Below are 57,057 nucleotides of genomic sequence, written 5' to 3' on the forward strand. Positions count from 1 at the left end.
TTGTCGCACTGTTGTGTGGTGCGTTTTTTGCGAGCCTCGCCGCTACCTTTGGCGGTCGCCGCCGGGATGCGGTGGTGTACCTGGAACCGGCCGGCTACATCCCGGTCACTGCGCCCAACGCCATTCGTTGATTGAAGGAGAACGACCATGCGCTCACTCTTGCTGTTTTTCCTAGGCGTGCCGATCCCGATCATTATCCTGATCGCCCTGTTCATGCATTGATCCTGCCACAGCGCTGAACCCACCGCGTCCGCCCCTGGCAGGCGCGGTTTTTTTTGCGTCCGGTATCTGGCAAAGCCAGTCCTGTTTTTGGCCGATGCGGCGCCTACGGCTGCGGGCAGCGGCTTGGTATAGTTCGGGCCTTCATTTCTGTGCCAGCAAGGATTACTGCCATGCCCGAATATCAAGCCTTTCGCGTCGAACTGGCGGACAACATCGCCCATGTGCAGATCAACCGTCCGGAAAAGATCAACGCGATGAATGCCGCGTTCTGGACTGAGATCATCGAGATTTTCCAGTGGATCGAAGACACCGATGAGGTTCGTGCGGTGGTGATCAGCGGTGCCGGCAAGCATTTCTCCTCGGGGATCGACCTGATGATGCTGGCTGGGGTGGCTAACGAAATGGGCAAGGACGTGGGTCGCAACGCGCGTCTGCTGCGGCGCAAGATCCTGGCCTTGCAGGCCTCGTTCAATGCGGTCGACAACTGCCGCAAGCCGGTATTGGCGGCGATCCAGGGCTATTGCCTGGGCGGGGCCATCGACCTGATCAGCGCTTGCGACATGCGCTACGCGGCCGCCGATGCGCAATTCTCGATCAAGGAAATCGACATCGGCATGGCTGCCGACGTCGGCACCCTGCAACGCTTGCCGCGGATCATTGGTGACGGCATGCTGCGTGAACTGGCTTACACTGGACGCACCTTTGGCGCCGAGCAAGCGCGTGAGATTGGCCTGGTCAATCGGGTCTACCCGGACACCGAGAGCCTGCTGGACGGGGTCATGGGCATTGCCCGCGAGATCGCCGCCAAGTCGCCGATTGCCATCGCCGGCACCAAGGCCATGATCAGCTACATGCGTGATCACAGCATCAACGATGGCCTGGAATACATCGCCACCTGGAACGCCGCCATGCTGCAGTCCAACGATCTGCGCGTGGCCATGGCCGCCCATATGAGCAAACAGAAGCCCGAATTTCTGGATTGAGACCACATGACTTCACGCTGGACCACGGCAGTACTCGACACCGACGTAACCGGCGGCTGGGCGGTAGCCCGCAGCCCCGAAGGTTTTTTGTTCGATGACAACGGCGCGCTGTTCCCCCGGGAATGGCTCAAGCGCCAGGACCTGTCGCTTCTGGCCGAGCATGGCATCGGTCATCTCGACGGTGAGCCGGTGTACCTGCTGGAGTTGCAGGCGGCGGGCGAGGTGCCGGGGTGTGGCTGGAAAGGTTTGCGTGGGTTCATGCTTGAGGGCGATCACACGTTGTACAAGGTGCTCGGTTACGCCGCGCAGATCGGCACCTGGGCCCGCGAGCACCGTTTTTGTGGCAACTGCGGCCAGGCCATGGTCCAGGTGCCACGTGAGCGGGCGATGTATTGCCAGCCGTGTGACCTGCGCAGTTACCCGCGCATTTCACCGAGCATGATTGTGCTGATCACCCGTGGCGACGAGATTCTCCTGGCGCGTTCGCCGCGGTTTGTCAGTGGGGTCTACAGCACCCTGGCCGGTTTTGCCGAGCCCGGGGAGTCGGCCGAGGACTGCCTGATTCGTGAGGTGCGCGAGGAGGTGCAGATCGAGGTCAGGAACATCCAGTACCTGGGCAGCCAGTGCTGGCCGTTCCCCCATTCAATGATGCTCGGCTTCCATGCCGAGTACGCCGCGGGCGAGATCGTCCCGCAAGCCGATGAGATTGAAGACGCCCAGTGGTTCAACATTCACGCGCTGCCGCCGTTGCCGGCGTCGCGCTCGATTGCCCGTTACCTGATCGACGTCTACGTTGCGCGGCGCTTAGGCCACGCTGAACCAGTGCTGCCAGGCTAGGCGCACGGTCAGGCCGAGCACCACCGTGATGAATACCGGGCGAATGAACTTCGCCCCGCCGCTGATGGCGGTGCGTGCGCCAAAAAACGCTCCGACCATCACCGACACACCCATGCTCAGGCCGATGATCCAGTCCACCTGCCCGGAAAAAATGAACACCGACAGCGCGGCCGCGTTGCTGACGAAGTTCATGCTGCGCGCCACGCCGCTGGCCTTGACCAGGTCGATGGGGTACAGCAGCAGGCTGCTGACGGTCCAGAACGCACCCGTGCCGGGACCGGCCACGCCGTCGTAGAAACCGAGGCTGAAGCCTTGGGTCGACTGCCACTTCTTCTTGATTGGCGCGTCGCTGTCCACCGGCGCTTTGGGTGTACCGCCAAACAGCAGGTACAGGCCACAGGCGAACACAATCACCGGGAGCATTTTGTTCAACCATTCGGCCGGCAGGTAGTGCGCCACGACCGCGCCGGTCAGCGCCCCCACCAGGGTGCCGACAATTGCATGCACCCACTGCCTTGGATGGAACAGTTTGCGCCGGTAGAAGGTGACGCTGGCGATGGCCGAGCCGAAGGTCGCGCTGAGCTTGTTGGTGCCCAGCACCAGGTGCGGAGGCAGGCCGGCGGTGAGCAGGGCCGGGGTGGTCAGCAGACCGCCGCCACCGGCGATGGCATCGATGAAACCGGCAATAAATGCAACAACGGCCAGAATGGCCAGGGTGGTGAGGTCTACGCTGAGTTCGAAAGGCATGGGGTCGACTTATTCGGTGGGGCAGTAGGGTAGGGCCGGCGCCATCTTACCCATAACCTGTGGCGGCGGCGACCGCTGCACCGCCCGCCGCCCGGTTCAGGCGCTGTTGCGGCGCATCGTCTGGGACGGCGACTCACCGTAGGTACGCTGATAATCCTGGGAGAAACGCCCCAGATGGAAGAAGTTCCAGTGCATGGCCGTTTCGGTCACGGTCGGCCAGCGCTGGGTCAGCAGGTCGTGCCGAGCGTTGGACAGGCGCAGGGTGCGCAGGTAGGCCATGGGCGTGGTGCCGAAGGTCTCGACGAAACCCTGGTGCAAGGTGCGGCCGTGGGTCCCGAGGGTTTGCGTGAGCTGCTCCATGCACAGCGCGGTGTGCGCATGGGCGTGCAGGTATTCGATGGCCTGGCTGGCGATGTGTCTGCGCAATGGCGCTTCGCGCGCCGAGTCCTGGCGTGGGCTCAGGGCCTGCAGCAATGAGCTGAGCAAGGTCGCTTCCCATTGCGAGCCGGACACGACGTCAGGTGGATGGCGCTGGTTCAACGAGACGCTGATGGCGTTGACCGCGTTCAGCACCGAATAGTGATCGTGGGCCTGATAGCGCTGGCCCTGGCGCTGCTTGAGCACGTCGGTGGTGCCGTACAGTTCGCGGCACTGCTCGTAGTGTTCCAGGGTGGTGGTGACGGTGAACAGGGCTTCGTTGGGCTCGCACAGGTAATGCACCGGTTCGCCGCTGTACAGCACCACCATTTCATTGGGGTACAGCCGCTGGTGGTTCCAGGTCGGGCGGCCCGTGGACGACTGGGACAGGGCGAAGGTGATGTGCCCCTCGGGTACGCAACTGACGGCGCTGATGGAACACTTGAAATCGAATCGGCTATGGCGCAGGCGAGGGCCGCGCATGTGCTTGAGGCGATGGATGCACGCGTGTTTCTCGACGGAAGAAAAATCGATGTGCCATTGGTCATTGCCAGTGGACAGTTCGTCCAGGGCGACGGATTCGAGGGTCAGTAACGCGGGGGTTGGAAGGGCGGACATGCTGTACAGGAAGGGCACCTGAAAAGACTCGGGTTGAGTGGGCCTGGCGGCGTCTGAGTGGCCAGGGCGGGCGAGCATTGCGCGCGCCCGACCGGCGAAACTCAGAAGAGTATATAGGCCGACGCCGTGGTCTGGTTCAGATCTAGGTTACCGACCTGTAACACTTCATACTCGGCGCGGATGCCAATGTTGCGCAGCACGTCCATCTCGACTCCGGCGCCGTAGGTCAGGTCGACCCCGGTGTCATCGTCGGCAGCGTTGCCATCGGCGTCCCAGGCGTGGGCGCCGACACTGCCGAACAGGCGAATGCGCTCGCCGATAGGGAAGCCGACGTGGGCGGCGACCTGGGCCGAGTGACCTTCGAAGTCGAGGTTGTCGTCCTTGAACTTGCCGAGGTCGACGATGGCGCCCTCGAATGCCAGGTAACCATTGGCGCGGTAACCGCCGTAGACCTTGTAGCTGTTGTCTTCATCGCTCAAGGCGCTGTCGTCGGTTTCGATGCTGGTCACACCGGCGCCCAGGTAAAAGCCCTTGTCATCGGCGAACGCTGGCAGCGCCAGCAATGACAGCAGGGAAACGAAGGCGAATTTTCGAAATGGCATGTGCAGGGTAGTCCTTGTACGGGTTTGTCAGGTGTGAAGTGTTGGCCGGGAAATTGCCCGGCCCCAATGATTGATAAAAGTCATTAATGCTTATTGCCGTCGCCGCCCTCAGCGGCCCAGGGTCTGTGCTTCGTTGGCAATCGCGAAGTACTTGCGCGCCAGTGCGGCAATGGGCAGCGCGGCAGACTGATTGCCCGGGGAACTGGCGCTGGCATCGAGCCTGATCGCCGAGGCGGGGATGTCGTACCGCTCCAATACGGCGGCAACATAGTCCGCGAAATCAGGGTCGAGGATGTCCTGAGGGGACAGGGGAAGGCGGATGGAGAAGTCTTTGCAGGCCCACAGGTAAACGCTGTAGTCCTCGGCGACCTGGCGTACCACAGCACCTGTCATTTGCTGCACGACCTGGGACGGGACACTGATACCGCCCCGGCTCCAGCGTGGCAGGGCGGTGGCGCCGACCAAGCGGCCTGTGCGCCGGTCAGCGATGGGCTGGTATTTGACTTCCAGCCTTCCTTGAGTTGCACAGCTCGACAAGTCCTGTTGTCTCGCCCACGCCAGATAATGCGCCATCATGGTTTGACCCTGGAGTATTCAGATCGGTTGTTTCAACTCGGGGGGCTGTTCACATGTCCACGAGCCAGGCCAGGGTGATTCCGCACAGATAGACGAAGGTGCACAGCAGTATCTTTTGTTTGAGTGGTAAGTGATTCAAGCGACGGCTGAGCATGCGGGTCTCCTTGGGATAGGGAAATGGAGCAGGGTGGGAGCGCCAGGCGCGCAATGGAAATCATTGATTGTCATTTGCCGGGAGGTCAGTGGTTCATGCAGCGCAGGCGGTCCATTTCGTGGAGGAAGAAGCACAGGGTGTTTTCACTGGGTGTCGCCAACAGGCTGTAGTTGAGCGTGGAACCTTCCTGGACGACGTACTGGCGACGAAAAAACAGCTCCGGGGTTTTTTCGATGGCGAACAGCTCGCGGTCCTGGCTCAGTTTGGCGCGCACCACTTGCACCTGGAGGGCATCGTTGCCCGATTGGGTGATGTCGGCAGTCAGGGTGGCATGACGGAACTTGCCGTTGAGGCTTTCGATGGTCGAGTGGGTCATTCGATTTGCGTTCACCGTGAGGTATTCCTCGGTGTTCAATTGACTCTGGTCATCCAGCCACTGCTGACTCAGGGTGTGAAAGTTGCTGTTGTTCTTGAACGGCACCGGCGAATAGAGCCAGGCCCCGATACAGCCCAGGTTGATCAGGCTCAACAGCAGCCACTGCACGGCGGTTTTTCTCTGCAGGCTCACAGGGTCACCTCCAGGCATTGCGCAAGGAGGCTGGCGAGTGGTTTTTGCTGGGGGTTGAACAGCATATTGCGGGTGCTTTGATCGGCACGAATGCAGGAGATCGAGTAGTTGGAGCGGGACTGGTTGATCCAGACCTGGCCGATCAGATGCTTCGGCAGGTCTTGCAGTTGTTGCTCGAGCGCCGTGTAGAGCGCCCGGGCGGAATCGCGGCTGCTGCCCAGGGTGTTGATGGTCAACTGGTCACGCTGGGTGCTCGCCACTTCGATGCTCGGCGCCTTGGCCGAGAACGTGTAGTGGGCCAGGGTTGCCAGGCACGTGAGCAGGGTCACGGCATAGGCAATCGATAGCCATGCTATGGGCTGTTTCGGTTCGACAGGGGCAGGAACAGGGGCTGGGGCGTCGGCCGTCGGGGCAGGCGCCCTGGGGATTTCCAGCTCGACGGGTGCAGGTGTCGGTTGAATCTGCGGGGTGGTCCCGGCGCTGACATACGCCGGGTTGAAGCGATAGCCACGCCGCGGGATGGTCATCAGGATCTCATGATCGCGGCTGTCGTTGAGCAGGTTGCGCAGGGAGAACACCACCTGGTTCAAGCTGCCTGAGGCGACCACGCGGTCATTCCAGGTGTGTTCGATAATCTGCTCCCGGGATTTGATGACCCCGGGTTCGGCGAGCAGTAAATCCAGCAGGCGTGATTCGGCCCGCCCCAGGGTGCTGTGCTGAATTTCGCCCAGGGGCGTGGTGATCGATAACCTGGAGTCCTCAGGATTGAACAGGGCCTTGGAGCCGTTTTTCAAGGTGAAAGAATGGCTCATGGTTCGTCCTCTTGAGTACAGGTGTTCGCGACGTTCTGCTGGTCGGCCACAGTCTGGCCAACCAGGGTGGGGTGGCTACAAGGTGTCGGGTCAGTCGGTTGACGCTTGCTTGGCGAAGGCCAGGTCAGCGCGCTCACGCAATTGTTTGGCCCAGGCATCGAGGGCGGGGTAGGCGTCCTCGACCTTGGTGGCGTCCGCTGGCGAGATTTGCTTGCCCGTGGTGGCGCTGACGGATTGCGCCAGCAACTCGCCGGTCTGGGCATCGCGCATTTCGCTTTCAAAGAAGATGCGCAGGCTTTCATCCCGGGTGCCGGTCAGGTACATGGCACCGCCGATGACAAAGCCGATCGGCAGGTACTCGGGAATCGACAGGTCACGCGGGGTGCGTTCGGTGCCGGTGATGGCGGTGCGCAGCATCAGCGCATGGGGTTCCGGGCGACGGGTGACTTCGTAGCCGGCCGTCAGGAACTGATGCTGCAGCGCCTGGTTCAGGTACTTGAGCATGGCGCTGGTATCGGCCGGGCTGCGCGAGAGGTCCTTGCCGGTGAAGTAAAAGCGCGGCGGCTCCAGGTAGACCCGTTTCTGGTAGGTCTGGTTTATTTCAAGACCGGGCTTGACCCACATTTCGCTCTTGGGCCATTGCGGGTCTTTGCTCAACCTTGCGTAGTCGTTGAGGAATCCGGAATGACGTGTGTCGGCGTCGGGCATAGTCGTACAACCGGTTACGGCGAGGAGCAGGACCACTGGAAGCAGGCGAAAGAGGCGTATCACTGGATTACCCATGGGCGGTGGCGAATGAGCCGCGCATGGTGCAGGGCGCCTGGGGGAGGCGCTATCCGAAAACTGCGAGGCCCGATAGCGCTCCCCTGGGCGACTCTAGCTCAAGGTCTACAGGCCCAGTTCAGACAGCCCGGGATGGTCGTCCGGTCGCCGACCCAGCGGCCAATGGAACAGGCGCTGGTGCTCCTGGATCGGCAGGTCGTTGATACAGGCATACCGCTTGGCCATCAGGCCCTGTTCATCGAACTCCCAGTTTTCATTGCCGTAGGAGCGGTACCAGTTGCCCGAGTCGTCGTGCCATTCGTAGGCATAGCGTACAGCGATGCGGTTATCGCTGAACGCCCAGAGCTCCTTGATCAACCGGTAATCCAGTTCCCGGGCCCATTTGCGGGCCAGGAAAAACCTGGCCTGTTCGCGGTCGTTGATGAACTCGGCGCGGTTGCGCCACTGGGTGTCCAGGGTATAGGCCAGCGACACCCGCTCTGGGTCGCGGGAGTTCCAGCCGTCTTCGGCCAGGCGAACCTTGTGCATGGCCGACTCGCGGTTGAAGGGGGGCAGGGGCGGACGAACTTCGGCAGCAGAGGACATAAAGCGGCTCCGGGGCAGGTTGGGGTGGAACAGCAACTGGCTAGGGCGTGAGGCATTCCAGCTGCAATAACTTTCGCGCCATGTCTTGCGCACGATCAGCGGCACTCTGATCACCCGTCACCAGGGCCACGGTGATGGCGCCATCGATCAGGATCAGCAACTGTCTGGCCAGCGCCTGCGGGTCCTGCACGGCATGGTCCAGACACAGGGTGTGCAGGTAGTCGAGCAGCTTGTCTTTATGTGCCTTGGCGACCTGGCGTACCGGGTCCCGGGGGTCGCCGGTCTCGCCACTGGTGTTGATGAACGCGCAGCCGCGAAAGCCTTCGCTGGCGAACCAGGTCTTGAGCACGTCGAATACATTGAGCAGGCGCTCGCCAGCAGTTGGGGCCTGGTCCACCTGGGTGGTGAACCAGTGCATCCAGCGCTGATCGCGACGCTGCAGGGCGGCAACGATCAACGCGTCCTTGTTGGCGAAGTAGCGATAAATGCTTTTGCGCGAGACACCGGCGGTTTTCACCAGCAAGTCCATGCCCGTGGCGGCAATGCCACTTCGGTAGATCAACTTTTCGGTGACGTCGAGGATGATATCGCGGGTGTCGATGCTATTGATTGGGTTCATGAAACAGAGAGTAGAACGATCATTCTCCTTGGTCAATGCTGGATTGGAAATGTCTATTTTTTCGGACATGGTGTAAGCTCGTGGGTTCTTCGGATTCGACCCATTTGCGAGCCCTATGCCGTCGCTTTTCAAACGTTCCCTGCTGCCCAAACTGCGCAGTTTCGCGCTGACCGCCGATGCGGTCACCATCCTTGATGGCGCTGCCGAGTTTCGTCGTTGCCTGCTGGAGCAGATCGCCCAGGCAACCCGGCGCATCTACATCGTCGCGCTGTACCTGCAACACGATGAAGCCGGCCAGGAAATCCTCGATGCCTTGCACGCCGCCAAAGCCGCGCGTCCGGAGCTCGACGTGGTGGTTGTGGTGGACTGGCTGCGGGCCCAGCGCGGCCTGATCGGTGCCGGTAAACAGCCGGGCAACTCGGCCTGGTATCAGCAGATGACCCGCGACCACGCCAGCGAAGTGCCGGTGTATGGCGTTCCGGTCCAGACCCGCGAGCTGTTCGGCGTGTTGCACCTCAAGGGTTTCGTGATCGACGACTGCGTGATCTACAGCGGCGCCAGCCTGAACAACGTCTACCTGCACAAGTTCGACAAGTACCGCTTCGATCGTTATCACCTGCTGCGCAACCGCGCGCTGGCCGACTCCATGCAACACCTGGTGCAACACGGGCTGATCACCTCCAAGGCGGTACACCGCCTCGACTTGCCGAACCTGCCGAGCACCCGCAGCCTGCGCCACGACATTGGCGACCTGCGCAGCCGCCTCAAGCATGCAGCCTACGACACCACCGCCGGTGACGTGATCAAGGGTGGCCTGTCGGTGAGCCCGCTGCTGGGGGTGGGCAAAAACAACCCGCTGAACCGGGTGATTTGCGAACTGATTGCCAGTGCCCAGCAGCAACTGACCATCTGCACGCCGTACTTCAACCTACCCTTGCCGGTCACCCGCGAGATCAACCGGGCCTTGGCCCGTGGGGTGAAGGTCGATATCGTGGTCGGCGACAAGACCGCCAACGACTTTTATATCCCGCCGAGCGAGCCATTCCGGGTCATCGCCGCGCTGCCGTACCTCTACGAGATCAGCCTGCGGCGCTTCGCCAAGCGGCACCAGCGGGTGATCGACAGTGGGCTGTTGAACCTGCATCTGTGGCGTGACGGTGACAACACCTATCACCTCAAGGGCATGTGGGTCGACGAGCGCTACACCTTGTTGACCGGCAACAACCTCAACCCGCGGGCATTTCGCCTGGACCTGGAAAACGCCTTGTTGATCGATGATCCCAAGGCCGAGTTGCAGGCGCCACGTCGTCGCGAGCTGGCGGAGATTTTCCGCAATACCAGCCGCATCGAGCGTTATCAGCAATTGGAGACGTTGCTGGAGTACCCGCCTGACGTCAGCAAGTTTCTGCGTCGGGTCAGCCGGGTACGGATCGAGCGTCTGCTTTATCGCATCCTCTGAGGCTCAGCGTGGCTTGCGCGAGGGCCACACCGCCACCAGCACCAGCAGGGCCGCTGCGCACAGGTAGGGCAGGCGTGGTTCCAGGGCATAGATCAGGGTGGCGGCCAAGGGTCCGATGACCACGCCAAACCCCTGGGCGGCACCGATGCTGCCGGCCGTGGCGCCTTGCTCGGAAGCCTCCACGGCATTGGCGGCCAGGGCGGCGAAGGACGGGAAAATCCAGCCCATGCCCGCTGCAGAGACAAAAAAGCACAGCCACAGGCCCCAGGCGGTGTGGGCGAACATGCTGCCGGCATAGCCGCACGCCGCAATCAGCGCGCCGATGCGGATCAGGCGCTGCGGCGACCAATCCAGTTTGCGCACGATCAACTGAGAGCAAATCAGCGCCAGGCCGACCATGGTCAGGGCGATGCCGGCGGTTTGCGCCGCTTCGGATGGGCCCATACCCAATCGGTCGATGGCGTAGAAGCCGACGGTGATCTGTGCGATCGACACACACAGCATGGCCACGAAGGCCACGGCCATTGGCCGGCGCAGGCGCGGATCGTTGAGGCGCACGCTGCGCGGGGCTTGCTTGAGGTGCAGTTCCTGGCCCTTGAGCTTGAATCGCAGCACCAGGAATGCCAGCAACGGCAACAGCGCCATGGCGTAGAACGGCAGGCTCAGGCTATAGCGCGACAGCAGGGCGGCGATCGCCGGGCCGATTACCAGGCCACAGGCGTTGGCGGCGCCCAGCGAGGCCATGGCGGGGGCGCGGTACCGGGGTTCGAGGTTGTCGGCGATCAAGGCGTTGCAACCCACCGGAATCGCCGCGTAGAACACGCCAATGATCCCGCGCCCGAGCATGATCCCGATAAACCCCACCAGGGCCGAAGGCAGCCATTGCAGGGAGAGGTCGATGAACACGCAGAGCGCCCAGTAGGCGAGGGTGAAGCCGCCGACGCCGAGCAACAGGATATGCCGGCGGCCACGCCGGTCGCTGAACTCGCCCCAGGGCCGGGCAAGGAGCATCCACAGTACGCCGGACACGGTTACCGCCGCCCCTGCTTGCCAGGTGGCCATGCCCAGCACCCGGGAAATCGGGCCGATCAGCGACACAAAAGCCATCATGGCCATGGTGCAGGCCATGTTGACGACCAGCAGCGGGCGCATGTCAAAGGTACTGTGCGTCAGTGCGGCATCGGCACTGGCGGTGGGCGTGGTCATGGGCAACATCATCCGTGAAAGTCGAGGGCGTGGGGGATGGTAGCCAAAAGCGCACGATCCACAAAGGTCAGAATGTTAACCACCCCCTGTAGGAGCGAGCTTGCTCGCGAAGACGGCGAAAGCAATGCGCAATATCAGCCGGTGCCCGTCAGCGTTGACGAGGTTCGCGTGCAAGCCTGCGCCTGCCACAGCAATAAAAAAGCCCCGTCACCAGGACGGGGCTTTGACTTGCAGCGTGTCGCTTGAAACTAACAGCTGACCTTAGAACACCACGCCTTGGCTGCGCAGGTAGTCGTCGTAGGTGCCGCTGAAGTCGGTCACGCCGCTTGGGCTCAGCTCGATGATGCGAGTGGCCAGGGACGATACGAACTCACGGTCGTGGCTGACGAAGATCAGCGTGCCCGGGTAGTTCTCCAGCGCCAGGTTCAGTGCTTCGATGGATTCCATGTCCAAGTGGTTGGTCGGTTCGTCCATTACCAGCACGTTAGGCTTTTGCAGGATCAGCTTGCCGAACAGCATGCGACCTTGCTCACCACCGGAGATGACCTTGACCGACTTGAGGATCTCATCGTTGGAGAACAGCATGCGGCCCAGGGTGCCGCGTACCAGTTGCTCGCCACCGGTGGTCCAGCGACCCATCCAGTCGAACAGGTTGGATTCGTCTTCGAAGTCGGACGCGTGGTCCTGGGCGTAGTAGCCGATTTCCGCGGCGTCGGTCCATTTCACGCTACCGGCATCCGGGCTCAACTCGTTGACCAGGGTGCGCAGCAGGGTGGTTTTGCCGATGCCGTTAGGGCCGATGATCGCCACGCGCTCGCCGGCTTCAACCTGGAAGCTGAAGTCCTTGAACAACGGCTTGCCGTCGAAACCCTTGGCCATACGCTCGACGATGACCGCCTGGCGGTGCAGCTTTTTGGTCTGCTCGAAACGGATGAACGGGCTGACCCGGCTCGAAGGCTTGACCTCGGCCAGCTGGATCTTGTCGATCGCCTTGGCACGGGAGGTGGCCTGCTTGGCTTTCGAGGCGTTGGCCGAGAAGCGGCTGACGAACGATTGCAGTTCCGAGATCTGTGCTTTCTTCTTGGCGTTGTCCGAGAGCAACTGCTCGCGGGACTGGGTCGCCACGGTCATGTACTCGTCATAGTTGCCCGGGAACAGGCGCAGCTCGCCGTAGTCCAGGTCAGCCATGTGGGTGCAGACGCTGTTCAGGAAGTGACGGTCGTGAGAGATGATGATCATCAGGCTCGAACGCTGGGTCAGGATGTTTTCCAGCCAGCGAATGGTGTTGATGTCCAGGTGGTTGGTAGGCTCGTCGAGCAGCAGCACTTCCGGGTCGGAGAACAGGGCCTGGGCCAGCAGCACGCGCAGTTTCCAGCCTGGGGAGACTTCGCTCATCGGGCCGAAGTGTTGTTCGATGCCAATACCCAGGCCCAGCAGCAGTTCACCGGCGCGGGATTCGGCGGTGTAGCCGTCCATCTCGGCGAACTCGGTTTCCAGCTCGGCAACGGCCATGCCGTCTTCTTCGGTCATTTCCGGCAGCGAGTAGATGCGATCGCGCTCGGCCTTGACCTTCCACAGCTCTTCGTGACCCATGATCACAGTGTCGATCACGCTGAATTCTTCGTAGGCGAACTGGTCCTGGCGCAATTTACCCAGGCGCACGTTCGGCTCAAGCATCACTTGGCCGCCGGACGGGTCGAGGTCGCCGCCGAGGATTTTCATGAAGGTCGACTTGCCGCAACCGTTGGCGCCGATCAGGCCGTAGCGGTTACCTGCACCAAATTTGACCGAGACGTTCTCGAACAACGGCTTGGCGCCGAACTGCATCGTGATATTTGCTGTGGAGATCAATTACTTTACCTTTCAATAGCTTAGGTTGCGCATTTTACAGCCGGGAGCAATTTCTGACCCATCTGGAGTATGTTTCGCTGCACTCCAGCCTGAGCGTGAGTTGATCCATCGCGCATAAGTAGGCAGCAACATCGGCAGGTGTTGGCCGAGTTGCTGGGAAATGAATGCGGGGTTCATGCCAGACATAACGCATATTGTCGCATAGACGTGACGACAGTTGTATGGCGGTCTGTATCGTCACCCCAGTGTTTTCGGGGTGGTTTTGCACTGTTTATGCAGCTCAGGCGTCTGTCTTGCGTGCGCGCTGTTCTTTGAAGGCGGGAAAATCAAAGGCATTCCAAGGAATTTTCCTCCCCCTTTTTTCCGACGTTCTGCTTATTTTTTGACGAACGCCAGAGCGTGCAATGCTCGCTCGTTGGGCAGAACGAAGCGATCACCGCCAGTTTTTGTGCGCTCCACCACTTCCCCTAAGGCAATTCCGCGGCAGACGTGGGCAGTCCTTTTCTCTATGCTCACCGCATCCCACCGCAATGCCAGGGCCTCAGAAAGACGCATGCCCGTAAAAAACACGAACTCGAAAAATGCTGCGTAAATAGTGCTTGGCCAGTGGTCGTGCTGGTACATCTTCTCGATGATGGTGTTGGCTTCCTCCAGAGTGAAGGGGTCAATTTCTTTCCTGCTTCGCTTCGGAAGCTCACGTGGTGCTGCCGGGTTCTTCGCTAGAAGCTCCTCTGATACCGCGGACTTGAGAGCCGTCGAAAGCTTGACCAAGGCATTGCGCTTCACCGCCGGCGACGACCATTTGATGCTCGCCATCGTGCGGCGCAGAAGCGTGGTGGTTGCCTGTGCCACAAGACATCTTTCCAGCCTGTTCTAATTTTTAGCTGAGTGGGCACCCCTTCATGACAGACGGCTGCGCCTCACCTTTACAAAATGTCCAGATCTGGATATTGTGTCTGAATTAGCTATTGTGCCAGGCGCGTAAAATGTCCAAGATCGAAATGCTAAAACTGCTGGATAGGGACAGTGTCAATGCCCTAGTGCTACCCGAGCAGATCCTCTTCGCCGTTCGCGAAGCCTTCTACCTGCATAGCGCAGGAGATGGCCAAAACTTCCCCGTTGTTCGCGAAGCGCTGAGTACGGGTGGCATCTTTGGAATCAAATCCGGTGGTATCGCCAACCAAGGCGTGCTCGGATTCAAAGCAGCCGGTTTCTGGCCGACTAACCGTGCCCTGCAAGGTGAGCCTCATCAAGCGACCATCCTGCTGATTGATCCTACGACCGGACGGCCACTGTGTGTCATTGATGGCAACGTCATTACGACACTCCGTACAGGTGCGGCCGGGGCCTTGGGTCTGGAGATGTTTGCTCGTCGAGGCAGTTCGCGACTCTGCGTTTTCGGCACCGGCGTACAGGCCGGCATTCAAGTGGACTACGCGCTTCGCGTGATGTCCGGCATCAAGCATGTCACCTATCTGACGGCAGATGGCGTACCGAGTGCCCAATTTGAATCGCAGTTTTCAGACCGTGTTTCCATGCGCCACAGCGCATCGGCAAACGATGCCGTATCCAAAAGTGATGTAGTTATCACAGCGACGCCCGGGGGGCAGGTGCTGTTTGACCTGGACGCCGTCCAACCCGGTACGCACTTCAACTGCGTGGGTGCAGACACCAAGGGCAAAAGGGAAGTGCCGGGAGGGCTTCTGCCCAAGGCCAGAATCTTTGTCGACGATAGAGCTCAAGCTTGCCAGCTCGGCGAAACGCAATGGGCGCCGGCGTCACCAGTAACCGAAATCGGTGACCTGCTGACAGGGCAAGTCGAATTCATACGTAGTGCCAATGACATCACCCTCTTCGACATGACGGGGTTGGCGCTGCAAGACCTGACAGTTGCTCAGCTTCTGTTCAAGCAAGCCAATATCGAAGGTATTGGCCACGATATTTCTTGGCCGTGGTAAATCTTTGAGGACATTTTTCTATGCACATCACTCTGCCAACTTATCAAGACGTAGTCGACGCGGCTACGCGACTTGAGGGAGCAGCCAACGCCACGCCTGTTCTGACGTCTCGTACGATCGATGAGGAAGTCGGGGCAAAGGTATTTTTCAAATGCGAAAACTACCAACGTACCGGTTCCTTCAAATTCCGCGGGGCATACAACGCGCTCGCTAAATTCAGCGAAGAGCAACGTCGAGGCGGTGTTGTAGCGTTCTCTTCGGGGAACCACGCACAAGGAATCGCCTTGGCGGCCAAACTGTTGAAGATCCCGGCCACCATTGTCATGCCAACTGACGCTCCCGCAGCCAAGGTCGCTGCTACCAAAGGCTATGGTGCCGAGGTTGTGTTCTACGACCGTTATACCGAAGACCGCGAGGCTATCGGTCGGGCGCTGGCCGCCAAGCATGGCATGACGCTGATCCCGTCCTATGATCATCCAGACGTGCTGTCCGGCCAGGGTACTGCCGCCAAGGAGCTGTTTGAAAGCGTCGGTCAATTGGACGCCTTGTTTGTAGGCCTGGGTGGCGGCGGCATGCTGTCGGGAACGACCTTGGCGACACGCGCATTGGCACCAGCGTGCGCTGTGATCGGCGTTGAGCCTGAAGCAGGTAACGACGGGCAACAATCTTTCAATTCAGGTGAGATTGTTCACATCGACACCCCTGACACCATCGCAGATGGCGCTCAAACTCAGCATCTTGGCAACTATACCTTTCCAATTATTTTGAAGGGTGTGAGCCGGGTTGTAACTGTTACTGACGAAGAGCTGATTTCTGCAATGAAGTTCTTTGTTCAGCGCATGAAGATTGTGGTCGAGCCTACCGGATGCCTGGGTCTTGCCGCAGTAAGAAAGTTAAAGGATGAACTCCAGGGCAAACGAGTCGGCGTCATTATTACAGGCGGTAATATTGATATCGACAAGCTTGGAAAGTTTCTCCAGTCCTAAGGGTAGTTAGCTTTATCTGGTGAAAATCAGGCGCTCAACAGCGCCTGACGGCACCGTCTTGCCGGAATTTAACGAACATATATTTAGCCCAGACAACATGGCCATAAATAAGGCCACTATAAAAAGAGGTGCACATGAAAAGCCGCCTTCTCGTTAAAGCGATAGTTGTCGCGATGATTTTCGGCATAGTCCTAGGAGGCACGCTCCACAGTCAGCTGGATGCTGCGGCCGCAAAAGAAATTTCCGGATACCTGAACCTGGTCACTGACGTGTTTTTACGTCTGATCAAAATGGTTATCGCACCGTTGGTGCTTGCTACCCTGGTGACCGGGGTTGCCAGCATGTCAGGGAACGGTTCGATGGGCCGTATCGGCTTTAAAGCCATCACCTGGTTCCTGGTTGCCTCTCTGGTATCCCTGTCCATCGGTTTGCTCTTCGCCAACATTTTCCAGCCAGGTGTCGGTCTGAACCTGACCGTGAACGGTGAAGCCGTGAGTACGGGCTTGAACACTTCTGGCTTTAGCCTGCCGATCTTCCTCACCCATGTATTTCCTCGAAGCATTATTGAGGCAATGGGTACAAACGAAGTGCTGCAGATCGTAGTGTTCTCGCTGTTCTTCGGCTCTGCATTAGCGTTCGTCAAGGGCAGAGGCAAAGGCAAGTCCATCATCGTGGACATGCTCGAAGAATTGGCCAATGTCATGTTCAGGGTCACCGATTACGTCATGTATGTGGCGCCACTGGCTGTATTTTCAGCCATCGCCGCCACCATCACCGTGCATGGTCTGGAAATGGTCGTGACCTTTGGCAAGATGGTTGGGCAGTTTTACCTAGGTTTGGCAATTCTGTGGTCGTTAATTACGCTTGCCGGCTACATGGCCCTCGGCCCACGCATCAAAGACCTGTTCAAGCATATGCGTGAGCCAATTCTGATCGCCTTCTCTACCGCGAGCAGTGAAGCCGCGTACCCGAAAACCATTGCCGCCATGGACAAGTTTGGCGCCAACAAACGTGTCAGCAGCTTCGTCCTGCCGTTGGGTTACTCATTCAACCTGGATGGCTCGATGATGTACCAAGCCTTCATCGTGATGTTCATCGCGCAGGCGTACAACATTGAAATGACTGTCTCCCACCAGGTCATGGTGTTGCTGACGCTACTGGTTATCAGCAAAGGTACCGCAGGTGTAGCGCGGGGCGCTCTGGTCGTCCTGGCTGCGGGTCTGCCGATGATGGGCCTTCCGGAAGCAGGCCTGCTTCTCATCCTCGCCGTTGACCCCATCCTGGACATGGGGCGCACCGCTACCAACGTATTTGGCTGCGGTGTCGCAACAGCCGTCATCGGCCGACACGGTAATGAGCATGAGGAAGTTGAAACTGCAATTGATGCTGAGAAAAGTCCTCAAGTCGTTTAATCAAAACATAATAATAAGAGAAGCGAAGAATGACGATCAAACCCCTGGGCTTCAATAGCCGCTATAACTTCAGTCTCACACTGTTGGCGAGGTTTATGCTCTCGATCTTGGCAGGCTTAACCATTGGCGTTCCGTTTGCGCTCGCCCACGAAAAAAACCATGAGTTCGAATAATCAACAAGTGGGATTGCCAAGTCTCCTGTTACTTGCAACGGGTGGAGCTATCGCAGGCTCCGCCAGCAATCGTGACATCGGTGACACCCAAAGCGGCTTTGTGGCATCGATGGATCTAAACACACAGTAGTCTCGGATTCTCCCAAACTTCTATTCGCGAGCGGCGTCACCGACGCCTGGCAAGGTTCAGGCAGCCTCCACAAACGCTCATTGATACATCCAAGAGCTGACGCCGTAGGCATCGCTTGCTGCGCCGGCTCCACCCTAGAAAAGGTTACTTATGAAAATTGTTAGCACCGCTGCGGCTTCCCAACCTGCCGGTCACTACTCGCAAGCGGTTATTCACCAAGGCTCGCTTTACATTTCGGGCCAGCTTCCCGTTAGTCCGGACGGCACTCACAACGTTGAGGCGTCGTTCACCGAACAGGCACAAGTTGCACTGAACAACCTGCTGGCCATCCTGCATGCCGCAGATTGCTCTCCCAGCGACCTGATCAAAGTCACTGTTTACGTCGCAGGCGTGAAGCACTGGCCGGCCTTTGACCGGATCTACTCCGAAATGTTGGGCAGCCACCGTCCAGCTCGCGCCGTGGTACCGGTACCAGAGCTGCACCATGGCTACCTGGTTGAGATTGAGGCAGTTGCACGCACTGAAACCAACGCTGCTTGAAGCGCTGAAGGTACGTCCATTTCTGGCATTTCAGAGGAGATCGATGATGCTCAATGTCGCGTCGAATGAAGCTTGGCCCACGGGCTTCCAAATCAATCCATCACCCGCTGTTATCCCTGAAGAGTGGCTGACTGCGTACAGCCAAGTCCCCAGCGCAATCATCAGTGATTGTTTGGGCCGCAACGTAGGCGGGCTGGGACTTCGCCCATTTCACGGACGCGGCCATATGTGTGGCACAGCGATTACCGTGCGAGTTCGCCCCGGCGATAACCTGATGACGCTTAAAGCCATTCAGATGGCACGTCCCGGGGACATCCTGGTGGTTGATGGCAGTGGGGACCAGACTAGAGCCATCATTGGGGGGATCATGCGGGCGATGGCTCTCAAAGCCGGGATCGTCGGGATCGTCATAAACGGTGTGCTTCGTGACCATGACGACTGGCTGGACGGCAAGATGCCGATTTTCGCCCTCGGCTGCGTCCACCGTGGCCCAAGTACGGACGGTGCGGGTGAGATCAATATCCCAGTGTCGTGCGCAGGGCTGGTCGTTAATCCGGGTGACCTGGTGATAGGCGATTCCGACGGCGTTGTTGCCATCGCTCAGGACCAGCTCGCAAGGGTTTATGAACGCTGCCGCCAACTGCTGGATCGGGAAGCGTCGATCCTCAAGGGAATTGAAGACGGCACGCTTGACCCTGATCGGTTCAATGCGATGCTCAGGGCCAAAGGCTGTCCTGTGTAGGCGAGCCCATACGAGGTGTTGATCACCTCGTATCGCTATACACCGTTGCGCGGGATACGCCGAGGTGTGAAGCCACCGTTTCCATGGCCTTTCTGATATCCAGGAGGCCACACTCCTTCAACTCCTGAAGTAATACTCGCCGATCGCCAGCCTTCAGCGCACGGGGAGACGTGGATAGCCGTGCAGCAAACTGATCAATGCGCGCGCGAATCGTTTCTGCACCGCTCGATTCGAGCGACTCATGCGGACGATCGCCACTGAAGGATCCGAACTGATCCAGCATGCCCTGCAGCCCCCTAAACAGGGTGAGATCAACGTTCATGCAGAGCGCGGCCACATACCGTCCAGTAGAGTCCTTGATTCCAATAGACGTGCTTTTGGCCTGGCGCCCATCTTTGAATTGATTGGGATAATTGGCAATTATTTGGGGATAGGCGGGATCGGCAATCCGGGCAAGCCCCAGCTCGGTAGCCGATTGCCCGGTCTCCCTGCCAGAAAGATTATTGTGAATGGCCAATATTGCGTGCTCGGGATCTCGCAGATCGTGCAATACGACTTCGCAAAATGGGCTGAAGGTCTGGCTCAAGCCTTCTGCTATTTGCTCCAACTGACTGATCAGCGCCTGTTGCTCAGGGGTAGTTTTCTTCATCGTGAAGATGTCCAGCAAAAGTAAAGGTTTCAGTGAGAGGACGATAACAGGCTATGACCCGCTTTTCTCAGTGCCTTTCGTTTTGAATGATTCACTCAAGAAAGAAGCCAGAGCCTGTATGTTTCGGGATCTGTCTTTTCTGGTCGGTATCAGCAAAAGAATCGGGGCGGTCTCGAACTCCCATTCCGCCATCACGCGGATCAGGCTTCCTAACTAACTCCAGCGAACAAGCCCCAGCATTCTTGGTCGTCTAGTCTGAAGTCCCAGCTGGGCTGGAGCTTCCAAACACGGAACTACAATACCGTTATTGCGTACACCGTCGATCCGCCCGTGACCCAGGTCAGCACCGACCGCCTCGAAAACCGTTAGGTTATTGACGCTGATAACTGGAGTCTAACCGCATGAAAAGCTGGCATTGCGTCGTGAGTATACTGCTGATCACTACGCTTACCATTTTGCTCGAAATTCCTTCTGATACCTGGATGACCTCGGCCACCCTCAGCTTGGTGCTGGGTGCCTCGGCATTGGCCAACATGGCGGTGTCATGCCTGCTGGCCGCTCGTTGGCACCTCATCGAGCGACTGTTCGGCGGGCTGGATCGGGTGTATGAAACGCACAAATGGCTGGGAATCTGGGCGTTGGTCTTCGCCAGCTACCACCTGGTGTTCAAAGCCAACCTGGACGCCTGGAACAGTGCCGCGATTTTGGAGTTTTCCAAGTACTGGACTCGCATGGTGCGCCAACTTAGCTATGTAGCACTGGGGATGATCGTGCTGCTGGCCCTGAACCGAAACATTCCCTACAGCGTCTGGCGCTGGTGGCACAAGCTCTCTGGCCCCCTGTTCCTGATCGTCATTGCCCATTGGCTGAGCTTCAAGTCACCGATTACCCTGAACAGCCCCTCTGGCATCTGGTTGGCCGTACTCTGTGGATTGGGGGTCATTGCGGCCCTGTACAAGCTGGTGCTTTACCCCTTCATCGCCACTGCGGGCGAGTACAAGGTTGCTGCAGTGTCCATCGGCAAAGGCTCCCTACACCTGGAGCTGGCACCGGTCCATCGCGGCTTTCCGTTCAAGGCCGGGCAATTCGCGTTCCTGGCAATGAAGGAAAAGGGTCTGCGTGAACCGCACCCGTTTACGATCGCCAGCGCCCATAAAGACAACGGTCACATCCACTTCGTGATCCGCGCCTTGGGCGACTATACCCACGCGCTGCGCAAACAGGTCAAGGTCGGCATGCTAGCCGATATCTACGCCCCTTACGGGCACTTCAAACGCCTGCCCGATGCCCAGCGGGAGATCTGGATTGGTGGCGGGGTGGGCATTTCGCCATTCGTTTCCTGGTTGCAGGACAAAGCTGCCAAGCGCTTCGACAATGTCACGCTGGTTTACTGCTTCAACCCCTCGCGCGCGTTCCCCAGTGTCGAGCATATGAAGACGATGGCTGAAGAGCGCAGCGCCGAGTTCGTCGGCCATGACAGCAGTGCCGACAAACTGGCCGAAACCTTGCGCAAGGTTTCCCGCGAAACCGACCCAGAGCAAATCCAGATCAGCTTCTGCGGCCCCAAAGGGCTGCTGGCTCAGGTCAAGGAACTGATGCGCGAACAGCGAATTCCAGAACGCAATCTGCGTTATGAGTTCTTCGAGTTCCGCTAGTTAAAAAGGCTGAATGTTGCCCTAGCGCGTCTGTCCGGAACCCAATCCATCTTCGGTCAGATAAGGGCTGCGACACGGGTCAGTTGAGTCCTGAACAGGGTAGTGCTCATACGTTGTCAGTCCGGCGTCATGAGCACTGCTAGCGTCAACTTGATGAACTCTTCGTTGCGGTCGATTGTCCAGAGCGCCGCGAACGTTGTCGGCGACGTCTGCAGGGCCGCGAGCTTCCACCCAGTTGGATCGTTCCATGATGGCAGGTGCATTCAGTTTTTGTGCGCGCCGTCACTTCCCCCAAGGCCGTTTTCTAGTATCGCGTCAGGCAACAAGTTGAAATGCAGGATTGGATCCAACCTGATAGAGTTCGATCACCTGCCCAACTCTGGCTCTTTACCAAGCATGGATTGCTAGGCCAGCGTTGAGTAGGTTCTTGATTTCCTCCGTGTCCGCTCGGGCCTTGATGGTCTTCTAGCGACCTGCGCCAGGACAGGCGTACTGATCAATCCGTCAGAAAACCCTCCAGAGCAGGTGTCAGCCATTCTGGTTGATCTCCAGGTGCTGGCCATCCTGGCATGGCATTTTTGATGATGCCTTGTTCAATGCCGCCGCAGAGCCACATGGACGCTTTACCTTGGGGCCTGAAGCCTTTGCTTGCACGAGCACGAGCTTACACTGCTAGAATGCGATGAATTCTCATTCATATCTCTCCTATACCGTGCAGTCCACTTCCTCGGCAAACCGCCACCCGAATCAAGCCATCGCTCAGCTCTACAGCCACCATCACGGTTGGCTGCAACGCTGGCTGCACAAGCGCCTGGGCAACGCCGCCGATGCGGGGGATCTGGCCCAGGATACGTTCGTGCGGCTGCTCAGCAGCGCATCTGGCGTGCCGCTGAACGTCACGACGCCGCGCGCCTATCTGGCAACCATCGCCAATCGCCTTTCCATCAATCTCTACCGCCGTCGCTCACTGGAGCAGGCCTACTTGACCCTGCTGGCGCAAACACCGGAAGACCTGGCACCGTCACCGGAACACCAGGCGCTGGTGCTCGAGGCCCTCGATGAGATCGACCAGGTACTGGCCCGATTGCCAGCCAGAAGCCGGCAGGCGTTCCTGATGGCGCAGTTGGAGGGGTGTACGCAGGAAGAGATCGCCCGCCGCCTCAGCCTCAGTGTGCGTTCGGTGCAACGCTATCTGGCGCGGGCTTTCGAAGAATGCATCATGCTCGCCAGCCAGGGCGCGCTGCATGAGTGATGCGCCCATCGACCGGCGCATTGCCCGTGAAGCGGCAAGCTGGTTCGTGCGCCTGCAGAACCGCGCCGCCGGGGCTGCCGAGCACGCCGCTGGCGCTGAGTGGCGGGCGCGGCACGCTGATCACGAACGCGCCTGGCAACTGGCCGAGCGCTTCAGCGAACGAAGCCAGCAGTTAGCGGGTGATGCCGCGCGGGCAGCGTTAGAGCGCCCACGCAGCCCGGATCGGCGAAAGACGCTCAAGACCCTCGCGTTGCTGATCGCCGCCGCCCCGCTCGGATTCGCAGCACAGCAACGCCTGCCGTGGCGCGAGTGGCAGGCGGACGAGCGCACCGCCACGGGGCAGCAGCGCACGCTGCATCTGCCGGAGGGTGGGCAGATTCGCCTGAACACGGGCAGCGCCGTCGATATCGCCTACGACGACAGCGTTCGTCGCGTGCGCCTGATCGCCGGAGAGATACTTGTCGAGGTGCCCCGCGAGCATGGCAGGCGGCCATTCATTGTCGATACCGCCGAAGCACAACTCACCTTGCTCGGCAGCCGTCTTCTGGTGCGACAGTACCCGCACAGCACTTACCTTGCCGCACTGCAGGGCGCTGTCCTGGTGCGTCCGCGACTGTCACGAGCCGATGAGGGCCTGATGCACCTGGCGGTCGGCCGGCAGACCCATGTCAGTCCCCTGGCGGCACTGCCCTCAGAGGCATTGGCGCAGCATCGTCTGGACTGGATAAGCGGCGTGCTGCGCGCAGAAAAGATGCGCCTCGATGCCTTTATCCGCGAACTGGATCGCTATCGCCCCGGCCTGCTGCGGTGCGATCCAGCAGTAGCCGGGCTGTTGATTTCCGGTACCTTCCAGTTGCGTGACACCGACCAGATTCTTCACGCCCTGAGCCAGACTCTGCCGGTAAGCGTCCACTACCGTACGCCCTATTGGGTCACTCTCACGGCGCGCGCGTAAACTTAATAAGAATCATTGTCGTATTTTCCTCGGGTTGCGTGTCCCTCCTGTAACCACATCAATTTTTACAGGGCTGGGACGAACACATGGCGACGAAGCAGGGCATGCAACCATTGGCGCGGGCAGTGCACGCTGGCGCACTGGGTCTGATCATTGCGGGCGGCAGCCTGATCACCGCATCGGCGCAGGCCGCCGAACAAGGCGCCCAGCACACGCGTGCCTATCATGTGCCTGCCGGTGACCTGAGCAGTTCCCTCGCCGAGTTCGCCAGCCAGGCGGAGATCACCCTGCCCATCGAGCCGGGCCTGGTAGAGGGTTTGCGCAGCCCTGGCCTGAATGCCGCCACCAGCGTGGAAGGCGGCTTGCAGCAACTGCTGCAAGGCACCGGCCTGCAAGCTTCATCGCAGGGGAGTGGGCTGTTCCTGCTGACACCGCAGGACGCCGGCACCAGCCTGGAACTGGGCGCTACCAGCATTACCGGGCAAAACCTGGTGGCGACTACAGAGAACAGCGGTTCCTACACGACCGGGGTCATGCAGACTGCCACCAAGCTGCCCTTGACCTTGCGCGAAACGCCGCAGACGGTCAGCGTGGTCACGCGCAAGCGTATGGACGACAAGGCCATGACCAGCATCAGCGATGTCGCCCAAAGCGCACCGGGGGTTTTTCTGAACAACTCCGGCGGGGCGGGGCGGCCGACATTCAGCGCTCGCGGTTTCGACATCGACAACATCATGTACGACGGTTTTCCCACCAGCTTCCTGACCTACCTGCCCAGCGGAGAGGCCAACCTGGCCATGTATGACCGGGTCGAAATCGTTCGCGGCGCCACCGGGCTGGCCCAGGGCGCCGGCAACCCGGCTGGCGCCATCAACCTGATACGCAAGCGCCCGACCCATCAATTCCAGGGCACGCTCACCGGCAGTGCCGGTAGTTGGGACGATTACACCGGCACCCTGGATGTCGGCGGCCCGCTCAATGAAAACGGCACCCTGCGCGCCCGTACCGTGGTCTCGCGCGAGGATGCCAAGAGCTTCCGGGACTCGGTGGAAAGTGATGCGGATCTGTACTACGGCGTGGTCGACGCCGACCTGAGTGAAAGCACCACCCTGACACTCGGTGGCTACCGGCAGAAGAACTACACCAACTACATCTGGGGCGGGTTGCCGATGGCCCGCGGTGGCGGTCATCTCGGGCTGCCACGTGACACCTTCCTCGGTCATGACTGGGAATATTCGGACAATCGCACTACCGGCTATTTCGCCACTCTTGAGCAAGGCTTGGCCAACGACTGGACATTACGCCTGGCAGCCATGCAATCGAAGACCGACACCGACGTGCTGGCCTCTTCGATATGGGAATACGATCGCCACTACCTATGGACCGAAGCCATGGAGCAGAAGGAAACCGGCTACGACCTGGCGCTGAGCGGCCCCTTCCAGTTGCTGGGTCAAGAGCATGACCTGAGCCTGGGCGTAAGCAAGCGCAAGCTGGATTATCGTTCCGGCAAGGCCTGGAGCGATTTCATCGACGCAGGCAGCAATCTCTTCGAGTGGGATCCACGGGGTCATGACAAGCCGGATTACATCAGGGGGCCTGATGGCCTTCCCGAGACCACCACCCAGGACAGCTTCTATGCCAGTACCCGCCTGCGCTTGAGCGAGCCACTGTCGCTGATTCTCGGTGGCCGTCTGGATTGGTACGAATTCGATGACAGCGCAAACAGTGCAAGCAACTACAAGGTCACTCGCAACCTGACCCGCTATGCCGGCCTGGTCTACGACCTCAACGCCAATCACTCGGTCTATGTCAGCTACACCGATATCTTCAAGCCGCAGAGCGAGAAAGGCATAGGCGGCAACGTGATCGAGCCTGTAGTGGGTGAGAACTACGAAGTGGGCATCAAGGGCGAGTACTTTGATGGCGCACTGAATGCGAGCATGGCTGTGTTCCAGATCGACCAGAAGAATCGCGCCCAGGAGTTGCCTGATATCAAAGGTTGCGGTTCAGGCGCCGCCAGTGCCTGCTATGAGGCTGCTGGCCTCGTGCGCAGCAAGGGCATTGACCTGGAAGTCCAGGGCGCCTTGACCGACAACTGGCAACTGGCTGCCGGTTACACCTACACCCAGACCCAATACGTCAATGACGCCAACGCAGCCAAAGAAGGCGAAGACTTCGACCGCAAGAAACCACGTCAGCTCTTCAAGCTGGCCACGATCTATACCCTGCCCGATGAGCTGCAGCGCTGGCGTATTGGCGGTGATGTCTATGAGCAGAGCCGCATTCGCACGTCGGGGGGAACCGGTGCCACCGCATGGAAAAATCAGCAGGGCTCCTACACCGTGGTCGGTCTGGTGGGAGGCTACCAGGCCACCGAGCAACTGGATCTGCAGCTCAACGTCAACAACCTGTTCGACCGCACCTACTACAGCAGCGTGGCCAATGGCGGCTATAGCCCTTACGACATCTACGGCGACCCACGTAATGTGAAGCTGACTGCCCGCTATAGCTTCTAAGAAGCTGTTAGAAATCCCAGGTCCATCAAGCAAGACGTGTTGCCCAGCTGCATACTGCTGGGCCACGAATCCGCCTCAAGGAACGAGCCAATGATCACCCCACCTGAGCAGCTGCTGTTTTTGCCCGGCGCTTCCGGTAACACGCAGTTTTGGTGCCCGGTTGCTGAGCTCCTGAGCACCACGGCGCAGAAGAAGCATGTCGGTTGGCCCGGTTTTGGCGATACGCCATCCAGCCCAGGCGTGGCCAGCATGGATGATCTGGTCGCCCGCGTCGTTGCTGACATCGACCGGCCGAGCGCTTTGGTGGCGCAGTCCATGGGGGGCATCGTCGCGGTGTGTGTGGCGCTTGAGCATCCTGGGCTAATCACCCATCTGGTCCTGACGGTCACCTCGGGAGGGGTAGACATGTCTGACTTGGGCTTTACCCACTCACCTGCAGTGGCTGGGTTGATCAATCAGCACCTGGACTGCGGATTCTTGTCGAGCCGTCATGGTGCCTTGCCATAGCAAACTGTAAAAGTGCGAACCTCAGGCCGAGTTGAAGGGGGGAGCAGGGGCCCGCATCGTTGCGAGGTGAACAAAAAGCCCGCTCAATGGCGGGCTATCTGTCGAGGGGAGACTGCGCGTGTGCGCAGTTGCACGGTTTCTCCAGGCTATCGATTAAACCGCTCGACCAATGAGTACTGGGTGGAGGCGGTTCTGGTCAGCTCCTTGCTCAGGCCTGTCGATTGGTTGGCTTGTTCCGAGGTTTGATCGGCCAGGCTTGCGATTGTGGTGATATTGCGGCTGATTTCTTCAGCGACACACGTCTGCTCTTCAGTGGCGGTGGCAATCTGGGATGTCATCTCGGTGATGTGCGCGACGGCTTCGCTGATCCCTACCAGTGCCTTGTCGGCCTCAAGCACCCAAGCCACGCCTTCTTCGGCCTGGCGATGACCGTTCTCCATGGTTTGCACCGCGTTACTGGACGACGCCTGGAGCTTGGTGATCAGGTCATGGATCTGAGTGGTGGATTGTGAGGTGCGCTGTGCCAACTGACGGACTTCATCGGCGACTACAGCAAAGCCGCGGCCCATGTCGCCCGCGCGTGCCGCTTCGATGGCGGCATTGAGCGCCAGCAAATTGGTCTGGTCGGCGATACCTTTGATCACGTCAACCACGGTCCCGATTTCATTGCTGTCCCTGGCCAGTTGCGCAACCGTCAAGCCTGTTTCCCCGACGACCTCGGAGAGGCGTTCGATCGCCTGCCGGGTGTCTCGCGCGACCTCGCGACCGCGGCTCGTGAGCACGTTGGCTTGCTGCGTCGCATCTGCCGTACGCTGGACGTGGGTGGCGACTTCCTGAGTGGTCGCGGCCATCTGGTTGATCGCGGTAGACACCTGCTCGGTTTCAACCCGTTGTCGTTCAAGGCCTACGCAGCTGTCGCTTGCCAGTAGATCGGATTGTCGTGCAAGGGCACTCAGATGCTCGGCCGTGTCCTGCAGTCGTGTTAGGCAGGTCTGCAGGCGTGCAGCCTGGCTGAGGAATGCTGTTTCCAGGCAGGCTTGAGGGCCGCGCTCATCGCTGTACATCTGGGCAATCAGTGGGTCGGACGTCGACGGTTCGGCCAACTGCAACAAGCGCAATGTTCCTCGCTGCTGCCAGCGTGATGCGAGAAAGCCAAGTGGCAAGACAATGCCGGCGGTTACCGCCAACGCCACCGGTGCATCCAGGAACAGGCCGCTCAAGGTGCCCACTACGCCTGTGGCCAGGTAGGGCAGGCAGTCAAAGAGGACCGGCAGCCAACTGTCCTGACGAGGAATTGCCGGCTTGCCTTGGCTGATGCGCTGATACAGGGATTGGGCACGACGAATCTGGTCAGCCGTTGGCTTGACCCTCACAGATTCAAATCCGGTGACCTGACTTCCTTCAAATATCGGCGTGACGTAGGCGTTGACCCAGTAGTGGTCGCCATTTTTGGTTCGGTTCTTGACGATTCCCATCCACGGGCGACCTTGCTTGAGCGCACCCCACATATGGGCAAAGACGGCGCAAGGGACATCGGGATGACGCACGATGTTTTGCGGAGCACCAATCAGGTCGGCTCTTTCAAAGCCGCTGATTTCAACAAATGCGTCATTACAGTAGGTGATAACGCCTCGAGCATCAGTTGTCGAGATCAGTTTCTGCTGAGGCGCGAGTGAAACTTCACGCTGAGTGACTGGCTGATTATTTCTCATTTCGATGGCTCCCTGGTTCCATTGAGAGGCCATCGGCTGGACGTAGAAAAAGATGAACGGCAGGTTGATTAAAATCCTTATATAACAATGAGTTGCATTTATATTTTCATCTGCGCGACAAAGTGATCCACGACTCAACGAAAAATTGACAATCCTCCTGAAGATCGCTTCAGTGCGCGGCCCTGAATACCGTCAACTGAGCAAGCGCCAGGAACCGTTGCTCGAACCGATTGGAATCCATGCCAGACGCCTGGTTCAACCCGGTGTTGAGGCCGCGCCAGCGCTTCGCCGGCGGCTGCGTTGATCCAGCAGGTGGACCATCAGGCAGGCATAGAGGGTCACCAGGATAAACAGCCCCATGCGGATCGCGAAGGCGGTGTAGACGTCCTTGCCGGCGGCGCTGTCCTGCACCGATTGGCCGAGCAGGATGATCATGGTCACCAGGGTGTTGAGCCAGAACCCCGGGCTTTGGGCGCTCGGGCGCAGGCGATAGAGCTTGCGCGCCACCAGCAGGGTGAACAGCAGGGTCCACAGGAAAAACATCCAGAGGTGCACAAACAGACTCAGCCCACACCAGAACAGAATCGCCAGCAGGCCGCCGAGCAGGGTCGAGCCGATCAGTTCGCGCCCGGCGTGGCGGGTGCCTGTGGTGGAACTCTGTTGCCCCAGGCTGACGGCCTTGAGGACGATCGGTAGATAGCTGGCCGGGTCAAGCAGCACCAGGAGGAAGGTCGGCAGCACGATCAAGGTGGCGCGCAAGGCCACTCGGGTAATCTCTGGTGCGCTGAGGGTCGGGGCCGGCGGGGGGGAGGGCGCGTTACCGGGGTCGGGAAACAACCAGTGGCTCACCCCCACCGCCAGCATCGCGAGGAACAGGCCCTTTGCCAGCGCCTCGATGACGGTCACCGCCAGGCCGAAGTCGGCGACGCCGGCGGCGGAGATCAGGGTCAGGCCGATCGTCAGGAAGGTCACCACCAGGCCATTGGCGCCACGCAAACCCATGCGGAACACCACAAACAGCGCCAGCGTGACCAGCAGCACGCCGCTGGCCGGGTAGTAGCGCAATATGGGGATCAGCAGCAGGCCGACGCCGGTGGTGAACAGGGCGACCAGAATCAGACTCAGGCCGGCCTTGAACGACAGCGGCTGATTGAGTGACACCAGCAGCATCAGGGCCAGCACCGGCGCCATAAAGGGAATCGGCAGCGCCAGGCCAAAGCTGACCGTCAGGCACAGCGCCGTGCCGCAGGCCAGGCGCAGTGCGCGCTGGGCCTGGGGCGAGCGCTCAGTAGGCATACGACAGCCAGCTCATCAGCCCGAGAAACAAGTGGCCAAGGGGATTGAGGGGATTGCCGGCAGTGGGGAACGCCATGACTTCGGCCTGGCCACCGGCGCGTATTCCACGGCCGTCGCGCAGGGTGGCCAGGGACTCGGCGGAAAACTCGATGATCACCGGGAAGCGTTGCGCCGGGCGCAGCCAGTCTCGGCTGTTCTGCACGGTGGGCAGGGCCCCGGGGGAGGTCGGCTGGCCGACGCTGACGCCGTAGCCGACGCTGCGCACATGGCCGCTGAACACCTCGCCAGGCAGGGCGTCGAGGACGATGGAGACCTCGGTGTCGGGCTTGACCAGGCCGAGGTTGTTCTCGGTCATGTCGGCGCTGATCCACACATCATGGATAGCAATCAGGGTCATGACCGGGGTGCCGGCAGCCGCAAACTGCCCGGTATCGGTCCGCAGGTCGGTGATCAGGCCCGCCGAGCGTGCGCGCACCTGGGTATTGGCCAGGTCCAGTTCGGCTTTCGACAGTGCGGTGGCGGCACTGCGCAACAGGGCGTTGTCCTGATCGCTACCGCCTTCCTGCTCACGGGCGCGCTGGACTTCGGCGCGGGCGGCCGCCACCTGGCTGACCGCCTGGGCGTGGTTGGCGCGCGAGACTTCCAGCAAGCGCACGGAAATGGTCCCGCGATCTTCCCGGTACAAACCTTCCAGGCGCTGGTTGTCCTGGCGGGTCTTGAGTTCGTTGGCCTGGGACGCGCGCAAGTTGGCTTGCGCTGCGGCAATCCCGGCGGTGCTGGCGCCGATCTGCCGGCGGGTCGATTCAAGGTCGGCGCGGGCCCGGTCGACGGCAATCTGGTACGGTTGCGGGTCGACTTCGAACAGCACGTCCCCGGCCTTGACGTCCTGGTTGTTGCGCACATTGACCTTGATCACCCGCCCGGCCACCTCGGACGCCACCGGGATGACAAAGGCGCCCACGCGCGCTTGCTGGGTATAGGGGGTGAAACGGTCTGCCAGCAGGTACCAGGCCAGGCTCAGGACGATCAGCAGCACGACCCACTTGATGCCTTTGTTCACCGGTTCGGCGGCAGGTTCGGGGGCCTTGGCGGCAGGTGGCGGGACGTCACTCATCGTTGATCACCTTGGGGAGCGGGAGCCGGGACTGGGGCGGGTTGCGGGCTGGCGGGTTCCTGCAGCAGGTCACCCCAGTCGGTGCGTTGTTCCATTTGCTGGCGGGTCGGTGCAGAGATTTTCGCCTGGGCGCTGTACCAGCCGCCTCCCAGGGCTCGATACAGGGCAATCAGGTTGCTGACGGCGGTGCTGCGGCTGAGCAGGTAACTATCCTGTTGTTGCAGCAGCGCGCGCTGCGCATCGAGGACCCGCTGGAAATCCGAATAGCCCTCACGGTATTGGGCATTGGCCAGTACCAGCGAGCGTTCGGCGGCAAATGCCGCTTCACGCAGGATGCGCTCGCGCTCCAGGGCCTTGGTCAACCCGGTGGCGGCATCGTCGGCTTCACGGGCCGCCTGGCGGACCTTGTCGCGGTAGGCTTCGATCAGTTGCTGCAAGCGAGCATCCTGGACCCGTATGTTGTTGTGGATCTGCCCGTAATCGAAGATGTTCCAGCGCAAGCTGGGGCCGCCGACCAGGTCCAGGTTGTTGGAGGTGCCGCCCACCGAGTTGGCTGACCAGACGATGCTGCCCAGCAGGCTCAGGGACGGATACAGGTCCGATTCGGCGACGCCGATCAGCGCCGACTGGGCCGCGACATTCAGCTCTGCGGCCCGCACATCGGGACGGCGCAGCAGCAGTTCGGCCGGCACGTCCTGCAACACGGCGCGGTCCACCAGCGGGATCAGGCCGGTGTTCAGGTTCAGCTGGGACAGCGGCCCCGGTGGCTGCCCAATCAGCACGGCCAGGGCGTTGCGGGTGCGTGCCGCCTGGTCTTCGAGGCTGGGAATGCTGCTCAGGGTACCCAGGTACTGGGTCTTGGCCTGCTGCACGTCGAGTTCGGCGGTCTGGCCGCTGTTGAACAGTTTTTCGGTGATCTCGAAACTGCGCTTCTGCTGGGTGCTGTTTTCCCGCGCCACGCGTAACCGCGCCTCGGTGGTGCGCAGGGCAAAGTAGGTATCGGCGACCTGGGCGCGCAGCAATACCAGGACGTCCTCATAGTTGGCCTGGGCGGCGAAGTAGCTGGCGTCCGAGGACTCGATGGCGCGACTGAAGCGGCCCCAGAAATCCAGCTCCCAGCCGACATCGAAGCCGGCACTGTACTGCCAGAAGTTACTGCTCTGCGGGTTTTTGCCGCCGGCCTGGCTGCGGTTCACATAGAGGCTGTCGGCGCTGGCCTGCTGCACTTGCGGATAGAGCCCGGCCTGGGCGATACCCAGTTGCGCACGGGCCTCCATCACTCGTAAGCCGGCGATCTGCAGGCTTGAGTTGTGGGCGTCGGCTTCGGCAATCAAGCGGTCGAGCATCGGGTCGTTGAACACCCGCCACCACTGGCGCAGGTCCGGATTGTCGCCGCGTTGGCTGGCTTGTTCGAGGGCGGCGCTGTTCCACTGCCGCGTCCATTCTTGCGCCGGACTCTGGAAGTCCGGCCCCAGGCGCACGCAGCCGCCGAGGCCGAGCAGCGCAATCAGCAACAGGTGCCCTGGATGGCAGGATCTAGGCATGCAGTGCACTCGGCCGTGTCAGGACTGCCTCAGGTTGTCGGGCCGGGAAACGGATGGCTGGTCCTGCACCCATTGCCAGAACAACTGGTAGGCCACGGCCAGGACCACCGGGCCGATGAACAGGCCGATGATGCCGTTGGTGACCATGCCGCCTAAGGCGCCGATCAGCACCACGGGCATCGGCACGTTGACGCCGCGCCCGAGCAACAGCGGCTTGAGCACGTTATCCACCAGGCCGGCGACGAACACGTAGATAGCGAAGATGATGGTGGCGGTTGTCGCGCCTTGGTTGACCAGCACAAAGATGATCACCGGTACGGTGATCAGGGTGGCCGGTAGTTGCATGATGCCCAGCAGTAATACCGCCAGGGCCAGCAAGCCAGCAGCGGGCACGCCCATCAGGACGAACCCGGCACCCACCAGCAGCATTTGGATGAAGGCAATGCCGATCACGCCCAGGGCCACCGCGCGAATGGTTGCGGTGCACAGTTCAGTGATGGACGGGCCACGGTCTGGGCCGCAGACCCGCGACACGATGCTCACCGCGCTGCGGCTGCCGCTTTCACCGTAGGCCATGAAGATCCCGGCGATGATCAGGGCAAAAATGAAGATCAGGAAACCCGCGCCGGCGCCGGCCAGCTTGCTCAGCAGGGCGAGGCTGACTTGCTTGATCTCGGGGATGTACTTTTGCACCAGCAGCGGCAGGTCGGTGACGGCTTGCATCCACAGGCCATGGAGTTTTTCGCCGATCAGGGGCCAGGTGGCTACCGAGTCAGGCGGAAGCGGGATATGCACGGTGTCGGCCCGGACAATGTTCATGGCGCTTTCCACCGAGCTGACGATCGAGGTGCCCAGCAGATAGACCGGCACCAACAGGATCAGCACGGCGATCAGCACCATCAGGGTCGCCGTGTGCCCGCCACGGGTGCCCAGCCTGCGGCTGAGCGTGCCGTGCAACGGATACAGGGTGATCGCCAGAATCACCGACCACAGCATCAAGTCCAGAAACGGGCTGAAAATGCGAAAGCAGAACAGCAGAAGGACCGCGAGCAGCCCCGCGCGGATCAGGACATCAAACATATCCCGGGAGAAGGATTTCTCGGTGAGAGGGGTGGGTAGCATGGAGAGCCTCCGGGGGCGGACAGCAACGGCATGAGAAGGGTAAAACCAGCATAGACGCTCCATTGGAAATGATGGGGGTGTCGAATCGACGATTTTCATCCACCAGCACACCGCCGGAGCAGCCGGGGGGGCGCTAGTGGAGGCCAGGCAGGCGAAAAACACTAATCAATAATGCTCATTAATTTGTTGGATCAGCCTGGCGCCGTCGCCAGCACGGGTCGGCCTGGCTCAAGGTTGCTGGAGCAGGTGCTGCGCCAGGGCGGCGAACGCCGCAAGGGTCACCGGGTCGTTGGCGGCGTTGCCCGCCACCGGGTGCGAGGCGAAACGGGCGATGACCATCTGCGCCTGCGGGTCGATGTACAGGCTTTGCCCGTGCACGCCGCGGGCCATGAAGGCGCGGTTCGGGTTGTGGCTGACCCACCACATGTTGCGGTAGCTCCAGCCCTGCAACAGGCCATAACCGGCCTTGGCGAAGGCCGCCTTGTCGCCACCGCCACGGATCTCGTCGACCACGGCCTTGGGCACGATCTGCTCGCCGTTGGCCTGCCCGTCATTGCGCAGCATTTCACCGACCCGGGCCATGTCCCGCAACCCGGCGTTGAATCCACCACCGGCAAAGGGGGTGCCGATGCTGTCCACGCTGAAATAGGCGTCCTGTTCCATGCCCAGGCGACTCCAGATACGTTGCGACAGGAGCTGGGCGACGTTTTGCCCCGTGACCCGGGCGATCACCCAGCCCAGTACGTCGGTGTTGATGGTCTTGTAGGCGAAGGCATCGCCGTGGCGGCCCTGGGCTTGCACACTTTGCAGAAACTCATAGTAGCTGCGCGGACCACGGTAATCCTTGGGCTTGGGCAGGGGATTGCCGGCATTGGCATGGGCCCAGATTTGGGCGTCGGGGTTGGCATAGTCTTCGCTGTACTTAAGGCCCGTGGTCATGTCCAGCACCTGGCGCAGCGTCGCGTTGCCAAAGGCCGAGTTCGCCAGCTCCGGGACGTAGTCGTCGACGCGCTTGGCCGGGTCGAGCTTGCCTTCGGCGACCAGGGTTGCCCCCAGGATCCCGACCAGGGATTTGGTCACCGACATGGCTGCGTGCTGGCCTTGGGGCGTCAACACGCCAAAGTAGCGCTCGTACACCACCTTGCCGCGATGCAGCACGACAATCCCGTCGGTGTAGGTGGCGGACAGCGATTGTGCCCAGGTGAGGGGCTGATGGCTGTCCAGGGTGTTGAACGACAGGGCGTCGATGGCGCGGTCGGGCGCCTGTACCAGCACCGACGGCGCCGCCAGCCCGCGCGAGACGTTCAGGGTGGGCATCAACTGGCGAAAGTTGGAGAAGCTCCAGCGCAGCGCCGGAAATTGGTAGTAGCTGCCATCGGCGAACCGAATGATGCGCGCAGGCGGCGGTGGCGAACCGACCATCCAGCCGAGCGTTGCCGGGTCGCTGGCGACGGCGTCGGGGTAATCAATGGCGCCGGCGGACGCGCAGGTCAGGCTGGTGAGCACGCCGGCGAACAGCGAAAGGGCGGTCAAGCGCGGAGCTGGCTTCATTAGGTGAATCTTCCATGAACAGGGGCAGGTATCGGGAGATGTTGCCCGGGTGGCAAGGGTGCCGGGTTATCGGCACTACATCCAGCCTACCGTTTTTCACATTTGTTCGTTTTCCCTACGTTACAAACTGTGACTAAAATGCGCGGCGATGGTGCGTGCTGGCGTTGTGCTCAGTAGCGCCTGAACCTCAAATGTTGCGTTGATCCACGTCCGATGGTGCGCAACGTGTTTTTTTCCGACCAGTGATTATTTTTCGTGAAGCTGATTTTTGTTTCCCTTTACCTGCTATCCATCGCCTACGTGCACCTGCGCGGTCGCGTTCGGCACAAGCTGGGTCGCCAGCTAAGCGATCATTCGAGCTTCCTGGCGCCGGTCAACTGCTTTCTTTATCTGTTTTCCAAACTGCCGAACCGGCCGTACCTGGACCCGCGTGACTTCCCCGATCTGAGCCCGTTACAGGCCCATTGGCAGGAAATTCGCGAAGAAGGCCAGAACCTGCTGCGGGCAGGGGAGATCAAGCGCTCGGAGCAGTACAACGACGTGGGTTTCAATTCGTTCTTCAAGACCGGCTGGAAACGTTTCTACCTGAAGTGGTACGGCGAGAGTCATCCTTCGGCGACCAAGCTGTGCCCGCGCACCACTGAACTGGTCCAGAGCATCGGTTCGATCAAGGCGGCCATGTTTGCCGAGTTGCCACCGGGTTCGAAACTGGTGCGCCACCGTGACCCCTACGCGGGTTCCTATCGTTATCACCTGGGCCTGGACACGCCGAATGACCCTGGTTGCTACATCGAGGTCGACGGCGAGCGTTATCACTGGCGCGATGGCGAGGCGGTGATGTTCGACGAGACCTACATCCATTACGCGCAGAACACCACCCAGGCCAATCGCATCATCCTGTTCTGCGACGTCGAACGGCCATTGAAATACCGCTGGGCGGCCGCGTTCAACGCCTGGTTCAGCCGCACGGTGATGTCCGCCGCCGGCGCGCCCAACGATGCCGGCGATAAAACCGGCGGGATCAACCGCGCGTTCGCCCGGCTGTACAAGATCCGTTTGCGCGGCAAGGAATTGAAGAAGCGCAATCGCACGCGTTACTACCTGGAGAAGTGGGCAATCTTCGGTGCCTTGCTGGCCGTGATCCTCTGGATCTAGGGTCTTTTCGCCCCCCCAGGCGTTGCCACATCTTTGCGCTCAGGCGCTGGCGATGGTTGAGGTCGGCCCAAGGGTCGGCCTTCAGCCCGCGCAATCGCTCACCGAGTTTGTCCACCATCCATGCCTGGGCGCTGCGCCCCCCTTCGCCAGTTCATCACGACTGACCCGCTTGCAGTCCACTGCCAGGTGGCATGCGTTGATCGCCAGCCCTGCAACATCTTGTCTGGGAGTATTTCCTTCACAGCAGCGAACCCTGGGCGTAGCGTGGTATCGAAGACCTTATCGGCATGACACTGGAGGACCTCCATCATGAGCAGGTACGTGTTGGCTGTATCGCTGCTGGCGTCGACCTTGCTGGGGTCGATGGCGCAGGCGCAGGACGATCCGGACCGGATCGCCGCACTCGCAGGGCCCGGCCTGGTGGTGGCGCAGAACCTGCCGGGCGCCAGTAACAACAATCCCTATAACAACCCGATTCGCCGGGCCAACCCCAACAGCATGCAGGGCACGCGACCGGCGGCACCGGTGATTCGCGCGCCTAACACCGTGCCGGTACCGCGCCCGCCGACCCTGGACAACGGTGGCATTGGCAACGGTTACCCGCGTCCCAATGCCACCCCGGGCACGGTCCGGCCCTATGTCTCACCCGCGCCCCCTCCCAGAGACCCGGACACCAGCAACCGCTGATGACCCCGTGCCAACGATCGCAATAAAGGACGTGTGAATGTCAGGAAAAACTCTACTGGCGACCCTGTTGGGCAGCGCCCTGATGATTGCGCTGCCGGTGTCGGCGGCCGCTGTCCAGCAACTGCCGAGCGAGCTGGGCAGCGTGTCGGTGACCCAGGTCAGCCAGGGCCTGGAACACCCCTGGGCCCTGGCGTTTCTCCCCGATCAGCAGGGCATCCTGGTGACCGAGCGGCCGGGCAACCTGCGGATCATCAACGCCGATGGCACACCCTCGGCGCCATTGAGCGGGGTGCCCAGTGTCTGGGCCAAGGGCCAGGGTGGCCTGCTGGACGTGGCGCTGTCTGCGCAATTCAAGAGTGACCGCCTGGTGTACCTGTCCTACGCCGAAGGCGATGGGGCCGGGGCCAAGGCCGGCACTGCCGTCGGCCGTGGCCGCTTGTCCAGGGACCTCAAGTCGCTGGAGGATTTCCACGTGATCTTCCGCCAGGAGCCCAAGCTCTCCACCAGTAACCATTTCGGCTCACGCCTGGTGTTCGACCGTGACGGCTATCTGTTCATCACCCTGGGCGAGAACAACGTGCGCGAAACGGCGCAGGACCTCGACAAGCTGCAAGGCAAGGTGGTGCGCATCTACCCGGACGGCCAGGTGCCCAAGGACAATCCGTTTGTCGGTCAGGCCGGGGTACGTCCGCAGATCTGGTCCTATGGCCAGCGCAATCCACAAGGGGCGGCCCTCAACCCCTGGAGTGGCGAGCTCTGGGAGAACGAGCACGGGCCCAGGGGCGGCGATGAGCTGAACATTATCGCGCGGGGTAAAAACTACGGTTGGCCCTATGCAACCCACGGCATCAACTACTCCGGGCAGCCCATCCCTGAAGCTCGCGGCCAGACCGCCGAAGGGACCGTCGGCCCCCATCACGTCTGGCTGCAGTCACCGGGCATCAGCGGCATGGCGTTCTACGACAGCGACCGGTTCAAGGCCTGGCAGCACAGTGTGTTCATTGGCGCGCTGGCGACCCAGGAACTGATTCGCCTGCAGCTCGAGGGCGACAAGGTGGTGCATGAGGAGCGTTTGCTCGGTCAACTGAAAGCGCGGATCCGCGATGTACGCCAGGGGCCGGACGGCTACCTCTATGTGCTGACGGACGAACAGAACGGTGCGCTGTACAAGATCGGCCTGCAGGCCGGGGATTGACTTGCCGGCGCGCCGGGGCTAATTTCCGGGCATGACGTTCCCCGTATCGCGCCGCCAGCCAAGCATTATTATTACCGCCATTCCGGATTTGGCGGGCTAGCTGACGGCTGCACCCAACCCGCCCTTGAGGCGGGTTTTGTTTTTCTGTCTCCAGGGCCTGACGCACTTCAGGAGACATCAATGGACATGCCCACCGCCGGCCAGCCACTGCTGGCGCACTATGTGAAAAAAATCCTCGCCGCACCGGTCTATCAACTGGCGGTGCGTACGCCGTTGCAAGCCGCGCCTGCGCTGTCCCAGAGGCTGGACAACCAGGTCCTGCTCAAGCGTGAAGACCTGCAGCCGACTTTCTCCTTCAAGATTCGCGGCGCCTACAACAAGCTGGCCCACCTGAGTGAGGCCCAGAAAGCCGGCGGCGTGATCACCGCGTCGGCCGGGAACCACGCCCAAGGTGTGGCGTTGGCCGCGCGGGAACTGGGGATCGACGCCTGTATCGTCATGCCCGAATCGACACCAGAGCTGAAGGTGATTGGCGTGCGCAGCCGTGGCGCACAGGCGCTGCTGCACGGCGCCAGTTTCCCGTTTGCCCTGGAGCATGCCTTGAAACTGGCACGCGAGAGCGCTCGCACTTTCGTCTCGCCGTTCGACGACCCGGATGTAATTGCCGGGCAGGGCACCGTGGCCATGGAAATCCTGCGCCAGCATCCGGGGCACCTGGATGCGATCTTCGTTCCGGTCGGTGGCGGCGGGTTGATCGCAGGCATCGCCGCCTACGTCAAATATTTGCGGCCGCAGATCCGCATCATCGGCGTGGAGTCCGAGCATTCGGCCTGTCTGCAGGCGGCGATGGCGGCAGGGGAGCCGGTGATGTTACCGAGTGTGGGGAGTTTCGCCGATGGGGTCGCCGTGGCACAGATCGGTGCCCACGGTTTTGCCATATGTCGCGACTACGTGGATCAGGTGCTGACCGTCAGTAACGACGAGTTATGTGCTGCCATCAAGGATATCTACGACGATAGCCGCTCGATCACCGAACCTTCCGGTGCCTTGGCCGTGGCGGGGATCAAGCAGTATGTGGCGCGCAATGGGATCAAGGGGCAGACGCTGGTGGCCATCGATTCCGGCGCCAACATCAACTTCGACAGTTTGCGCCATGTCGCCGAGCGCGCCGCCTTGTGCGGCGCGTCGGCTTGAGCCGTGGGCCGGCAGGGTTACTGCTGGACGGCTTTCTCGACCTTGTCGGAGGCCGACCAGATGCGGTAGCGCACTTCGATGTCCTTGGGCACGTAGAGCACGATCGGCAGCTTGCTGTTGTAGCGCAGCATGAAGCCATCGCCGACCACGGGCACGAAGGCTTCCGTACGCTTGCCGTCAGGGCAGGCCATCAGGGTGCTCATGGGGCCGATGACCTTGTCCATCCGATAGAACGGATAGCCCCAGCCTTCGAGGTTCTTTTCTTCCAGAATGCCGCCCAGGCGTGGGTTGTTGCAGTCAACGCTCATGCTCTTGCCGGCGAGGATCTCGACCTGGAAGTTGTTTTCCGCAGTTTGCGGGGCGAGGTGAATGACCTGCCGGGTAAAACCCTTGTCCGCTTTCGGAAAAGGCGCGACGTCTTCGAGTGGGGTGGCCAGGGCCTGGGTCGACAGACCGGCCAGCAGCACAGTCATGATGCTTAGGTGAGAAGAGCGCATGATGCCTCCTTGCGTAGGGTGAATTCGGTAAGCGCGAGCATTCTTACCGTGGCGCTCGCCTAATGCAAACCGCAGGGGCCCAGCTGGCAAATTGCAGGATGTTTTAGCGCGATTCTTGCGTTTTGCATGAGTGCTGTTGTTGCGGCCTGACCTAAGGTACTGATTTGTTGATGAACGGGCGCGCGCGATGTTGGGCATGTTTTATGCTCCGTTCCTATGAAACGCATCATGTAGAAAGTATCGGGAGTGTTTCATGACACAACCCGAGCAGAGAAAAATCGCGAAGCAAAGGAAAGAACCGGCCCAGCCCGCAGAGGCTGAGAAAAAAACAGTGTTCGCTCGATGAAAAGGAGAGCCAGCTTATGTTTCTGTCTGCCCTGGAACTGCGCAATATCATTGAAAGCAGTTTTTTGCCAAAACGCTGCCAATGCACGCTGTCACCGGACTTGTCCATGACCATCAAGATCTTCGGTGACCATCAGACCGATCAGATCGACCTGGTGGTCACCGGGATCGACGCCAGCACCCTCAATGGTTGCCGCGAAATCAACGAACTGATTGCCGAGCTGCGCCATGACCTGGCGTTCAGGCCCGGTACCCATGCGATCGAGCCGAAACTGCGGGCATTCTAAGCCCGCGCTCTAAGCGCTCGACCCAGATGCACCGGGCGTGGTCGTGAAGCCAGGCCCGGCGCGGCTCACCTCGCGGTTCAGTTCTGATAGCTACAGGCGTGCGAGAGCTTCTGATAGCTGATGCCCTCCTGTTTGCCCAGGTTGTCGATAAACGTCATCTGCGCCGTGACCACCTTGCACTCCTGGGTGCTGGGTTCGGTCATGGAGATCACGTGTTTCACATGCAGCGGCATGCCGTAGTGATAGGGCACAGGTGCAGCGGTGCTGGTGTCGGCCAGTGCCAGTCCGGACGCCCCGGAGCTGGCGAGGGCAGAGGCAAGCAGGAGGATTCGCAGGTTCATGAGTAGTCTCCGCAGCGGGCTTGAAGTCGGCGCGGCATGCTGGATGCCGGCCCTGCCGCGTGGGGCGCCAGAGAGTGCTGCGCGAACGCGGTCCAGTCACTGTTGGACCACAGAATTAACCGGAGGTTAAGGCGATGTGTGCTGATTTTTCGCCAGCGGATTTCAGACTAAAGTCGCCTGCCGGGTAAACAAGCCTTATGCCATCATTGGCGATCACCCGTTGTCACTTCCCCTTGTATTCCCCAGCCTTGTCCGGCGGGGAGTGCGCGTTATTTGTGTTGGTTGATTGACCCGTCGCACAGATGCACTGCTGGAGCTTTTTTCATGCGTCCCCCGTATTCCCTCATCACACCGTGCCCGGCTCTGGGCCTCGGCGCCCTGGCCCTGTGCGCAGGTTTTAGCACCGCCACCCAAGCCAGTGGTTTCATCGACGACAGTCACGCCAGCCTCGAGTCGCGTATGGTGTATTTCAACCGCGACTTTCGTGATGGCCACAGCAGCAACCCGCAAGGTGCGTCCAAGCGCGAAGAGTCCGCCCAGGGTTTTATCCTCAACCTGCAGTCGGGCTTCACCGAAGGCACTGTGGGCTTTGGCCTGGATGCACTGGGCATGCTCGGGCTCAAGCTCGATTCCAGTGCCGACAGCAGCAACAGCGGCCTGCTACCGTCCTCCGGCAGCAACCCCCGTGGTTCGCAAGATCAATACGCCAAGCTCGGCCTGACGGGCAAAATGCGCATCTCGCGCAGTGAATTGAAGTACGGCTCCCTGTTGCCAGATATGCCGCTGCTCAAATACAACGATGGGCGCCTGCTGCCGACCCAGTTCAACGGCGCCTTGCTGACGTCCAGGGAACTCAAGGACCTGACCTTGACCGCCGCCCGCCTGGACCAGTACACCGCTCGGGATTCCACCGACCGGCAAGACATCCGCGTGCACTGCAAGAACAAGCGCTACGCCTGCAACATCACCGCCGATCACTTCGACCTGTATGGCCTGGACTACAAGTTCAACGAGCGCCTGAGTGCGCAGTACCAGTACGCAGAGCTCGATGAGATCTACCGTCAGCACTTTGTTGGCTTACTGGGTAACCAACCCTTGGGCCCGGGGCTGCTCAAGGCTGATCTGCGTTTGCTCAGTAGTGCCGACACTGGCGCCGCACGCGCCGGGAATATCGATAATCGCGCCTTGAGCGCGATGCTCGGCTACGCCATCAGCGGCCACACCTTCAGTGCCGGCTGGCAGCGGATGATCGGCGACACCTCGATGCCCTACCTGGATGGCAGCAACCCGTATCTGGTCAATTACGTACAGGTCAACGACTTTGCCGCGGCCCAGGAGCGCTCCTGGCAGGTGCGCTATGACTATGACTTCAAGGCAGTGGGCATCAATGGCCTGAGCTTCCTGACCCGTTACGTCAGCGGTGACCAGATCAAGGTGGCGGGCAGTGAGCAAGAGGGCAAGGAATGGGAGCGTGACAGCGAGCTCAAGTACGTGATCCAGGGCGGCACGTTCAAGGACCTGAGCCTGCGCTTGCGCAGCGCGACCTACCGCACCAACTACGAGGCGGTGGCGCGTGACGTGGATGAAACGCGGCTGATTGTCAGCTACAACTTTTCAGTGTTGTAGGGCCAGGGGCGGCGCTGTGCTTGCCCGCGATAGCGCTTGTTACCAGCATGACAGGGCGCTTTATCGTTTATTCACGCCCTGATCATGCCTTTTCGTCATCAAGTTGCCAGCCGCGGTCAAGCGGGCGGGCCGACCGCCAGGCTCGACCACGGTAAACGACTATTTTTTTAAGGCCTTGTACATGTTGGCTTCCCGGCAGTACTCAACCAGCAGGGTTTCGTCGATAAAGTCGACATTGATAATGCTGCACTTGAGCAGCCATTCGCCGCTGGGGCTGGGGCTGAACCATTCATTCAGTTCATCGGTGATCTTATTGACCCGGGCGAAAGTGTCATTGGCCCCAAACAACGGGTCAATAGGCGAAATGGCGGAGGCGTCGAACATGATGTAACTGGTTGCCGACAGTGACCACGGCTGCGAACCATCCGGTGGATTGTCCAGTGTCCGGGCGATGTGCTGTTTCAGCTCGCTGGGGGAGGTCAAGTCCTGACCACTCCAACGGTGCTGGATCTTTGGCCAGAACACCCGTGCGTCCAATTCGGGGTGCTCCGAGGCGGCAATCACGACGCGCTGTGTGCGGCTGATGGCTTTCAGTTCACCCAATGTCAGGTGGCGGTTTTCGAACGGGATCAGGCGGTCGCCCAGGCGACGGTTGATCACGTCATTGAAATCCTTGAAAGCAAAACGATTGCCCTGGCTGCCCTCGGTTTGATGCACGTCGAGCAGGATGAATTCATCGGGGTTCTTATCGAGGAAAAAGTCCAGGGCCTTGACCAGGTCGCTGATCGGGCTGCCGGTCGCGGGGCCGTGGAATGTCTCGAACTGATAAATGTCCGTGTTTCTGGAGTTGGAGAAAATTCTCAGGTCCAGGGCCCGCGCACCGCTATTCAATTGTTGGATATAGGGGCCGTTCTGGCTCATGGTGTGGCTGGCCAGCACGCTGTTGATGATGTGCTGACTGGCGGTATACAAATCCATTCCCGAGTTGTGAGCTCCTGGCCAAACCAGTTGGTTAAGGGTCAAACCGTCCATGCTCGGGGTCTTGCTCATCCATTCATGCCGGAATGAGATTTTTTGGGTATGGGTGATGTTCATATCTACACTTCCTTGAGTAGTCATGATCCCGTCCTGTTGCACCAGGCTATATAAAGACGGGTGATGAAGTCGCACTGTGGGTCAACAGCGTTTCCACTCTTCATATAGGGAGGCCGCACCCTTGGATGGGTGCAGTCAGCCATGGGTCAACTGCCAATGTGCGACATGAGAAGAGGGAGGACCTTAAACTAGGCTCAAGTCGCCGCGCTCGGTAGTTGCCGATTTCGCCAGGGGGCGTGGGAATAGGAGGAGGTCGTGCAGGAATAAGGCGGCGTGCCGAGACAACTCGCAGCCCGGCACTGCGCCTTAGCCCAATAGCCACTCACGCGTTGTTGCGGTTCTTCTCTTCAATCCACTGGGACATGTATTGAGTGCTCTTGTGCTGGTGATGGCGCAACATGCCGCCAATAAAGTTGGCCTGGCGTAATTCCAGCAGATGTTCGCGGCAATGCTCCAGGCGTGCGATCAGCGCCGGGCCATGCACACTGTGGCGGTAACGGGCGTGCAGCAGTTTTACCCCGGCTTCCTGGGCCTGGTTCCAGAGGTGTTCATCCTGGTACAGGCGCACGGCGGCTGCGGCAATGGCCGTGGCGCTTTCGCCAATCGCCCCGGCCCACGGCATGTCCCCGGCCATGCCTTCGGCGCCGATAGGGGTGGTGACGTTGGGGGTGCCGCAGAGCATCGCGTCGACAATCTTGCCCTTGATCCCGGCCCCGAAACGCAGGGGAGCCAGGCAGATACGCGCGGCCGTCATCACCTGCAAGGCATCTTCTGCCCAGTTCATGATGTGAAAACCCTGCGCCGGGTTGTGCAGCGCGCTCGCCTTGGGCGGCGTGTAGGCACCATAGATGTGCAGTTGCGCGCCGGGTAGTTGCTGGCGGATCAGCGGCCAGACGGCATTTTTCATCCAGAGCACCGCGTCCCAGTTCGGCGCGTGACGGAAATTGCCGATGCTTAAAAAGTGTGCGCGGTCGGCGTAGGGCGCCAGGGGCTGAGCCACGGGTTCGAGCATCAGAGGGCACCAGTGCAGGGCGCTGGGGGGCAGGCTGAAGTGCTCCACCAGCAACTGGATCTCCACCTGGGAAATCATCAGGTTGAGGTCGCAGCGAAACAGCGCGGCAATTTCCCGCCGGGCCAGATCCGTGTCGGCCATCGCGGCGAATTCCTGGGCTAGCGTCTGACCGAACAGCGCGGCGCCGTCATCGTGGTCGTCGCTGGCCTTGAGATGATCCTTGAGCCGCTGGTGGCGAGCGTGGCGCAGGCTTTGCAAATCTGAAGTTTCCAGGACCCGCAGCGCGCCAGGGCACTGTTTTTCCACACGCCAGCCAAACTGCTCTTCCATCATGAACTGGTCGAACAGCACGATATCCGGGGCCAGCTCACCGACGAAGGCATCAAAACTGCTGCTATTGAGCTCGATGCTGCACTCTGCGATACCCATGGCCGTCAGGTCGGCCTTGTGCTCGCCGGGGCCTGCCGGGCTGGCGAAGGTAATGTCCCAGCCCTGTTCCAGGAACGTCTCGAGGATCTGCATCACGTGCCCGCTGGCGGCGGATGAGCGGGGTTCGGGCCAGACGTAACCAATAACCAGGACCTTGGTTGCGCGGGACTGACTCATGAGCGGTATTTCCTTGAAGCGGCAGGGGGAGGGGCGCGAGGGGCGTTATTAGACCACAGCGCGCAGCCGGGCCGTTGGGTCAGGCCTCAGCCAGCAGGCCCTTGACCTTGTCGCGCAACTGATCAATGGAGAACGGCTTGCCGATCACGTGCATCCCGGCGGGCACTTGCAGGTTCTCGGCATAACCGCTGGCAAACAGGATCGGCAGGCTCGGGCGCAGTTCGCGGGCGCGCGCGGCCAGCTCCTGACCATTCATTCCCGGCAGGCCAACGTCGGTCATCAACAGGTCAATCAGCGTATCGCGGCTTTCCAGCAGGGCCAGGGCCGCTGTGCTGCCATCCGCTTCCAGCACCTTGAATTGCAGTTCTTCCAGCACATCGACGATCAGCATGCGCACGATGGCGTCGTCTTCGACTACGAGGATGGTGGAAGCGGTGCTGGGCATAGTGACTGTTCTCGAAATGGGCATGGGGTGACCGGTGCTGCAAATTGACCGGCTTTTTCATCAGTAATCAACCGGTCCCGACAAGTTCCCGGCGGGCGCAAAAAACCCTCAGGGTCAGGGCCCCGACAGGATAACCCCGGTGCTGGGGAGAATGCAGCGCAATGCAGGAAAATGCTGGCTAAGCTGTCAGAAAAATGGATCCCGAACGCGTTTTTGGGGCAAACTCCTTCGTTTATGCCCGTCCACCAAGGCCCGCAAATGATCACTTCGTCGTCCGTTGATGAGCAAAGTTTCCGCAAACTCCTGAGCCGCAACATCGGCTTGCCGTTGGGGGTGGGCGTGCTCAGCGTGGTGTTTTTCGTGTCCCTGATCACGTACCTGATGTCGACCATCCAGTGGGTGGAGCATACCGATCGGGTGATCAACAACGCCAACGAGGCGGTCAAGCTCACGGTTGACCTGGAAACCGGCATGCGTGGCTATCTGTTGACCGGTGACGAGCATTTTCTCGACCCTTACGAAACGGCCCGGCCGCGGATCGTGGTGGCCTTGCGAACCCTGCAGGAACTGACGGCGGACAACCCGGTCCAGGTCGACCGGTTGCGCCGCCTGCAAGCCATGCAGGAGGAGTGGAACACCTACGCCCAGAGCATGATCGAACTGCAGCGCAGCAGCGGCGACTACCGTTCTGCCGTGCGCGCCGGCCGCGGCAAGCGCCTGACCGACGAGATCCGCAAACAGTACGAAGACGTCATCGAGATGGAGCAGCAGTTGCGCGCCACGCGCAATGAAGAGGTGCGACGCACCACGCTCTGGAGCATCTCGCTGTACGTCCTGTTCGTGGTCGGCATCAGCGCGTTGCTGGCCTACATCGGGCGCCGCGATTTGCTCAGCCTCTCGCGCAGCTACAGCGCCAACCTGGCGGCCCAACAAAGCAGCGCCCGGCGCCTGGAGCAACAGGCCTGGTTGCGCAACGGCCAGACCGAACTGGCCGAGCAGGTGCTGGGCCAGCTTTCGCTGAACCTGCTGGGGCGCAACATCCTGCAGTTCTGTGCGCAGTACCTGGGCAGCGCAGTCGCGGCGATCTACGTCAAGGAAGATCATGGCGGCCTCAATCGCGTGGCAGCCTATGGTTTTTCCCGCGAGCAGGAAGCCGGAGGCCAGCAAATCTACAACGGCGAGGGCATCGCCGGCCAGGCCGTGCAGCAGGGTCGCCTGATTCGCCTGGACGAGGTGCCGGCGGACTATTTCAAAGTCAGCTCCGGGCTGGGTGACGGTGTGCCGCGCAGTGTGCTGGTGGTGCCTACCAGCGACGACGGCCGGGTCAATGGGGTCATCGAACTGGGTTTCCTGCGGGCCTTGGACGAGCGTGACATCGAGCTGCTTGAGTTGATTGCCGGCAACATCGGCACCTCGATCGAGGCGGCCCGTTATCGCCAGCGCCTGCAGGAAGTGCTGGCCGAAACCCAGCAACTCAACGAAGAGCTGCAGGTCCAGCAGGAAGAACTCAAGACCGCCAACGAAGAACTGGAAGAACAGTCGCGGATTCTCAAGGAGTCCCAGGCCCACCTGGAAACCCAGCAGGTGGAACTGGAGCAGACCAACGAGCAACTCGCCGAGCAGGCCCAAACCCTGGCCGAGCAGCGCGACGCCATGGACCTGAAAAACACCGAACTCAATCAGGCCCAGGTTCAGCTCGAGGACCGCGCCCAGGAGTTGCAGCGCTCCAGCAAATACAAGTCCGAATTCCTGGCCAACATGTCCCACGAACTGCGCACCCCGCTCAACAGTTCGTTGATCCTCGCCAAGCTGCTGGCCGAAAACCCCCAGGACAACCTCAGCGCCGAACAGGTCAAGTTCGCCGAGTCGATCTACTCCGCCGGCAACGACCTGCTGAACCTGATCAATGACATCCTCGACATCTCCAAGGTCGAGGCCGGCAAGCTCGAGGTGCGCCCGGAGAACACCAGTGTCGCGCGCCTGGTGGACGGCCTGCGCGGCATGTTCGAGCCACTGGCGGCCGACAAGCACCTGGTGTTCAACATCCACCTGGACGCGGCGGCGCCGACGTTGCTGTTCACCGACCGCCAGCGTGTCGAGCAGGTACTGAAGAACCTGTTGTCGAACGCGATCAAGTTCACCGAGCAGGGCGAAGTCAGCCTCAATGTCGGTGTGCAGCCAGGGGGCGGGATATCCTTTGCCGTGCGCGACTCGGGGATAGGCATCGCCAGCGATCAGCACGCCAGTATTTTCGAGGCCTTCCGCCAGGCCGATGGCACCACCAACCGGCGATACGGCGGCACTGGGCTGGGGCTGTCGATTTCCCGCGACCTGGCCGCCTTGCTCGGCGGTTCGATCACCGTCAGCAGCGAACCGGGGCAGGGCAGCCTGTTTACCTTGCTGCTGCCCGAGCAGTACGTCGAGCGTGACGAGAACAGCGTCCAGCTGCCGCCACCGGCGTCGGTTGCCTTTGTCCCGGCGGTGCCGGTGGCACGTCCGGCAGCGATCATCGAGGCGCAGATCCCGCGTTTTGCCGATGACCGCGCCAATGCGCCGTTCAGCACCCGCTGCATCCTGGTGGTGGAGGATGAGGTCAACTTTGCGCACATCCTCTACGATCTGGCGCATGAACTGGGTTATCAGTGCCTGGTGGCCCATGGTGCCGACGAAGGTTACGACTTGGCCAGCGAGTTCCTGCCCGATGCGATCCTGCTGGACATGCGCCTGCCGGACCATTCCGGGCTGACCGTGCTGCAGCGCCTCAAGGAAAACGCCGAGACCCGCCACATACCGGTGCACGTGATTTCGGTCGAAGACCGGGTCGAGGCCGCGATGCACATGGGCGCCGTGGGCTATGCCGTCAAGCCGACCACCCGAGAGGAGCTCAAGGATGTGTTCGCCCGCCTGGAGGCCAAGCTGACGCAGAAGGTCAAGCGGGTGCTGCTGGTGGAGGACGACGACCTGCAGCGCGATAGCATCGCCCGGCTGATCGGCGACGATGACATTGAAATCACCGCCGTGGGCCTGGCCCAGGAAGCGCTGGACCTGCTGCGCAACAACATCTATGACTGCATGATCATCGACCTCAAGTTGCCCGACATGCTCGGCAACGACCTGCTCAAGCGCATGTCCACCGAGGACATCTGCTCGTTCCCGCCCGTCATCGTCTACACCGGGCGCAACCTGACCCGCGATGAAGAGGCGGACCTGCGCAAGTATTCGCGCTCGATCATCATCAAGGGCGCGCGCTCACCCGAGCGGCTGCTGGACGAAGTGACATTATTTCTGCACAAAGTCGAATCGCGGTTGTCCCATGAGCGGCAGACGATGCTCAAGACCGCGCGCAGCCGCGACAAGGTCTTCGAAGGGCGCAAGGTGCTGCTGGTGGACGACGATGTACGCAACATCTTCGCCCTCACCAGCGCCCTGGAGCACAAAGGTGCAATCGTGGTCATTGGCCGTAATGGCCGTGAGGCGATCGACAAACTCAATGAAGTCGAGGACATCGACCTGGTCCTGATGGACGTGATGATGCCGGAAATGGACGGCTTCCAGGCCACCGTGGAGATCCGCAAGGATCCGCGCTGGCGCAAGCTGCCTATCATCGCCGTCACGGCCAAGGCCATGAAGGACGATCAGGAGCGCTGCCTGCAGGCGGGCGCCAACGATTACCTGGCCAAGCCCATCGACCTGGATCGCCTGTTCTCGTTGATTCGCGTGTGGTTACCGAAGATGGAAAGAATTTAGTGGAGCGTAATACCGAAATCGAACTGCGGCTGTTGATCGAAGCGATCTACCTCAAGTACAGCTACGATTTTCGTGACTACTCGGGTGCCTCGATCAAGCGCCGGGTCAATCACGCCCTGAATCAGTTCGAGTGCAAAACCATTTCGGCGCTGCAGGAGCGAGTCCTGCACGACCCTGCGGCGTTCATGCAGCTGCTGCAGTTGTTGACCATCCCGGTCAGCGAGATGTTTCGCGACCCCGCGCACTTCCTGGCGATTCGTCAGGAAGTGGTGCCGCTTTTGCGCACCTACCCGTCGATCAAGATCTGGATCGCCGGCTGCAGCACGGGCGAGGAGGTCTACTCGATGGCGATCCTGCTGCGCGAAGAGGGCTTGCTGGAGCGCACGATCATCTACGCCACCGACATCAATCCGCGCTCCCTGGAGAAGGCCAAGCAGGGGATCTTTTCCCTGGAAAACATCCGGGCCTATACCCGCAACTACCAGCAGGCCGGCGGCCAGAGTTCGTTCGCCGACTACTACACTGCAGCCTACGACTACGCGATTTTCGACAAGAGCCTGCGCGACAACGTGACCTTCGCCGACCACAGCCTGGCGACCGACAGTGTGTTCTCAGAAACTCAATTAATTTCATGTCGTAACGTATTGATTTATTTCAATAAAAAGCTACAGGATCGCGCCTTCGGATTGTTTCATGACTCGCTCTGTCACCGCGGCTTCCTGGTGCTGGGCAGCAAGGAAACCCCCGACTTTTCGAGCTATGGCAAACAGTTCGAGCCCCTGGTCAAACAAGAACGGATCTACCGCAAAACATGAAAACCGGCTCGTTAAGTCACGCCCCAGCCTCGCGGGTCGAGGCCATCGTCATTGGCGCTTCGGCCGGTGGCGTGGAGGCGTTGTTGAGTATTTTCGGCACGCTGGGGTCGGGTTTTGCCTTGCCGATCATTGTCGTCCTGCACCTGCCCGATCAGCGTCGCAGCCAGTTGGTGGAGGTCATTGCGCGGCGGGTGGCGATGCCGGTGGTCGAGGCGCAAGACAAGGCCGTGATTGAAAGCGGCACCCTGTACCTGGCGGCGCCCGGTTATCACCTGTCGGTGGAGCAGGACCGCAGCCTCTCGCTGAGCCTGGAGGAGCGCCTGCACTATTCGCGGCCCGCGATCGACTACCTGTTCGAATCCGCTGCCGACGCCTACGGTCCGGCACTGTTGGCGGTGCTGCTGACCGGCGCCAACCAGGATGGCGCGCGCGGCCTGGCGCAGGTCAAGCGCCTGGGCGGGTTGACCGTGGTCCAGGACCCGGCCGAAGCCCAGGTGGCGACCATGCCCGACGCGGCGCTGGCGCTGCAGCAACCCGACTACATTCTCACCCTGCACGGCATCGGCCGTCTGCTTGTCGAGCTGGAAGGAACCTCATGCTAAGTACTATCCAGGCCAAATTGCTGATCGTCGACGATCTGCCGGAGAACCTGCTGGCCCTTGAAGCGCTGATCAAGCGCGAAGACCGCACGGTGTACAAGGCGCTGTCCGCCGATGAGGCCTTGTCGCTGCTGCTGCAGCACGAGTTCGCCCTGGCCATTCTCGACGTGCAGATGCCGGGCATGAACGGCTTTGAGCTGGCGGAACTGATGCGCGGCACGGAAAAGACCAAGAACATTCCCATTGTGTTCGTCAGCGCCGCCGGGCGCGAAATGAACTATGCCTTCAAGGGCTACGAAAGCGGCGCGGTGGATTTCCTGCACAAACCCCTGGATATCCATGCGGTGAAGAGCAAGGTCAACGTGTTCGTCGACCTGTTCCGCCAACGCAAGGCCATGAAGCTGCAGGTCGAAGCCCTGGAACAAAGCCGCCGCGAGCAGGAAGCCTTGCTCAACCAGTTGCAGATCACCCAGGGGGAGCTGGAGCAGGCGGTACGCATGCGCGACGACTTCATGTCGATCGTCGCCCATGAGGTGCGCACGCCGTTGAACGGCCTGATCCTGGAAACCCAGCTGCGCAAGATGCACCTGGCCCGCGACAACGCGGCGGCCTTTACCCTGGACAAGATGCACGCGATGGTCGACCGCGATGAGCGGCAGATCAAGAGCCTGATCCGCTTGATCGAAGACATGCTCGATGTGTCGCGGATTCGCACCGGCAAGCTGTCCATCCGGCCCAGCCGCTTCGACCTGACACAACTGGTGGCTAACCTGCTGCACAATTTTGCGCCGCAGGTCGAGGCCGCCGAGTGCTCCATCAGCTTTATTGCCGAGCAACCGGTAGAGGGGCACTGGGACGAATTCCGCATCGAGCAGGTGATTTCCAACCTGCTGACCAACGCCTTGCGCTATGGCGGCAAAGGCCTGATCGAGGTGCGGGTGTACAGCCAGGATGGCCAGGCCCGGGTCGAAGTACGCGACCGTGGCATTGGCATCAGTGAAGAGAACCAGCAACGGATTTTCCAGCAGTTCGAGAGGGTTTCGGCGAAAACCGTGGTGGCGGGCCTGGGCCTTGGGCTGTTCATTTCCGAGCAGATAGTCGCCGCCCATGGTGGCTCGATCAGCGTCGAGAGCCGGATCAACGAGGGCGCATTGTTCCGGGTTTGCCTGCCGCTCTAGTAAAACCGGCAAAATAAACGCAACCTCTGCACCGATGCAGGGTCGTAATAGCAGCTATTGATCGAACAAAGGCTTCCCATGAGTGAAGATGCACAAGACGTCGTACTGATCGTCGAAGATGATCCTTCGATCCTGATGGTGCTTGCCGCCTACCTGTCGGGCGAGGGCTATCGGGTGTTGCAGGCGGTGGACGGCGAAGAAGCGTTCGCGATCCTGGCCAGCAAACCCCACCTGGACATGATGATCACCGACTTTCGCCTGCCCGGAGGCATCTCCGGCGTGCAGATTGCCGAGCCGGCAGTCAAGCTGCGCCCTGAGCTCAAGGTGATTTTCATCAGCGGCTACCCGCAGGAAATCCGCGAGTCCGGCAGCCCCATCGCGCAAAAGGCACCGATCCTGGCCAAGCCGTTCGACCTCGACGTGCTGCAGGAACTGATGCAGGAAATGCTGTCCTGATCCAACCGCAACCCCCGCATTACCCAATCTGCTGAGCGTCCTGCGGCCGCTGACGCAGCCGCGCGGGCTCGGCCAGTTGCTACAGGGCTCGGCGCTTGAGTCAGGCGCGGATCATCTCGCGGACTTTGGCGGTCAGCAGGTCGAAGGTGAAGGGCTTGGTGATCATCTGCATGCCCGGGTCGAGAAAGCCGCCGCGCACCGCGGCATGCTCGGCGTAGCCGGTGATGAACAGCACCTTGAGCTCGGGCCGGTATTGCCGGCCGATTTCCGCCAGTTGACGGCCGTTCATGCCGGGCAGCCCGACGTCGCTGATCAGCAGGTCGATGCGTTGCTCGGAGTCGAGGATCGGCACCGCGCTGTCGGCGTCCCCGGCTTCGACGAAGGCATAACCCAACTCGCTCAATACCGCACTGACCAGCACCCGCACGGCCGGATCGTCCTCGACAATCAGCACGGTTTCCCCAGCCTTTGCCTCCGGTGCGTGGGGCACCTGGGTCGGTTGGCTTTGCGTGAGGTCGCCACGAAAACGCGGCAGGTACAGGTTCACCGTGGTTCCGTTGCCCACCGCGCTCTGGATGGTCACGTGGCCCCGGGACTGCTTGCTGAAGCCATAGATCATCGACAGCCCAAGCCCCGTCCCCTGGCCAATCGGCTTGGTGGTGAAGAACGGATCGAAGGCCCGGCTGATGGTGGCCTGGGGCATGCCACAGCCATTGTCGACCACACTCAACACCACATAATCACCGGCTTGCAGGTTGCCGTGGGCTTCGGTGAACGCGGTGTCCAGGTGCTGATTGAAAGTCTTGACCGCCAGGGTGCCGCCGTCGGGCATGGCGTCGCGCGCATTGAGGACCAGGTTGAGCAGGGCGCTTTCCAGCTGGTTGGGATCGGCCTCGGCCACCCACAGTGGGTCGTGCAGCTGCATGTTCAACTGAATGCTTTCATTGATGCTGCGCTGCAGCAGTTCGCCCATCGAGCGCACCAGGTTGTTCATTTCCACCGGCTTGGAATCCAGTGACTGGCGCCTGGAGAACGCCAGCAGACGATGGGTCAGGCCAGCGGCGCGGTTGGCGGAGGTCACGCCCAGGTCGATCAACCCATCCAGGTCCTCGGTGCAACCGCGGGCCAGGCGCCGGCGCAGCAGCTCCAGGCTGCCGATGATGCCGGTCAGCATGTTGTTGAAGTCATGGGCGATGCCGCCCGTGAGCTGGCCCACCGCTTCCATCTTCTGCGATTGGCGCAAGGCCTCTTCATTGTGCCGCAACTGGGTGGTGCGCTCCTCGACCTGTTGCTCGAGGGTTTCCAGGGTGTTCTTCAGCCGCAGCTCGCTCTGGTACAGATCCACCAGGCGGTCGCGGGCTTCATACTGCCGGCGCCGCCCGCGCAGCGCCGTGGACACCAGGCTGATCAGGGTCACCGGGTGAAACGGGCGCTCGAGAAAGGTCACGTTGCCCAACTGGGTGCCAAAGCGCGAAGCCGGGTTCTGCTCGGCCCCGCCGTGGTGGGTCAGGAGCACGATGGGCAAGTCCGACCAGGCGGGTTGTTGCTCGATAAACCGCAGCAACGGCTCCAGGTCCGCGCCCAGCAAGGCCTCAGAGGAGATCAGCAGCAGGCCGGCACCGTGCTCCAGTTGTTCGCACAGCACGCCCAGCCCCTGGGTGATCACACCGTCGTAACCGGCCTCGTTGAGCAGGGTCAGGGCGATCTGGCTGTCGCGTCCCAGGGGCGCAAGAATCAGTGCCCGCTCGGACACGGCCTTGAGCGCGGTCACAGGGTCTCGTCCACAAGCAACGGTGTGTTGGCGCCCAGGTAGGTGGGCACACCGCGCAACACACCTTGGAAGGCGTCCAGGGGCTCACCGATGGTCATGCCGGTGCTGCCGATGCGGTATTCGCGAATGGTCGATTCATGCCTGCCCGTGCGTTTCTTGATGATTGAAATGGCCCGCCGCACTTTGCCCAGGGCCTCGAAGTAACGCAGCAGAATCACGGTGTCGGCCAGGTAGGTGATGTCCACCGGGGCCTGCATATCACCCACCAGCCCGTGCTGGGCCACGGTCATGAAGGTCGCGGCGCCCTGGCGATTGAGGTACAGCAGCAATTCGTGCATGTGCAGCACCAGGGCGTTCTCTTCGGGCATGGCGGCCTGGTAGCCGTTGATGCTGTCGATCACCACGGTCTTGATCCCGCGTTCGTCGACGCAACGGCGCACCCGGTGCGAGAACTCGCCCGGGGACAGCTCGGCCGCGTCCACCTGTTCGATCAGCAGGTTGCCCGAGTCTTGCAGGGCCTGCAGGTCGATGCCCAGGTTTCTCATGCGCTCAAACAACAGGCCGAGTTCTTCATCGAAGATAAACAGCGCGGCCTTTTCGCCCCGGGACACCGCGGCGGCGGCGAAGATCATCGAGATCAGCGATTTGCCGGTGCCGGCCGGACCGAGGATCAGGGTACTGGAGCCGGTCTCGATGCCGCCCCCGAGCAGGGCGTCCATTTCCTTGATGCCGCTGGTCAATTGCTGGCGGGTGTACTGCCCGCGATGCTCGGCGGCCACCAGTCGGGGGAACACGTGCACGCCATCGGCCATGATGGTGAAGTCATGAAAGCCGCCGCGATACTTCTGGCCCCGGTACTTCACCACCCGGATGCGCCGCCGTTCGGCGCCGTAGTTGGGGGTCAGTTCTTCCAGGCGAATCACCCCGTGGGCCACGCTGTGCACGGTTTTGTCGAGGGATTCGGTGGTCAGGTCGTCGAGCAGCAGCACGGTGGCGTCGTAGCGCACGAAGTAGTGCTTGATCGCCAGGATCTGCCGTCGATAGCGCAGTGAACTCTGGGCCAGCAGGCGGATCTCCGAAAGGCTGTCGAGCACCACCCGGGTCGGCTTGACCCGCTCCACCACCTCGAAAATCTGCTTGGTGGCTTCGCCCAGCTCCAGGTCCGAGGAATACAGCAGGCTCTGCTGGTGCTCGCCGTTGAGCAGGCTCTCTGGCGGCGTCAGCTCGAAGATGTGGATGTTCTCATCCAGCTCCCAGCCGTGGGACTTGGCGCCCTGGCGCAACTCGCGTTCGGTTTCCGACAGGGTGATGTACAGCGAGCGTTCACCGGCGCGGGCTCCGGCCATCAGGAAATGCAGGGCCACCGTGGTCTTGCCTGTGCCGGGTTCTCCTTCCAGGAGAAACACATGGCCGCGGGACAGTCCACCGGCGAGGATGTCATCCAGGCCTTCAATGCCGGTGGCGGCTTTTACGCTGTTCAACTCGTTGGATGTAGACAAATAATGCCCTCTCATACCTAGGGGAAGCGAGGCAGTGGCCAAAACTGGCGAATTAACTGCCTGTTCACTTGACCTCAGGGAGAGCCAAACGGTTCAACGCAATCGGGTCACAGACCCTGCTGCAGGGCCGGATCGTCCGGATTCATTTGCTCCAGCTGCGCCAGCAGCACCTGGACATTCTGCAGTTGGCCGCTTTCTTTCCAGTAGTTGATCAACAGCACCCGCGCCTTGCGATCGGCCGGGTGGCGCTGGACGATTTCCTGCAACTGCTTTTGCGCCGCTTCCAGCTCGTTCTCGCTGTGCAGGGTGGTCGCCAGGTCGTAGCGGTAGTGCTTGTTGTTCGGCTCCAGCTCCACCGCCCTGGACAACCCCAGCAGGGCGAACTCGCTTTGCCCGTGGTGCAACAGCCACAAACCCAGGGCGTGTTGCAGGTACGCCGAGTCGGGTTGGGCCTTGAGCTGGCGGGCCAGCAATTGCTGGGCCGCGTCGCTCTGGCCCAGTTTGTCCAGCACCTCGATCTGCATCACCAGCGCGGGTAGATTGCCCGGGTCCAGTGCCAGGGTCTGCTCCAGGTCTTGCTGCGCCTGCTTGAGCTCGGCGTTGTGCAGGTGCAGGCGTGCCAGTTGGTAGTGGGTATGGGCGGTGGCGGGCTGGCTTTGCAGCGCTTGCTCGTATTCATCGATGACTTGCTGCAGCGGACCGAAGTACAGCCCCAGGTCATCAGGCGACAAGCCGAGCAACGCCTCGGCGGCGGCAAACCGCACGGCTTGCTCGCTGTCCTCCAGCAGCGGCCCGAGCAACAGGCTGCGCTGGCCGCTGGGTACCAGGGCGACAATGCTGTCGATCGCCGCTTCGCGCACCGCCACCGAAGGGTGGTGCAGGTCGGCATCGGCCAGTTTCAGGGCCTGGGGGCTGGGGTAGTTGGGCAGTTCGGCATGCAGCCACAGGCGGCGTTTGTCGGAGATATCTGGACGGGCCAGTTGCTGGTACAGCACACGCGCGGCACCGGGCTTGCCATTGCGCGCCTGATCCAGGGCTTCGCTGTAGCCACGCTTGATCGCTTCCGGCACCTGCGGCGTGACACTGCGCAGAGATACCCAGGCAAGGGCGATGGCAACGACAACCAGCAGGCTGATGATCAGGTAGCGACGAGGCTTGGGCATGCAGGGATCCGGAAGCTGACAACGAGTGCAGGGTGGTCAGCTTCGGTCAGCGCAGGCCCTGAGTCAAACCCGTGGCTAGTTTAAAACGTAGTCGACCGGCTCCAGGGCCGGGGGCAGTTCGTCGTGGCCCAGGGCGGCCAGGACTTCGCGTTCGATCAGGCGTAGCAGGGCATTGCACGGCAGGTCGTTCTCATCGAAGCCGAACGGGTCCTCCAGATCGTCGCCGATTTCGTCCAGGCCAAAAAAGGTGTAGCTGACGATGGCCGTGAACACCGGCGTCAGCCAGCCCAGCGGTTCGGCCATGGCGAAGGGCAGCAGGATACAGAACAGGTAGATGGTGCGATGCAGCAGCAGGGTATAGGGGAAGGGCAGGGGCGTGCTTTTGATTCGCTCGCAGGCGGCCTGCACCTGGCTCAGGCTGACCAGCCGGGTTTCCAGTTGGGTATAGCGCCATTCGCTGATCCGCCCCAGCTCGGCCAGGCGCGAGCAAC

At 60.9% G+C, this 57,057-nt stretch carries 51 protein-coding genes and 3 pseudogenes (2 of these 54 running past the window's edge); 25 read left to right on the forward strand and 29 right to left on the reverse strand.

What is annotated here, in order from left to right:
• The 3 genes from H7995_RS04085 to nudC form a co-directional block, all read left to right on the forward strand.
• On the forward strand, window positions 1-131 hold the end of the coding sequence (locus H7995_RS04085) for a hypothetical protein (protein ID WP_185818027.1). The gene continues 811 nt to the left of window position 1, outside the view; only the last 131 of its 942 coding nucleotides appear in the window; its start codon lies off the left edge, out of view; the stop codon is at window positions 129-131.
• 261 nt (window positions 132-392) lie between these two features.
• On the forward strand, window positions 393-1,205 hold the full coding sequence (locus H7995_RS04090) for a crotonase/enoyl-CoA hydratase family protein (protein ID WP_166591728.1): 813 nt from the start codon (window positions 393-395) through the stop codon (window positions 1,203-1,205).
• A 6-nt stretch (window positions 1,206-1,211) separates the two neighbouring features.
• Window positions 1,212-2,042, forward strand: coding sequence for an NAD(+) diphosphatase (gene nudC, locus H7995_RS04095; protein ID WP_166591729.1), 831 nt, complete (start codon window positions 1,212-1,214; stop codon window positions 2,040-2,042).
• Here the strand turns inward: nudC and H7995_RS04100 are convergent.
• From H7995_RS04100 to H7995_RS04140, 9 genes are all read right to left on the reverse strand, one after another.
• Window positions 2,010-2,789 (reverse strand): TSUP family transporter, encoded by a 780-nt coding sequence (locus H7995_RS04100; RefSeq protein WP_166591730.1) that lies wholly within the window; start codon window positions 2,787-2,789, stop codon window positions 2,010-2,012. The two genes, nudC and H7995_RS04100, sit on opposite strands and share 33 nt — an antisense overlap.
• Before the next feature lie 96 nt (window positions 2,790-2,885).
• Window positions 2,886-3,824 (reverse strand): helix-turn-helix transcriptional regulator, encoded by a 939-nt coding sequence (locus H7995_RS04105; RefSeq protein WP_185818028.1) that lies wholly within the window; start codon window positions 3,822-3,824, stop codon window positions 2,886-2,888.
• 101 nt (window positions 3,825-3,925) lie between these two features.
• The gene (locus H7995_RS04110) at window positions 3,926-4,426 is read right to left on the reverse strand and encodes an outer membrane beta-barrel protein (RefSeq protein ID WP_166591732.1); all 501 of its coding nucleotides are present in this window, start codon (window positions 4,424-4,426) and stop codon (window positions 3,926-3,928) included.
• 108 nt (window positions 4,427-4,534) lie between these two features.
• The gene (locus H7995_RS04115) at window positions 4,535-5,002 is read right to left on the reverse strand and encodes an EAL domain-containing protein (protein ID WP_166591733.1); all 468 of its coding nucleotides are present in this window, start codon (window positions 5,000-5,002) and stop codon (window positions 4,535-4,537) included.
• A 239-nt stretch (window positions 5,003-5,241) separates the two neighbouring features.
• Window positions 5,242-5,724, reverse strand: a complete 483-nt coding sequence (locus H7995_RS04120) for a hypothetical protein (RefSeq protein ID WP_232534610.1) — start codon at window positions 5,722-5,724, stop codon at window positions 5,242-5,244.
• On the reverse strand, window positions 5,721-6,536 hold the full coding sequence (locus tag H7995_RS04125; protein ID WP_185818029.1) for a transcriptional regulator: 816 nt from the start codon (window positions 6,534-6,536) through the stop codon (window positions 5,721-5,723). The genes H7995_RS04120 and H7995_RS04125 overlap by 4 nt, the downstream gene beginning before the upstream one ends.
• Window positions 6,537-6,626: 90 nt before the next feature.
• Window positions 6,627-7,244, reverse strand: coding sequence for a DUF3313 domain-containing protein (locus tag H7995_RS04130; RefSeq protein ID WP_182344526.1), 618 nt, complete (start codon window positions 7,242-7,244; stop codon window positions 6,627-6,629).
• Between the two features lie 180 nt (window positions 7,245-7,424).
• The gene (locus H7995_RS04135) at window positions 7,425-7,904 is read right to left on the reverse strand and encodes a nuclear transport factor 2 family protein (protein WP_166591737.1); all 480 of its coding nucleotides are present in this window, start codon (window positions 7,902-7,904) and stop codon (window positions 7,425-7,427) included.
• A 40-nt stretch (window positions 7,905-7,944) separates the two neighbouring features.
• Window positions 7,945-8,523, reverse strand: coding sequence for a TetR/AcrR family transcriptional regulator (locus H7995_RS04140; protein ID WP_166591741.1), 579 nt, complete (start codon window positions 8,521-8,523; stop codon window positions 7,945-7,947).
• Window positions 8,524-8,638: 115 nt separating this feature from the next.
• On the opposite strand from H7995_RS04140, the gene pssA reads away from it, so the two are divergent.
• Window positions 8,639-9,982, forward strand: coding sequence for a CDP-diacylglycerol--serine O-phosphatidyltransferase (pssA, locus tag H7995_RS04145; RefSeq protein ID WP_185818030.1), 1,344 nt, complete (start codon window positions 8,639-8,641; stop codon window positions 9,980-9,982).
• A gap of 3 nt (window positions 9,983-9,985) precedes the next feature.
• Here pssA and H7995_RS04150 read toward each other — a convergent pair whose 3' ends face one another.
• The 3 genes and pseudogenes from H7995_RS04150 to H7995_RS04160 all read right to left on the reverse strand — a co-directional run.
• Entirely contained in the window at window positions 9,986-11,188 is a 1,203-nt protein-coding gene (locus H7995_RS04150) for an MFS transporter (protein ID WP_182344528.1), read from the reverse strand.
• Between the two features lie 261 nt (window positions 11,189-11,449).
• A complete protein-coding gene (locus tag H7995_RS04155) occupies window positions 11,450-13,039 on the reverse strand; it encodes an ABC-F family ATPase (protein ID WP_095168355.1) in 1,590 nt (529 codons plus the stop codon).
• A gap of 20 nt (window positions 13,040-13,059) precedes the next feature.
• Window positions 13,060-13,879, reverse strand: a pseudogene (locus H7995_RS04160) (tyrosine-type recombinase/integrase); the annotation flags it as partial.
• Window positions 13,880-14,025: 146 nt separating this feature from the next.
• On the opposite strand from H7995_RS04160, the gene H7995_RS04165 reads away from it, so the two are divergent.
• From H7995_RS04165 to H7995_RS04185, 5 genes are all read left to right on the forward strand, one after another.
• Entirely contained in the window at window positions 14,026-14,997 is a 972-nt protein-coding gene (locus H7995_RS04165; protein WP_185818031.1) for an ornithine cyclodeaminase family protein, read from the forward strand.
• 20 nt (window positions 14,998-15,017) lie between these two features.
• Entirely contained in the window at window positions 15,018-15,983 is a 966-nt protein-coding gene (locus H7995_RS04170; protein WP_166593024.1) for a threo-3-hydroxy-L-aspartate ammonia-lyase, read from the forward strand.
• Window positions 15,984-16,117: 134 nt separating this feature from the next.
• Window positions 16,118-17,395, forward strand: a complete 1,278-nt coding sequence (locus H7995_RS04175; RefSeq protein ID WP_185818032.1) for a dicarboxylate/amino acid:cation symporter — start codon at window positions 16,118-16,120, stop codon at window positions 17,393-17,395.
• Between the two features lie 453 nt (window positions 17,396-17,848).
• Window positions 17,849-18,238, forward strand: a complete 390-nt coding sequence (locus tag H7995_RS04180; protein ID WP_182344535.1) for a RidA family protein — start codon at window positions 17,849-17,851, stop codon at window positions 18,236-18,238.
• A complete protein-coding gene (locus tag H7995_RS04185; RefSeq protein ID WP_232534611.1) occupies window positions 18,183-18,980 on the forward strand; it encodes an RraA family protein in 798 nt (265 codons plus the stop codon). The genes H7995_RS04180 and H7995_RS04185 overlap by 56 nt, the downstream gene beginning before the upstream one ends.
• 22 nt (window positions 18,981-19,002) lie before the next feature.
• Here H7995_RS04185 and H7995_RS04190 read toward each other — a convergent pair whose 3' ends face one another.
• Window positions 19,003-19,629 (reverse strand): helix-turn-helix transcriptional regulator, encoded by a 627-nt coding sequence (locus H7995_RS04190; protein WP_185818033.1) that lies wholly within the window; start codon window positions 19,627-19,629, stop codon window positions 19,003-19,005.
• Window positions 19,630-20,030: 401 nt separating this feature from the next.
• Here H7995_RS04190 and H7995_RS04195 point away from each other — a divergent pair, with 401 nt between their 5' ends.
• From H7995_RS04195 to H7995_RS04215, 5 genes are all read left to right on the forward strand, one after another.
• Window positions 20,031-21,284: a ferredoxin reductase family protein gene (locus H7995_RS04195; protein WP_166593020.1), complete on the forward strand. Its 1,254-nt coding sequence runs from the start codon at window positions 20,031-20,033 to the stop codon at window positions 21,282-21,284.
• A gap of 682 nt (window positions 21,285-21,966) precedes the next feature.
• Window positions 21,967-22,536, forward strand: coding sequence for a sigma-70 family RNA polymerase sigma factor (locus H7995_RS04200; protein WP_182344539.1), 570 nt, complete (start codon window positions 21,967-21,969; stop codon window positions 22,534-22,536).
• Complete coding sequence (locus H7995_RS04205; protein ID WP_182344541.1) at window positions 22,529-23,491, forward strand: FecR domain-containing protein; 963 nt, start codon at window positions 22,529-22,531, stop codon at window positions 23,489-23,491. The genes H7995_RS04200 and H7995_RS04205 overlap by 8 nt, the downstream gene beginning before the upstream one ends.
• 86 nt (window positions 23,492-23,577) lie before the next feature.
• Window positions 23,578-26,007, forward strand: a complete 2,430-nt coding sequence (locus H7995_RS04210; RefSeq protein ID WP_244647590.1) for a TonB-dependent siderophore receptor — start codon at window positions 23,578-23,580, stop codon at window positions 26,005-26,007.
• Window positions 26,008-26,097: 90 nt separating this feature from the next.
• A complete protein-coding gene (locus H7995_RS04215) occupies window positions 26,098-26,514 on the forward strand; it encodes an alpha/beta fold hydrolase (RefSeq protein WP_166593017.1) in 417 nt (138 codons plus the stop codon).
• A gap of 146 nt (window positions 26,515-26,660) precedes the next feature.
• On the opposite strand, the gene H7995_RS04220 is transcribed toward H7995_RS04215, so the two are convergent.
• The 7 genes and pseudogenes from H7995_RS04220 to H7995_RS04245 form a co-directional block, all read right to left on the reverse strand.
• On the reverse strand, window positions 26,661-27,734 hold the full coding sequence (locus H7995_RS04220) for a methyl-accepting chemotaxis protein (protein WP_425312219.1): 1,074 nt from the start codon (window positions 27,732-27,734) through the stop codon (window positions 26,661-26,663).
• A 219-nt stretch (window positions 27,735-27,953) separates the two neighbouring features.
• A pseudogene (locus H7995_RS28805) lies at window positions 27,954-28,259 on the reverse strand (PAS domain-containing protein); the annotation flags it as partial.
• Window positions 28,260-28,481: 222 nt separating this feature from the next.
• On the reverse strand, window positions 28,482-29,522 hold the full coding sequence (locus H7995_RS04225) for a DUF2955 domain-containing protein (RefSeq protein WP_185818034.1): 1,041 nt from the start codon (window positions 29,520-29,522) through the stop codon (window positions 28,482-28,484).
• The gene (locus H7995_RS04230; RefSeq protein ID WP_166592676.1) at window positions 29,512-30,636 is read right to left on the reverse strand and encodes an HlyD family secretion protein; all 1,125 of its coding nucleotides are present in this window, start codon (window positions 30,634-30,636) and stop codon (window positions 29,512-29,514) included. Before H7995_RS04230 ends, H7995_RS04225 begins: the two co-directional genes overlap by 11 nt.
• Window positions 30,633-32,180: an efflux transporter outer membrane subunit gene (locus H7995_RS04235; RefSeq protein ID WP_166592677.1), complete on the reverse strand. Its 1,548-nt coding sequence runs from the start codon at window positions 32,178-32,180 to the stop codon at window positions 30,633-30,635. The genes H7995_RS04230 and H7995_RS04235 overlap by 4 nt, the downstream gene beginning before the upstream one ends.
• 18 nt (window positions 32,181-32,198) lie before the next feature.
• Window positions 32,199-33,302, reverse strand: coding sequence for an AI-2E family transporter (locus H7995_RS04240; RefSeq protein WP_166592678.1), 1,104 nt, complete (start codon window positions 33,300-33,302; stop codon window positions 32,199-32,201).
• Window positions 33,303-33,530: 228 nt separating this feature from the next.
• Window positions 33,531-34,853 (reverse strand): serine hydrolase domain-containing protein, encoded by a 1,323-nt coding sequence (locus tag H7995_RS04245; RefSeq protein ID WP_182344549.1) that lies wholly within the window; start codon window positions 34,851-34,853, stop codon window positions 33,531-33,533.
• A 255-nt stretch (window positions 34,854-35,108) separates the two neighbouring features.
• Between H7995_RS04245 and lpxO the strand changes: the two genes are divergently transcribed.
• From lpxO to ilvA, 4 genes and pseudogenes are all read left to right on the forward strand, one after another.
• Window positions 35,109-36,008, forward strand: a complete 900-nt coding sequence (lpxO, locus tag H7995_RS04250) for a lipid A hydroxylase LpxO (protein WP_185818035.1) — start codon at window positions 35,109-35,111, stop codon at window positions 36,006-36,008.
• Window positions 36,009-36,317: 309 nt separating this feature from the next.
• Complete coding sequence (locus H7995_RS04255; RefSeq protein ID WP_166592681.1) at window positions 36,318-36,695, forward strand: hypothetical protein; 378 nt, start codon at window positions 36,318-36,320, stop codon at window positions 36,693-36,695.
• A 37-nt stretch (window positions 36,696-36,732) separates the two neighbouring features.
• Complete coding sequence (locus tag H7995_RS04260) at window positions 36,733-37,890, forward strand: PQQ-dependent sugar dehydrogenase (protein WP_182344551.1); 1,158 nt, start codon at window positions 36,733-36,735, stop codon at window positions 37,888-37,890.
• Window positions 37,891-38,070: 180 nt separating this feature from the next.
• A pseudogene (gene ilvA / locus H7995_RS04265) lies at window positions 38,071-39,066 on the forward strand (threonine ammonia-lyase, biosynthetic); the annotation flags it as partial.
• Between the two features lie 35 nt (window positions 39,067-39,101).
• Here ilvA and eco read toward each other — a convergent pair.
• Entirely contained in the window at window positions 39,102-39,581 is a 480-nt protein-coding gene (gene eco, locus H7995_RS04270; protein WP_185818037.1) for a serine protease inhibitor ecotin, read from the reverse strand.
• Between the two features lie 362 nt (window positions 39,582-39,943).
• Between eco and H7995_RS04275 the strand changes: the two genes are divergently transcribed.
• Window positions 39,944-40,213, forward strand: a complete 270-nt coding sequence (locus H7995_RS04275; RefSeq protein ID WP_166592685.1) for a DUF1652 domain-containing protein — start codon at window positions 39,944-39,946, stop codon at window positions 40,211-40,213.
• Window positions 40,214-40,290: 77 nt separating this feature from the next.
• Here the strand turns inward: H7995_RS04275 and H7995_RS04280 are convergent, their stop codons facing one another.
• Complete coding sequence (locus H7995_RS04280) at window positions 40,291-40,554, reverse strand: DUF2790 domain-containing protein (RefSeq protein ID WP_185818038.1); 264 nt, start codon at window positions 40,552-40,554, stop codon at window positions 40,291-40,293.
• A 324-nt stretch (window positions 40,555-40,878) separates the two neighbouring features.
• On the opposite strand from H7995_RS04280, the gene H7995_RS04285 reads away from it, so the two are divergent.
• Entirely contained in the window at window positions 40,879-42,180 is a 1,302-nt protein-coding gene (locus H7995_RS04285; RefSeq protein ID WP_185818039.1) for an OprD family porin, read from the forward strand.
• Between the two features lie 159 nt (window positions 42,181-42,339).
• On the opposite strand, the gene H7995_RS04290 is transcribed toward H7995_RS04285, so the two are convergent.
• The 3 genes from H7995_RS04290 to H7995_RS04300 form a co-directional block, all read right to left on the reverse strand.
• Window positions 42,340-43,158 carry a phosphatidylinositol-specific phospholipase C domain-containing protein gene (locus H7995_RS04290; RefSeq protein WP_244647593.1) on the reverse strand — a complete coding sequence of 273 codons (819 nt, stop codon included), beginning with the start codon at window positions 43,156-43,158 and terminating at the stop codon, window positions 42,340-42,342.
• A 439-nt stretch (window positions 43,159-43,597) separates the two neighbouring features.
• A complete protein-coding gene (locus H7995_RS04295) occupies window positions 43,598-44,893 on the reverse strand; it encodes a glycosyltransferase (RefSeq protein ID WP_166592689.1) in 1,296 nt (431 codons plus the stop codon).
• A gap of 79 nt (window positions 44,894-44,972) precedes the next feature.
• Entirely contained in the window at window positions 44,973-45,338 is a 366-nt protein-coding gene (locus tag H7995_RS04300) for a response regulator (protein ID WP_166592690.1), read from the reverse strand.
• A gap of 258 nt (window positions 45,339-45,596) precedes the next feature.
• Here H7995_RS04300 and H7995_RS04305 point away from each other — a divergent pair, with 258 nt between their 5' ends.
• The 5 genes from H7995_RS04305 (at window position 45,597) to H7995_RS04325 (ending at window position 52,133) form a co-directional block, all read left to right on the forward strand.
• A complete protein-coding gene (locus H7995_RS04305) occupies window positions 45,597-49,085 on the forward strand; it encodes a response regulator (protein WP_185818041.1) in 3,489 nt (1,162 codons plus the stop codon).
• Window positions 49,085-49,900 carry a CheR family methyltransferase gene (locus H7995_RS04310; protein WP_166592692.1) on the forward strand — a complete coding sequence of 272 codons (816 nt, stop codon included), beginning with the start codon at window positions 49,085-49,087 and terminating at the stop codon, window positions 49,898-49,900. Before H7995_RS04305 ends, H7995_RS04310 begins: the two co-directional genes overlap by 1 nt.
• On the forward strand, window positions 49,897-50,502 hold the full coding sequence (locus H7995_RS04315) for a chemotaxis protein CheB (RefSeq protein ID WP_166592693.1): 606 nt from the start codon (window positions 49,897-49,899) through the stop codon (window positions 50,500-50,502). The genes H7995_RS04310 and H7995_RS04315 overlap by 4 nt, the downstream gene beginning before the upstream one ends.
• Window positions 50,496-51,677 carry a hybrid sensor histidine kinase/response regulator gene (locus H7995_RS04320; protein ID WP_182344561.1) on the forward strand — a complete coding sequence of 394 codons (1,182 nt, stop codon included), beginning with the start codon at window positions 50,496-50,498 and terminating at the stop codon, window positions 51,675-51,677. Before H7995_RS04315 ends, H7995_RS04320 begins: the two co-directional genes overlap by 7 nt.
• Before the next feature lie 78 nt (window positions 51,678-51,755).
• Window positions 51,756-52,133 carry a response regulator gene (locus tag H7995_RS04325; RefSeq protein WP_095168307.1) on the forward strand — a complete coding sequence of 126 codons (378 nt, stop codon included), beginning with the start codon at window positions 51,756-51,758 and terminating at the stop codon, window positions 52,131-52,133.
• A 100-nt stretch (window positions 52,134-52,233) separates the two neighbouring features.
• On the opposite strand, the gene H7995_RS04330 is transcribed toward H7995_RS04325, so the two are convergent.
• From H7995_RS04330 to H7995_RS04345, 4 genes are all read right to left on the reverse strand, one after another.
• Window positions 52,234-53,904: a response regulator gene (locus tag H7995_RS04330; protein ID WP_182344563.1), complete on the reverse strand. Its 1,671-nt coding sequence runs from the start codon at window positions 53,902-53,904 to the stop codon at window positions 52,234-52,236.
• Window positions 53,901-55,403, reverse strand: a complete 1,503-nt coding sequence (locus H7995_RS04335) for an ATPase domain-containing protein (RefSeq protein ID WP_166592697.1) — start codon at window positions 55,401-55,403, stop codon at window positions 53,901-53,903. The genes H7995_RS04330 and H7995_RS04335 overlap by 4 nt, the downstream gene beginning before the upstream one ends.
• Window positions 55,404-55,510: 107 nt before the next feature.
• Complete coding sequence (locus H7995_RS04340; protein ID WP_166592698.1) at window positions 55,511-56,566, reverse strand: tetratricopeptide repeat protein; 1,056 nt, start codon at window positions 56,564-56,566, stop codon at window positions 55,511-55,513.
• Window positions 56,567-56,641: 75 nt separating this feature from the next.
• Window positions 56,642-57,057, reverse strand: the 3' end of a protein-coding gene (locus H7995_RS04345; protein WP_166592699.1) for a bestrophin family protein. Its footprint extends 484 nt past the window's final position; the window shows 416 of its 900 coding nt (coding positions 485-900); its start codon lies beyond the right edge, outside the window — the gene reads right to left on this strand; it ends in the stop codon at window positions 56,642-56,644.

Origin of the sequence: Pseudomonas kielensis (genome assembly GCF_014236655.1) — a bacterium.
GTDB lineage: Bacteria > Pseudomonadota > Gammaproteobacteria > Pseudomonadales > Pseudomonadaceae > Aquipseudomonas > Aquipseudomonas kielensis.

What these genes read in the sequence shown, in the direction of transcription:
- H7995_RS04140 (WP_166591741.1), bottom strand. Translation starts at nt 8,523, where the DNA reads ATGAACCCAATCAATAGCATCGACACCCGCGATATCATCCTCGACGTC.
- H7995_RS04235 (WP_166592677.1), bottom strand. Translation starts at nt 32,180, where the DNA reads ATGCCTAGATCCTGCCATCCAGGGCACCTGTTGCTGATTGCGCTGCTC.
- H7995_RS04195 (WP_166593020.1), top strand. Translation starts at nt 20,031, where the DNA reads ATGAAAAGCTGGCATTGCGTCGTGAGTATACTGCTGATCACTACGCTT.
- H7995_RS04180 (WP_182344535.1), top strand. Translation starts at nt 17,849, where the DNA reads ATGAAAATTGTTAGCACCGCTGCGGCTTCCCAACCTGCCGGTCACTAC.
- H7995_RS04240 (WP_166592678.1), bottom strand. Translation starts at nt 33,302, where the DNA reads ATGCTACCCACCCCTCTCACCGAGAAATCCTTCTCCCGGGATATGTTT.
- H7995_RS04185 (WP_232534611.1), top strand. Translation starts at nt 18,183, where the DNA reads ATGGCTACCTGGTTGAGATTGAGGCAGTTGCACGCACTGAAACCAACG.
- H7995_RS04130 (WP_182344526.1), bottom strand. Translation starts at nt 7,244, where the DNA reads ATGCCCGACGCCGACACACGTCATTCCGGATTCCTCAACGACTACGCA.
- H7995_RS04295 (WP_166592689.1), bottom strand. Translation starts at nt 44,893, where the DNA reads ATGAGTCAGTCCCGCGCAACCAAGGTCCTGGTTATTGGTTACGTCTGG.
- H7995_RS04105 (WP_185818028.1), bottom strand. Translation starts at nt 3,824, where the DNA reads ATGTCCGCCCTTCCAACCCCCGCGTTACTGACCCTCGAATCCGTCGCC.
- H7995_RS04305 (WP_185818041.1), top strand. Translation starts at nt 45,597, where the DNA reads ATGATCACTTCGTCGTCCGTTGATGAGCAAAGTTTCCGCAAACTCCTG.
- eco (WP_185818037.1), bottom strand. Translation starts at nt 39,581, where the DNA reads ATGCGCTCTTCTCACCTAAGCATCATGACTGTGCTGCTGGCCGGTCTG.
- H7995_RS04325 (WP_095168307.1), top strand. Translation starts at nt 51,756, where the DNA reads ATGAGTGAAGATGCACAAGACGTCGTACTGATCGTCGAAGATGATCCT.
- H7995_RS04225 (WP_185818034.1), bottom strand. Translation starts at nt 29,522, where the DNA reads ATGCCTACTGAGCGCTCGCCCCAGGCCCAGCGCGCACTGCGCCTGGCC.
- H7995_RS04230 (WP_166592676.1), bottom strand. Translation starts at nt 30,636, where the DNA reads ATGAGTGACGTCCCGCCACCTGCCGCCAAGGCCCCCGAACCTGCCGCC.
- H7995_RS04300 (WP_166592690.1), bottom strand. Translation starts at nt 45,338, where the DNA reads ATGCCCAGCACCGCTTCCACCATCCTCGTAGTCGAAGACGACGCCATC.
- H7995_RS04290 (WP_244647593.1), bottom strand. Translation starts at nt 43,158, where the DNA reads ATGGATTTGTATACCGCCAGTCAGCACATCATCAACAGCGTGCTGGCC.
- H7995_RS04135 (WP_166591737.1), bottom strand. Translation starts at nt 7,904, where the DNA reads ATGTCCTCTGCTGCCGAAGTTCGTCCGCCCCTGCCCCCCTTCAACCGC.
- H7995_RS04210 (WP_244647590.1), top strand. Translation starts at nt 23,578, where the DNA reads ATGGCGACGAAGCAGGGCATGCAACCATTGGCGCGGGCAGTGCACGCT.
- H7995_RS04205 (WP_182344541.1), top strand. Translation starts at nt 22,529, where the DNA reads ATGAGTGATGCGCCCATCGACCGGCGCATTGCCCGTGAAGCGGCAAGC.
- H7995_RS04165 (WP_185818031.1), top strand. Translation starts at nt 14,026, where the DNA reads ATGTCCAAGATCGAAATGCTAAAACTGCTGGATAGGGACAGTGTCAAT.
- pssA (WP_185818030.1), top strand. Translation starts at nt 8,639, where the DNA reads ATGCCGTCGCTTTTCAAACGTTCCCTGCTGCCCAAACTGCGCAGTTTC.
- H7995_RS04215 (WP_166593017.1), top strand. Translation starts at nt 26,098, where the DNA reads ATGATCACCCCACCTGAGCAGCTGCTGTTTTTGCCCGGCGCTTCCGGT.
- H7995_RS04315 (WP_166592693.1), top strand. Translation starts at nt 49,897, where the DNA reads ATGAAAACCGGCTCGTTAAGTCACGCCCCAGCCTCGCGGGTCGAGGCC.
- H7995_RS04100 (WP_166591730.1), bottom strand. Translation starts at nt 2,789, where the DNA reads ATGCCTTTCGAACTCAGCGTAGACCTCACCACCCTGGCCATTCTGGCC.
- H7995_RS04175 (WP_185818032.1), top strand. Translation starts at nt 16,118, where the DNA reads ATGAAAAGCCGCCTTCTCGTTAAAGCGATAGTTGTCGCGATGATTTTC.
- H7995_RS04255 (WP_166592681.1), top strand. Translation starts at nt 36,318, where the DNA reads ATGAGCAGGTACGTGTTGGCTGTATCGCTGCTGGCGTCGACCTTGCTG.
- H7995_RS04260 (WP_182344551.1), top strand. Translation starts at nt 36,733, where the DNA reads ATGTCAGGAAAAACTCTACTGGCGACCCTGTTGGGCAGCGCCCTGATG.
- H7995_RS04340 (WP_166592698.1), bottom strand. Translation starts at nt 56,566, where the DNA reads ATGCCCAAGCCTCGTCGCTACCTGATCATCAGCCTGCTGGTTGTCGTT.
- H7995_RS04280 (WP_185818038.1), bottom strand. Translation starts at nt 40,554, where the DNA reads ATGAACCTGCGAATCCTCCTGCTTGCCTCTGCCCTCGCCAGCTCCGGG.
- H7995_RS04320 (WP_182344561.1), top strand. Translation starts at nt 50,496, where the DNA reads ATGCTAAGTACTATCCAGGCCAAATTGCTGATCGTCGACGATCTGCCG.
- H7995_RS04245 (WP_182344549.1), bottom strand. Translation starts at nt 34,853, where the DNA reads ATGAAGCCAGCTCCGCGCTTGACCGCCCTTTCGCTGTTCGCCGGCGTG.
- H7995_RS04190 (WP_185818033.1), bottom strand. Translation starts at nt 19,629, where the DNA reads ATGAAGAAAACTACCCCTGAGCAACAGGCGCTGATCAGTCAGTTGGAG.
- H7995_RS04110 (WP_166591732.1), bottom strand. Translation starts at nt 4,426, where the DNA reads ATGCCATTTCGAAAATTCGCCTTCGTTTCCCTGCTGTCATTGCTGGCG.
- H7995_RS04200 (WP_182344539.1), top strand. Translation starts at nt 21,967, where the DNA reads ATGAATTCTCATTCATATCTCTCCTATACCGTGCAGTCCACTTCCTCG.
- H7995_RS04170 (WP_166593024.1), top strand. Translation starts at nt 15,018, where the DNA reads ATGCACATCACTCTGCCAACTTATCAAGACGTAGTCGACGCGGCTACG.
- H7995_RS04275 (WP_166592685.1), top strand. Translation starts at nt 39,944, where the DNA reads ATGTTTCTGTCTGCCCTGGAACTGCGCAATATCATTGAAAGCAGTTTT.
- H7995_RS04115 (WP_166591733.1), bottom strand. Translation starts at nt 5,002, where the DNA reads ATGATGGCGCATTATCTGGCGTGGGCGAGACAACAGGACTTGTCGAGC.
- H7995_RS04125 (WP_185818029.1), bottom strand. Translation starts at nt 6,536, where the DNA reads ATGAGCCATTCTTTCACCTTGAAAAACGGCTCCAAGGCCCTGTTCAAT.
- H7995_RS04285 (WP_185818039.1), top strand. Translation starts at nt 40,879, where the DNA reads ATGCGTCCCCCGTATTCCCTCATCACACCGTGCCCGGCTCTGGGCCTC.
- H7995_RS04090 (WP_166591728.1), top strand. Translation starts at nt 393, where the DNA reads ATGCCCGAATATCAAGCCTTTCGCGTCGAACTGGCGGACAACATCGCC.
- nudC (WP_166591729.1), top strand. Translation starts at nt 1,212, where the DNA reads ATGACTTCACGCTGGACCACGGCAGTACTCGACACCGACGTAACCGGC.
- H7995_RS04150 (WP_182344528.1), bottom strand. Translation starts at nt 11,188, where the DNA reads ATGACCACGCCCACCGCCAGTGCCGATGCCGCACTGACGCACAGTACC.